General features: G+C 70.4%; 45 protein-coding genes, 3 pseudogenes and 1 riboswitch (1 of these 49 only partly in view). Of the genes and pseudogenes, 22 read left to right on the top strand and 26 right to left on the bottom strand.

Annotation, left to right across the window (positions count from 1 at the left end):
• The 11 genes from ftsZ to rsmH form a co-directional block, all read right to left on the bottom strand.
• On the bottom strand, nucleotides 1-913 hold the 5' portion of the coding sequence (gene ftsZ, locus ACIQD6_RS13960; protein ID WP_401881672.1) for a cell division protein FtsZ. Its footprint begins 302 nt before the window's first position; 913 of the gene's 1,215 nt are visible here — the first part of the coding sequence; it begins with the start codon at nucleotides 911-913; its stop codon lies off the left edge, out of view.
• Nucleotides 914-1,189: 276 nt separating this feature from the next.
• Entirely contained in the window at nucleotides 1,190-1,972 is a 783-nt protein-coding gene (locus tag ACIQD6_RS13955) for a cell division protein FtsQ/DivIB (protein WP_401881671.1), read from the bottom strand.
• Nucleotides 1,973-1,986: 14 nt separating this feature from the next.
• On the bottom strand, nucleotides 1,987-3,081 hold the full coding sequence (gene murG / locus ACIQD6_RS13950; protein WP_401881670.1) for an undecaprenyldiphospho-muramoylpentapeptide beta-N-acetylglucosaminyltransferase: 1,095 nt from the start codon (nucleotides 3,079-3,081) through the stop codon (nucleotides 1,987-1,989).
• A 6-nt stretch (nucleotides 3,082-3,087) separates the two neighbouring features.
• Entirely contained in the window at nucleotides 3,088-4,614 is a 1,527-nt protein-coding gene (ftsW, locus tag ACIQD6_RS13945) for a putative lipid II flippase FtsW (protein WP_401881669.1), read from the bottom strand.
• A gap of 127 nt (nucleotides 4,615-4,741) precedes the next feature.
• Nucleotides 4,742-6,178 (bottom strand): UDP-N-acetylmuramoyl-L-alanine--D-glutamate ligase, encoded by a 1,437-nt coding sequence (murD, locus tag ACIQD6_RS13940; protein WP_401881668.1) that lies wholly within the window; start codon nucleotides 6,176-6,178, stop codon nucleotides 4,742-4,744.
• Nucleotides 6,175-7,245, bottom strand: coding sequence for a phospho-N-acetylmuramoyl-pentapeptide-transferase (mraY, locus tag ACIQD6_RS13935; protein ID WP_401881666.1), 1,071 nt, complete (start codon nucleotides 7,243-7,245; stop codon nucleotides 6,175-6,177). Before mraY ends, murD begins: the two co-directional genes overlap by 4 nt.
• Nucleotides 7,242-8,672, bottom strand: a complete 1,431-nt coding sequence (gene murF / locus ACIQD6_RS13930) for a UDP-N-acetylmuramoyl-tripeptide--D-alanyl-D-alanine ligase (RefSeq protein WP_401881664.1) — start codon at nucleotides 8,670-8,672, stop codon at nucleotides 7,242-7,244. The genes mraY and murF overlap by 4 nt, the downstream gene beginning before the upstream one ends.
• Nucleotides 8,673-8,676: 4 nt before the next feature.
• Complete coding sequence (locus ACIQD6_RS13925; RefSeq protein ID WP_401881663.1) at nucleotides 8,677-10,419, bottom strand: UDP-N-acetylmuramoyl-L-alanyl-D-glutamate--2,6-diaminopimelate ligase; 1,743 nt, start codon at nucleotides 10,417-10,419, stop codon at nucleotides 8,677-8,679.
• Between the two features lie 17 nt (nucleotides 10,420-10,436).
• Complete coding sequence (locus ACIQD6_RS13920; protein WP_401881661.1) at nucleotides 10,437-12,491, bottom strand: peptidoglycan D,D-transpeptidase FtsI family protein; 2,055 nt, start codon at nucleotides 12,489-12,491, stop codon at nucleotides 10,437-10,439.
• A gap of 4 nt (nucleotides 12,492-12,495) precedes the next feature.
• On the bottom strand, nucleotides 12,496-13,053 hold the full coding sequence (locus ACIQD6_RS13915; RefSeq protein WP_401881659.1) for a hypothetical protein: 558 nt from the start codon (nucleotides 13,051-13,053) through the stop codon (nucleotides 12,496-12,498).
• Nucleotides 13,050-14,006, bottom strand: coding sequence for a 16S rRNA (cytosine(1402)-N(4))-methyltransferase RsmH (rsmH, locus tag ACIQD6_RS13910; RefSeq protein WP_401881657.1), 957 nt, complete (start codon nucleotides 14,004-14,006; stop codon nucleotides 13,050-13,052). Before rsmH ends, ACIQD6_RS13915 begins: the two co-directional genes overlap by 4 nt.
• A gap of 635 nt (nucleotides 14,007-14,641) precedes the next feature.
• Here rsmH and ACIQD6_RS13905 point away from each other — a divergent pair.
• The 4 genes from ACIQD6_RS13905 to ACIQD6_RS13890 all read left to right on the top strand — a co-directional run bounded on the left by ACIQD6_RS13905 (nucleotide 14,642) and on the right by ACIQD6_RS13890 (nucleotide 20,593).
• Nucleotides 14,642-15,268 carry a beta-class carbonic anhydrase gene (locus tag ACIQD6_RS13905; RefSeq protein WP_401881655.1) on the top strand — a complete coding sequence of 209 codons (627 nt, stop codon included), beginning with the start codon at nucleotides 14,642-14,644 and terminating at the stop codon, nucleotides 15,266-15,268.
• Nucleotides 15,269-15,681: 413 nt separating this feature from the next.
• Nucleotides 15,682-16,815, top strand: coding sequence for an AAA family ATPase (locus tag ACIQD6_RS13900; protein ID WP_401881653.1), 1,134 nt, complete (start codon nucleotides 15,682-15,684; stop codon nucleotides 16,813-16,815).
• Nucleotides 16,815-18,176 (top strand): DUF58 domain-containing protein, encoded by a 1,362-nt coding sequence (locus tag ACIQD6_RS13895; RefSeq protein ID WP_401881651.1) that lies wholly within the window; start codon nucleotides 16,815-16,817, stop codon nucleotides 18,174-18,176. Before ACIQD6_RS13900 ends, ACIQD6_RS13895 begins: the two co-directional genes overlap by 1 nt.
• Nucleotides 18,173-20,593: a DUF3488 and DUF4129 domain-containing transglutaminase family protein gene (locus ACIQD6_RS13890; RefSeq protein ID WP_401881649.1), complete on the top strand. Its 2,421-nt coding sequence runs from the start codon at nucleotides 18,173-18,175 to the stop codon at nucleotides 20,591-20,593. The genes ACIQD6_RS13895 and ACIQD6_RS13890 overlap by 4 nt, the downstream gene beginning before the upstream one ends.
• A 255-nt stretch (nucleotides 20,594-20,848) precedes the next feature.
• Here the strand turns inward: ACIQD6_RS13890 and ACIQD6_RS13885 are convergent, their stop codons facing one another.
• From ACIQD6_RS13885 to ACIQD6_RS13875, 3 genes are all read right to left on the bottom strand, one after another.
• Nucleotides 20,849-21,244 (bottom strand): DUF3040 domain-containing protein, encoded by a 396-nt coding sequence (locus ACIQD6_RS13885; RefSeq protein ID WP_401881647.1) that lies wholly within the window; start codon nucleotides 21,242-21,244, stop codon nucleotides 20,849-20,851.
• A 307-nt stretch (nucleotides 21,245-21,551) separates the two neighbouring features.
• Nucleotides 21,552-22,268 carry a methyltransferase gene (locus ACIQD6_RS13880; RefSeq protein WP_401881755.1) on the bottom strand — a complete coding sequence of 239 codons (717 nt, stop codon included), beginning with the start codon at nucleotides 22,266-22,268 and terminating at the stop codon, nucleotides 21,552-21,554.
• A 239-nt stretch (nucleotides 22,269-22,507) separates the two neighbouring features.
• Complete coding sequence (locus ACIQD6_RS13875; protein ID WP_401881645.1) at nucleotides 22,508-23,047, bottom strand: SAV_6107 family HEPN domain-containing protein; 540 nt, start codon at nucleotides 23,045-23,047, stop codon at nucleotides 22,508-22,510.
• A 266-nt stretch (nucleotides 23,048-23,313) separates the two neighbouring features.
• On the opposite strand from ACIQD6_RS13875, the gene ACIQD6_RS13870 reads away from it, so the two are divergent.
• The 4 genes from ACIQD6_RS13870 (at nucleotide 23,314) to ACIQD6_RS13855 (ending at nucleotide 29,043) form a co-directional block, all read left to right on the top strand.
• Entirely contained in the window at nucleotides 23,314-24,096 is a 783-nt protein-coding gene (locus ACIQD6_RS13870) for an ATP-binding cassette domain-containing protein (RefSeq protein ID WP_401881754.1), read from the top strand.
• Nucleotides 24,068-26,320: a YhgE/Pip family protein gene (locus tag ACIQD6_RS13865; RefSeq protein ID WP_401881644.1), complete on the top strand. Its 2,253-nt coding sequence runs from the start codon at nucleotides 24,068-24,070 to the stop codon at nucleotides 26,318-26,320. The genes ACIQD6_RS13870 and ACIQD6_RS13865 overlap by 29 nt, the downstream gene beginning before the upstream one ends.
• Nucleotides 26,321-26,363: 43 nt before the next feature.
• Nucleotides 26,364-26,972, top strand: coding sequence for a TetR/AcrR family transcriptional regulator (locus tag ACIQD6_RS13860; protein WP_401881642.1), 609 nt, complete (start codon nucleotides 26,364-26,366; stop codon nucleotides 26,970-26,972).
• A 556-nt stretch (nucleotides 26,973-27,528) separates the two neighbouring features.
• Nucleotides 27,529-29,043 carry a phytoene desaturase family protein gene (locus ACIQD6_RS13855; protein WP_401881641.1) on the top strand — a complete coding sequence of 505 codons (1,515 nt, stop codon included), beginning with the start codon at nucleotides 27,529-27,531 and terminating at the stop codon, nucleotides 29,041-29,043.
• Nucleotides 29,044-29,257: 214 nt separating this feature from the next.
• On the opposite strand, the gene ACIQD6_RS13850 is transcribed toward ACIQD6_RS13855, so the two are convergent.
• The 5 genes from ACIQD6_RS13850 to ACIQD6_RS13830 form a co-directional block, all read right to left on the bottom strand.
• On the bottom strand, nucleotides 29,258-30,178 hold the full coding sequence (locus tag ACIQD6_RS13850; protein WP_401881639.1) for a hypothetical protein: 921 nt from the start codon (nucleotides 30,176-30,178) through the stop codon (nucleotides 29,258-29,260).
• Between the two features lie 51 nt (nucleotides 30,179-30,229).
• A complete protein-coding gene (metF, locus tag ACIQD6_RS13845) occupies nucleotides 30,230-31,147 on the bottom strand; it encodes a methylenetetrahydrofolate reductase [NAD(P)H] (RefSeq protein ID WP_401881637.1) in 918 nt (305 codons plus the stop codon).
• A 259-nt stretch (nucleotides 31,148-31,406) separates the two neighbouring features.
• Nucleotides 31,407-32,054 carry a thiamine phosphate synthase gene (thiE, locus tag ACIQD6_RS13840; protein ID WP_401881636.1) on the bottom strand — a complete coding sequence of 216 codons (648 nt, stop codon included), beginning with the start codon at nucleotides 32,052-32,054 and terminating at the stop codon, nucleotides 31,407-31,409.
• Between the two features lie 94 nt (nucleotides 32,055-32,148).
• The gene (locus ACIQD6_RS13835) at nucleotides 32,149-32,514 is read right to left on the bottom strand and encodes an Rv2175c family DNA-binding protein (protein WP_401881634.1); all 366 of its coding nucleotides are present in this window, start codon (nucleotides 32,512-32,514) and stop codon (nucleotides 32,149-32,151) included.
• Between the two features lie 350 nt (nucleotides 32,515-32,864).
• A complete protein-coding gene (locus ACIQD6_RS13830; RefSeq protein WP_401881752.1) occupies nucleotides 32,865-34,130 on the bottom strand; it encodes an NAD(P)/FAD-dependent oxidoreductase in 1,266 nt (421 codons plus the stop codon).
• 200 nt (nucleotides 34,131-34,330) lie between these two features.
• Nucleotides 34,331-34,444, top strand: a riboswitch (TPP riboswitch).
• On the opposite strand from ACIQD6_RS13830, the gene thiO reads away from it, so the two are divergent.
• From thiO to ACIQD6_RS13805, 5 genes are all read left to right on the top strand, one after another.
• Entirely contained in the window at nucleotides 34,442-35,710 is a 1,269-nt protein-coding gene (gene thiO, locus ACIQD6_RS13825; RefSeq protein WP_401881632.1) for a glycine oxidase ThiO, read from the top strand. Its footprint overlaps the riboswitch before it by 3 nt.
• Nucleotides 35,711-35,751: 41 nt before the next feature.
• Nucleotides 35,752-35,952: a sulfur carrier protein ThiS gene (gene thiS / locus ACIQD6_RS13820; RefSeq protein ID WP_401881750.1), complete on the top strand. Its 201-nt coding sequence runs from the start codon at nucleotides 35,752-35,754 to the stop codon at nucleotides 35,950-35,952.
• 5 nt (nucleotides 35,953-35,957) lie between these two features.
• Nucleotides 35,958-36,752, top strand: a complete 795-nt coding sequence (locus tag ACIQD6_RS13815) for a thiazole synthase (protein WP_401881630.1) — start codon at nucleotides 35,958-35,960, stop codon at nucleotides 36,750-36,752.
• Nucleotides 36,753-37,188: 436 nt separating this feature from the next.
• A complete protein-coding gene (pknB, locus tag ACIQD6_RS13810) occupies nucleotides 37,189-39,129 on the top strand; it encodes a Stk1 family PASTA domain-containing Ser/Thr kinase (RefSeq protein WP_401881629.1) in 1,941 nt (646 codons plus the stop codon).
• Between the two features lie 6 nt (nucleotides 39,130-39,135).
• The gene (locus tag ACIQD6_RS13805; protein ID WP_401881627.1) at nucleotides 39,136-39,990 is read left to right on the top strand and encodes a deoxyribonuclease IV; all 855 of its coding nucleotides are present in this window, start codon (nucleotides 39,136-39,138) and stop codon (nucleotides 39,988-39,990) included.
• 15 nt (nucleotides 39,991-40,005) lie between these two features.
• On the opposite strand, the gene ACIQD6_RS13800 is transcribed toward ACIQD6_RS13805, so the two are convergent.
• Complete coding sequence (locus tag ACIQD6_RS13800) at nucleotides 40,006-40,638, bottom strand: sulfite oxidase-like oxidoreductase (RefSeq protein ID WP_401881625.1); 633 nt, start codon at nucleotides 40,636-40,638, stop codon at nucleotides 40,006-40,008.
• Nucleotides 40,639-40,792: 154 nt separating this feature from the next.
• On the opposite strand from ACIQD6_RS13800, the gene bfr reads away from it, so the two are divergent.
• Nucleotides 40,793-41,272 (top strand): bacterioferritin, encoded by a 480-nt coding sequence (bfr, locus tag ACIQD6_RS13795; protein ID WP_401881623.1) that lies wholly within the window; start codon nucleotides 40,793-40,795, stop codon nucleotides 41,270-41,272.
• 16 nt (nucleotides 41,273-41,288) lie between these two features.
• Here the strand turns inward: bfr and ACIQD6_RS13790 are convergent, their stop codons facing one another.
• Together ACIQD6_RS13790 and ACIQD6_RS13785 are read right to left on the bottom strand one after the other, a co-directional pair.
• A complete protein-coding gene (locus ACIQD6_RS13790; RefSeq protein WP_401881621.1) occupies nucleotides 41,289-41,549 on the bottom strand; it encodes a bacterioferritin-associated ferredoxin in 261 nt (86 codons plus the stop codon).
• 169 nt (nucleotides 41,550-41,718) lie between these two features.
• Nucleotides 41,719-43,071 (bottom strand): class II 3-deoxy-7-phosphoheptulonate synthase, encoded by a 1,353-nt coding sequence (locus tag ACIQD6_RS13785; RefSeq protein WP_401881619.1) that lies wholly within the window; start codon nucleotides 43,069-43,071, stop codon nucleotides 41,719-41,721.
• Between the two features lie 312 nt (nucleotides 43,072-43,383).
• Between ACIQD6_RS13785 and ACIQD6_RS13780 the strand changes: the two genes are divergently transcribed.
• The 6 genes and pseudogenes from ACIQD6_RS13780 to ACIQD6_RS13755 all read left to right on the top strand — a co-directional run bounded on the left by ACIQD6_RS13780 (nucleotide 43,384) and on the right by ACIQD6_RS13755 (nucleotide 51,709).
• A complete protein-coding gene (locus ACIQD6_RS13780; RefSeq protein WP_401881618.1) occupies nucleotides 43,384-45,327 on the top strand; it encodes an anthranilate synthase family protein in 1,944 nt (647 codons plus the stop codon).
• A 427-nt stretch (nucleotides 45,328-45,754) separates the two neighbouring features.
• Nucleotides 45,755-45,931, top strand: a pseudogene (locus ACIQD6_RS13775) (hypothetical protein); the annotation flags it as partial.
• Between the two features lie 489 nt (nucleotides 45,932-46,420).
• Nucleotides 46,421-47,755 carry a hypothetical protein gene (locus ACIQD6_RS13770; protein ID WP_401881616.1) on the top strand — a complete coding sequence of 445 codons (1,335 nt, stop codon included), beginning with the start codon at nucleotides 46,421-46,423 and terminating at the stop codon, nucleotides 47,753-47,755.
• A 1,150-nt stretch (nucleotides 47,756-48,905) separates the two neighbouring features.
• Complete coding sequence (locus ACIQD6_RS13765) at nucleotides 48,906-49,472, top strand: pentapeptide repeat-containing protein (protein WP_401881614.1); 567 nt, start codon at nucleotides 48,906-48,908, stop codon at nucleotides 49,470-49,472.
• A gap of 229 nt (nucleotides 49,473-49,701) precedes the next feature.
• Nucleotides 49,702-50,499: pseudogene (locus ACIQD6_RS13760) on the top strand (MerR family transcriptional regulator).
• Nucleotides 50,496-51,709: pseudogene (locus tag ACIQD6_RS13755) on the top strand (glycosyltransferase). Before ACIQD6_RS13760 ends, ACIQD6_RS13755 begins: the two co-directional pseudogenes overlap by 4 nt.
• A 268-nt stretch (nucleotides 51,710-51,977) precedes the next feature.
• Here ACIQD6_RS13755 and ACIQD6_RS13750 read toward each other — a convergent pair.
• From ACIQD6_RS13750 to ACIQD6_RS13735, 4 genes are all read right to left on the bottom strand, one after another.
• Nucleotides 51,978-53,006, bottom strand: coding sequence for a 6-phosphofructokinase (locus ACIQD6_RS13750; protein ID WP_401881612.1), 1,029 nt, complete (start codon nucleotides 53,004-53,006; stop codon nucleotides 51,978-51,980).
• Between the two features lie 145 nt (nucleotides 53,007-53,151).
• Entirely contained in the window at nucleotides 53,152-53,838 is a 687-nt protein-coding gene (locus ACIQD6_RS13745; protein ID WP_401881610.1) for a response regulator, read from the bottom strand.
• Entirely contained in the window at nucleotides 53,835-55,025 is a 1,191-nt protein-coding gene (macS, locus tag ACIQD6_RS13740; RefSeq protein WP_401881608.1) for a MacS family sensor histidine kinase, read from the bottom strand. Before macS ends, ACIQD6_RS13745 begins: the two co-directional genes overlap by 4 nt.
• 210 nt (nucleotides 55,026-55,235) lie before the next feature.
• Nucleotides 55,236-55,970 carry a lysophospholipid acyltransferase family protein gene (locus ACIQD6_RS13735; protein ID WP_401881606.1) on the bottom strand — a complete coding sequence of 245 codons (735 nt, stop codon included), beginning with the start codon at nucleotides 55,968-55,970 and terminating at the stop codon, nucleotides 55,236-55,238.
• Between the two features lie 147 nt (nucleotides 55,971-56,117).
• Here ACIQD6_RS13735 and ACIQD6_RS13730 point away from each other — a divergent pair, with 147 nt between their 5' ends.
• Nucleotides 56,118-56,897 (top strand): alpha/beta hydrolase, encoded by a 780-nt coding sequence (locus ACIQD6_RS13730; RefSeq protein ID WP_401881604.1) that lies wholly within the window; start codon nucleotides 56,118-56,120, stop codon nucleotides 56,895-56,897.
• A complete protein-coding gene (locus tag ACIQD6_RS13725) occupies nucleotides 56,890-57,603 on the top strand; it encodes a hypothetical protein (RefSeq protein WP_401881602.1) in 714 nt (237 codons plus the stop codon). Before ACIQD6_RS13730 ends, ACIQD6_RS13725 begins: the two co-directional genes overlap by 8 nt.
• Nucleotides 57,604-57,671: the final 68 nt, after the last annotated feature.

Raw genomic sequence — 57,671 nt, 5'->3', positions numbered from 1 at the left:
CCCGTACCTCGTCACCCAGGGCGTCGTCGATGACGGCGCCGAAGATGATGTTGGCCTCGGGGTGGGCCGCCTCACTCACCAGCTGTGCCGCCTCGTTGATCTCGAAGAGACCGAGGTCGGAACCGCCGGAGATGGAGAGCAGGACACCGCGGGCGCCGTCGATGGACGCTTCGAGGAGCGGCGAGGAGATCGCCATCTCGGCGGCGGCCACCGCGCGGTCGTCGCCGCGGGCAGAGCCGATGCCCATGAGCGCCGATCCCGCCTCCGACATCACGGACTTGACGTCGGCGAAGTCGAGGTTGATCAGGCCGGGGGTGGTGATGAGGTCGGTGATGCCCTGGACGCCCGACAGCAGTACCTGGTCCGCGGACTTGAACGCGTCGAGCACGCTGACCTGGCGGTCCGAGATGGACAGCAGCCGGTCGTTGGGGATGACGATGAGGGTGTCGACCTCTTCGCGGAGTTCGGCGATGCCGTCCTCCGCCTGGTTCGCGCGGCGACGGCCCTCGAAGGTGAACGGGCGGGTGACCACGCCGATCGTGAGGGCGCCCAACGAGCGCGCGATGTTGGCGACTACGGGTGCGCCGCCAGTGCCGGTGCCGCCGCCTTCACCGGCGGTGACGAAGACCATGTCGGCCCCCTTGAGGACCTCCTCGATCTCTTCGCGGTGGTCCTCTGCCGCCTTGCGGCCGACTGCCGGGTTGGCTCCGGCCCCGAGGCCGCGGGTGAGTTCGCGGCCGACGTCGAGCTTGACGTCGGCGTCGCTCATCAACAGGGCTTGCGCGTCCGTGTTGATCGCGATGAACTCGACGCCCTTGAGACCGACCTCGATCATCCGGTTGATGGCATTGACACCACCGCCGCCGACACCGATGACCTTGATGACTGCGAGGTAGTTCTGCGGTGCTGCCACGTCGAAGGCCTCTCGCCTCGAGTTACGTGTCGCCGCTCCGCCGATGTGGCGCCGCGACGACTGATGCCGATGGGACGGTCCGAAACGCCGACCCAAACCCTAACGTTGAAGTTCAGGGTTACCAGTGTGTCCGCTTCTTGGACTCTTCGGAACAGGACACTAAGTCGACAAGTGGCGCACGTTCAACGAACACGCCGAACCTCCCGTTTTTCTTTTCACCCTATGTGATCACCCTTAGCGCTGACCAACCAGGGTGCTGGCCAGCGCAAACGCCCGTCAACTCCCCGACGCGGCAGGCGCGCTGGGGGCGCTCACATCGAAGTGCCCCGCTTTGGGAGCCGCTTTCAGCAGCGCGGTGAGCGCACGCGCCTTGGCCGCGCCGTCCTCACCGCTTCCCCACATGACCGTACGCCCGCCGGTCAGCTCCAGCGAGATCGAGTCGTAGGACCGGACCCGGACGGCCTTGGTTCCCTCGGCCACTTCGGCGGGAAGGTCGCCACGCACCCGTACCGCTTCGAGCAACAGACGGCCGGTGGTGAACCGCTGCGTACCGACCTTCTGATCCACCGTCATTTTCAGTACGGGAACACCCTTGGGCGCCGCGTCCACCGTGGCGAAACGCACACCATCGGCGTCTACTTCAGTAAATTTCGCGCCTTTTCCGATGAGCAGAACAGGCTGCCGCTCGATCACTTTCAGACTGATTCCGTGCGGCCAGGATCGTTCCACTTCGACCGAGTCGATCCGCGGCAGCGTCCGCCGCAGCCGGTCCTCAATCCCGTCCGTATCGACGGAAATCAGTGGCGAGCCGACCGGCACGGCCGCGGTGGACTCCACCTGGGCACGGGTGAGCACGTCGGTGCCCGAGGTGCTCACCCGTTCCACGCGCAGCCAGTTCGAGCCGTACAGCGACCACAGCGCGCCACCAAGGAGCACCGTTGAAGCTGTCAATACGATCATCATCCGCCGGCTGGGGAGACGGAACCGGCGGCCCGGACCGGGGCGGCCGGATTCCGACTGTTGTCGTGCGCCACGCTCGGCGGTCGTCGGTCCGGCCACACGGCCCTGCCCTTCTACGCCTGTCGGCGTGCTGCGATCGCCTCGTACACCATGCCGACGAGCAGATCGTCGGCGTCCCTGCGGCCGAACTCGGCGGCCGCGCGGGACATCTCGAACAGCCGGTGCGGATCGGCGAGCACCGGGAGCACATGGCTCTGCACCCACGCGGGCGTCAGTTCGGCGTCGTCGACCAGCAGTCCACCGCCGGCCTTCACCAGCGGCTGGGCGTTGAGCCGCTGTTCACCGTTGCCGATCGGCAACGGTACGTAAGCGGCGGGCAGCCCGACGGCGGAGAGTTCGGCGACGGTCATCGCGCCCGCGCGGCAGAGCATCATGTCGGCCGCGGCGTACGCGAGGTCCATCCGGTCCACGTACGGTACCGGGATGTAGGGCGGCATTCCGGGCATGTTGTCCACGCGCGGCAATTCGTTCTTGGGACCGACCACATGCAGGATCTGGATTCCGGAGCGCTGAAGCAGCGGAGCGACCTGCTGCACCACCTCGTTGAGCCGGCGCGCGCCCTGCGAACCGCCGGAGACCAGCAGCGTGGGCAGGTTGAGGTCGAGCCCGAACGCGGTACGCGCCTCGGGCCGGACCCGGGCCCGGTCGAGAGTGGCGATCGTACGGCGCAGCGGGATGCCGATGTAACGGGCGCCCCGCAGCTTGCTGTCCGGGGTGGAGACGGCCACACCGGCCGCGTACCGCGAACCGATCTTGTTGGCGAGCCCCGGCCTGGCGTTGGCCTCGTGGACGATGATCGGCACCCCGAGCCGCTTGGCCGCGAGATAGCCGGGCAGTGCCACGTAACCGCCGAAGCCCACCACGCAGTCGGCCTTGGTGCGTTCCAGGATCTGCTCGGCGGCCTTGATCGTGCCGCGCAGCCGTCCGGGGACGGTGATGAGCTCGGGTGTGGGCTTGCGCGGCAGCGGTACGGCGGGGATCAGCCCGAGCTCGTACCCCCGCTCCGGTACCAGCCTGGTCTCCAGTCCGCGCTCCGTGCCGAGCGCCGTGATCCCCACGGTGGGGTCCTGCCTCCGCAGGGCGTCCGCGAGGGCGAGCGCGGGCTCGATGTGGCCGGCGGTCCCCCCACCGGCGAGTACGACATGCACCGAAATTCACCGCTCTCCGGACGGACGCTTCTTGACGCGCCGTCTCATCGTCTTCCATCTCACCCCGGCCCGCTTCCTGCCGAAGACAGGTTGCCGCATGGCCAGAGCCGCTTTCGCGGCGGGATCCTCTCGCGCGAACGCGATCAGCAGCCCGATAGCGAACATGGTCGGCAGCAGGGCCGACCCTCCGTAGGAGAACAGCGGGAGCGGGACCCCGGCGATCGGCAGCAGGCCGAGCACCGCACCGATGTTGACCACGGCCTGCGCCGTGATCCAGGTGGTCACACCTCCCGCGGCGTACCTCACGAAGGGGTCCTCCGTGCGTCCGGCCACGCGGATACCCGCATAGCCTAGAGCCGCGAACAGTGCGAGCACCGACAGCGTCCCCGCCAGCCCCAGTTCCTCCCCGGTGATGGCGAAAATGAAGTCGGTGTGCGGTTCGGGCAGTTGGCCCCACTTTTCCACACTCGCGCCGAGGCCGGAACCGAACCATCCGCCGGAGGCGAGGGCGTAGATTCCGTGGACCGCCTGCCAGCACTCTCCGGCCGGGCCCAGGTCGATCGCACCGATGCAGGAGAACCGGGACAGCCGGTTCTCGCTGGTCTTGATGAGCGTGAATCCGAGCAGCAGCGCGACACCGAGCACCCCGGCGAAGAGCCGGGTGGGGGCACCGGCCAGCCAGAGCAGTCCGAAGAGGATCGCGGTGAGAATGATCGCGGTCCCCATGTCACCGCCGAGCATGATCAGTCCGAGCAGTATGAAGGCGCCGGGCACGAGCGGTACCAGCAGGTGCTTCCACTGGGTCAGCAGGCGTTTGTCCTGTTTACGGGCGAGCAGATCGGCGCCCCACAGGATCAGCGCCAGTTTGCCGAACTCACTGGGCTGGAGCTGGAACGGGCCGCCCAGCGAGATCCAGTTCTGGTTGCCGTTGACGGAACGCCCTATCCCGGGGATCTGGACGAGCACCATCAGGAAGCCCGCGCCGACCAGCAACGGGTAGGCCAGCGCGCGGTGGAGCTTGACGGGCATCCTGGCGGCGATCAGCAGCAGAACGGCGCCGATGATCACCGCGACGAACTGTTTGCGGAAGAAGTACGTGGACGGCAGGGACAGCTGGAGCGCGTAGATCATCGACGCGGAGTACACCATCACCAGGCCGAGCACGGTGATCAGCAGACCGCTGCCGAGGATCAGGTAATACGCGGTGAGCGGACGGTCCCAGGCGCGGCGCAGCCGCTCGTAGAGGCCTCGGGGGCCGCCGCCGCGGGGCGGGGACGTACGGCTCCTGCCAGGGCCTCTGCGGGCCGTGGGCGGGCGTCGTACGGCGGCTCCGGCGGCCCGGCCGCGCAGCGCGAGCCCCCGCCCGAGCACGGCGAGGCGCCTCACGCCGCTGTCCGCACGGGCGCTCTCGTCGGGCGCGGTGTCGGCGCCGGGCGCTCCCGCGAGTACGGGTGCTCCGGCGAGTGCGCCCGCGAAGCCCCAGCCGCTTACGGCGAGGTGCGGGTCTCTGTCCGCGGTGTCGTCGGCCGGCATCGTCGCTGTCCCCTCCAGTCGTGCCTGGCGCGGCCGGCGCGGCTGCCGGTGGTGGTCCGGAGTCTGTCGGCGACACCGCCGGTGTCGCGGCCCCCGGACGGCTCGGCGCGGCACGGGGGCCGGCCGGTCAGGCGTGCTCGGCGGCGAGTGCGTGTACCGCGTCCGCGAACGCCTCGCCTCGCTTGTTGTAGTTGGCGAACATGTCCATCGAGGCGCAGGCCGGGGCCATCAGTACCGTGTCCCCCGGCTGTGCGAGCCGTGCCGCTTCGCGGACCGCCGCCGACATCGCCCCAGTGTCGGTCCGTTCGAGGTCCACGACCGGGACTTCGGGGGCGTGTCGCGCGAGGGCTTCTCCGATCAGTCCACGGTCCGCGCCGATCAGGACGACACCGCGCAGCCGGGACGCGGACGCGCTGACGAGTTCGTCGAAGGTCGCGCCCTTGGCGAGGCCGCCCGCGATCCAGACGATCGGATCGTAGGACGCCAGGGACGCTTCCGCGGCATGGGTGTTGGTGGCCTTGGAGTCGTCGATGTACGTGACGCCGCCGAGGTTCGCGACATGCTCGATCCGGTGCGGGTCCGGGCGGAAGGCGCGCAGTCCGTCGCGTACGGCCGCCGGTTCGACGCCGAAGGCGCGGGCCAGGGCAGCCGCGGCAAGGGCGTTGGCGATGTTGTGCGGAGCGGGACCGGGGGCTCCGGGCGCCAGGGAGGAGGCGCCGATGTCGGAGACCTGGGCGAGCTCCTGGGCCTGTTCGCGGCGGTTCTCCACAAAGGCGCGGTCGACCAGGATGCCGTCCACGACGCCGAGTTGGGACGGCCCCGGGGTGGCGAGGGTGAAGCCGATCGCCCGGCAGCCCTCCTCGACGTCGGCCGCGCGCACCAGGTCCTCGGTGGCCGGGTCGGCCACGTTGTAGACACAGGCGACGCTGTTGCCTTCGTAGACACGGCCCTTGTCGGCGGCGTACGCCTCCATGGAGCCGTGCCAGTCCAGATGGTCCGGTGCGAGGTTCAGTACGGCCGCGGAGTGGACGCGCGGGCTCGGCGCCCAGTGCAGTTGGTAGCTGGACAGCTCCACGGCGAGTACGTCGTACGTCTCCTCGCCGGTGACGGCGTCCAGCAGGGAGACGCCGATGTTGCCGACGGCGGCCGTACGGAGCCCTGCCGCCTCCAGGATCGAGGCGAGCATCCTGACGGTCGTGGTCTTGCCGTTGGTGCCGGTGACGGCGAGCCAGGGGGCCGCTCCGGGGCCGCGCAGCCGCCACGCCAGCTCGACATCGCCCCAGATCTCCACACCGGCCGCCGCGGCGGCCGTGAAGAGCGGCTTGTCCGGCTGCCAGCCGGGCGCGGTGACGACGAGTTCCGTGCCGTCGGGCAGGGTCGCCCCGTCGCCGAGGCGGACGGTGATGCCGAGCTTCTCCAACTCGGCGGCCTGGGCGCGGGTCCGGTCGTCGTCCCCGTCGTTGACGACGGTGACCTCGGCGCCGAGACCGTGCAGGACCCGGGCCGCCGGGATCCCGGAGATCCCGAGACCCGCGACGGTGACCCGCTTGGCAGCCCAGTTCACTTCTCGGCCGCCCAGCCCGCGTAGAAGAGTCCCAGGCCCACGATCACGCACATGCCCTGGATGATCCAGAAGCGGACCACGACAAGGACTTCGGACCACCCCTTGAGTTCGAAGTGGTGCTGGAGCGGGGCCATCCGGAAGACGCGCTTGCCGGTCATGCGGAACGAACCGACCTGGATCACCACGGACATGGTGATCAGGACGAAGAGGCCGCCGAGGAGGGCGAGCAGGAATTCCGTCCGGGAGCAGATCGCCAGGCCCGCGAGCGCGCCGCCGAGCGCGAGTGAACCGGTGTCGCCCATGAAGATCTTGGCGGGTGAGGTGTTCCACCACAGGAAGCCGAAGCAGGAGCCCATCAGGGCGGAGGCGACGACGGCGAGGTCGAGTGGATCTCGTACCTCGAAACAGGCGTTGGGGTTGGTCAGGGTCACCGCGTTGGCGCAGGCTTCCTGGAACTGCCACAGCCCGATGAAGGTGTACGCGCCGAAGACCATCACGGAGGCGCCGGTCGCGAGACCGTCCAGACCGTCGGTCAGGTTCACGCCGTTGGACATGGCGAGAATCATGAACAGCGCCCAGACCACGAACAGCACCGGGCCGATCGACCAGCCGAAGTCCGTGACGAACGACAGCTTGGTGGAGGCCGGGGTGTTGCCGCGCAGGTCGGCGAACTGGAGCGAGAGCACCGCGAAGGCGATACCGACGATCAGCTGGCCCGCCATCTTCGCCTTGGCCCGCAGGCCCAGCGACCGCTGCTTCACGATCTTGATGTAGTCGTCGAGGAATCCGACGAGCCCCATTCCCGCCATCAGGAACAGGACGAGCGCGCCCGAGATGCTCGGGGGCTCGCCGGTGATCACCTTCGCCAGGGCGTAGGCGATCAGTGTGGCGAGGATGAAGGCGATGCCGCCCATGGTGGGCGTGCCCTGCTTGCTGCCGTGGGTACGCGGGCCGTCGTCCCGGATGAACTGCCCGTATCCCTTGCGGGCCAGGAGCTTGATCAGCAGCGGGGTACCGACGAGGGTCAGGAAGAGCCCGATGGCTCCCGCGAAGAGGATCTGCCTCATCGGCCGGCGACCTCGCCCTCGGTGGCGTTCTCGAGCAGCGCCAGGGCGACTCGCTCAATCCCGGCCGACCTGGACGCCTTCACCAGCACGACGTCTCCCGGACGCAGTTCACTGCGCAACAGGTCGACCGCCGCCTGCGCGTCGGACACGTGCACCGACTCCTCACCCCACGAACCCTCGTTGTAAGCGCCCAGTTGCAGCCAGGACGCTTCCCTGCCCCCGACTGCCACGAGCTTGCTGACGTTGAGCCGGACGGCGAGCCGTCCGACCGCGTCGTGCTCGGCGAGCGATTCGTCCCCCAACTCGGCCATCGGGCCGAGCACCGCCCACGTACGGCCCCCCGTGGCCCGTGAGGCACCGCCCATGGCGGCCAGCGCACGAAGCGCCGCCCTCATGGATTCGGGGTTCGCGTTGTAGGCGTCGTTGACGATCGTCACGCCGTCCGAGCGCTCCGTGACCTCCATACGCCAGCGGGAGAGGGTGCCCGCCTCGGAGAGCGCCTCGGCGATCTCATCCACGGACATGCCCAACTCATGGGCGACGGCGGCCGCGGCAAGCGCGTTCGACACGTGGTGCTCACCGTACAGCCGCAGGGTCACGTCGCTGCACCCGGAGGGTGTTCGAAGCCTGAACGCGGCCTGTCCGGTCGCTGTGAGGCGCACGTTCTCTGCCCGTACGTCTGCTTCGTCTGACTCGCCGAACAGGACGGTACGGGCCGTGGTGCGTGACGTCATGGCGCGGACGAGCGGGTCGTCGGCGTTCAGCACGGCGACCCCGCCGTCGGCCGCGGACGGCAGGGATTCCACCATTTCGCCCTTGGCCTGGGCGATCTGCTCGCGGCCGCCGAACTCGCCGATGTGGGCGGTGCCGACGTTCAGTACGAGGCCGATCCGGGGCGGGACGAGTCCGGTGAGGTACCGGATGTCACCGATGTAGCGCGCGCCCATTTCGAGGACCAGGTAACGGGTGTCCTCGACGGCCCGCAGGGCGGTCACCGGCAGGCCGATCTCGTTGTTGAGGTTGCCTTCCGGCCAAATCGTCGGTCCCCTGCGCTGGAGCAACTGGGCGATCAGGTCCTTGGTGCTGGTCTTGCCGGCCGAACCGGTCAGCGCGACCGCGGTGGCGCCGAGGCGCTCCACGACGGTACGGGCGAGGGCACCGAGGGCCTGGACGACGTCGTCCACGACGACGGCCGGGACGCCGACGGGGCGGGTGGCCAACACGGCCACCGCACCCGCCTCGACAGCGCCTCGCGCGTAGTCGTGGCCGTCGACGCGCTCGCCGGCGAAGGCGGCGAAAAGACTGCCGGCCTCCACCTTGCGGGAGTCGTAGACGACGGGTCCGGTGACACGGACGGCCGGATCCGGTATGTCGTGCGGTTGCCCGCCGACGATGGCGGCGATCTCGGCGAGAGAGAGGGCGATCACTGGGTCATCCCTGACTGTTGTTCTCGTGGCGATGCTCGTGGCTGTACTCGTGGCTGTGCTGCTGACGCAGGGAGTTCTCGATGGCCTCGCGCAGGACCTGGCGGTCGTCGAAGGCGCGTACCACTCCGGCGATGTCCTGGCCCTGCTCGTGGCCCTTGCCCGCGACCAGGACGGTGTCGTCGGCCTCGGCGCGCGCCACCGCGGTGGCGATGGCGGCGGCCCGGTCGGAGACCACCAGGATGTCGCCGCGCTCGTGGATCGGCACCTCGGCGGCGCCCGCGAGCATGGTGGAGAGGATCGCGAGCGGGTCCTCGGAGCGTGGGTTGTCGGAGGTCAGTACGGCGGTGTCGGCGAGGCGGGCTGCTGCCGCGCCCATCGCCGGGCGCTTGCTCTTGTCGCGGTCACCGCCGCAGCCGAGCACCAGGTGCACCTTGCCCTCGGTGACCTTGCGCAGGGAGCGCAGAACCGATTCGACGGCGTCCGTCTTGTGCGCGTAGTCGACCACGGCGAGGTACGGCTGTCCCGCCTCGACGCGCTCCAGCCGACCCGGCACACCGGGGACCGCGGCGATGCCGTCGGCGGCGGTCTGCGGGTCGATCCCGGCCACGGCGAGGGTGACGACGGCGGCCAGCGCGTTGGCGACGTTGAACGGCCCCGGCAGCGGCGCCTCGGCGCTGACGCGCTCGCCCTTGGGGCCGACCGCGGTGAAGGTGGAGCTGTGCGAGCCGACCTCGACGTCCTCGGCCCGCCAGTCGGCGTCGGGGTGGCCCTCGGCGGAGAACGTGGTGACCGGGACGGCCGCCTCGTCCACGAGCCGGCGGCCGTACTCGTCGTCGAAGTTCACGACGCCGACGCGGCTGCGCAGCGGGGTGAACAGCTGCGCCTTCGCCTGGAAGTAGTCCTCCATGCCGGAGTGGAACTCCATGTGCTCCGGGCTGAGGTTGTTGAAGACGGCGACGTCGAACACACAGCCGTCGACCCGGCCGAGCACCAGCGCGTGGCTGGAAACCTCCATGGCGACCGATTCGACACCGCGCTCGCGCATGACGGCGAAGAGGGCCTGGAGATCGGTGGCCTCGGGGGTGGTGCGCTCCGACTTGATGCGCTCGTCGCCGATCCGCATCTCCACCGTGCCGATCAGGCCGGTCCGGTGGCCCGCGCCGCGCAGACCGCCCTCGACGAGGTACGCCGTGGTGGTCTTGCCCGAGGTGCCGGTGATGCCGATCTGGAGCAGATCGGCGCCGGGGCGCCCGTAGAGCTCGGCGGCGAGTTCCCCCATGCTGCCCCGCGGGTCGGGGACGATCAGGACGAGCAGCCCGGTGGCCTGGGCCCGCTCGGCGCCCGCCGGGTCCGTGAGGATGGCGACCGCGCCGAGGTCCGCCGCCTGGGCCGCGAAGTCGGCCCCGTGGAGGCGGGCACCGGGCAGCGCGGCGTACACGTCGCCGGGGCGCACCGCCCGTGAGTCATGGGTGATGCCCGTGGCCTCCCCCGGGTCCGTCACCTGCCCGTGGCCCGGTGTCTCGGCGCCCAGCCGGGCGGCGAGCTCCGCGAGGGAGGTCGGTCGGATCCGGTCCGGACGGGGCGTCCCCGGCTGGTTCACAGGGGCGTCCTCGGGGGTGGTTCGGTGTTGATCAGCGTGTGGCACGGCGGTGAGCGTACCGGGCTGTACGGGCCGCGAGCCACGTGAGGGGGGCTCGTGCGGGGCGGGGTCACGGTGGTTCCCGGAATTGGGCGTGATGGTTGTCACTGGCGCTTTCCCTGGGGTCACTCGCCGGGTTTGAAGGCGACCGGCAGCCGGGCGGGTTTACTGCCGGTCGGTTCGACCTGCAGTGTCTTGAGAGCGAACTCCATGACCTTCTTGTAGATGGGACCGCAGATCTGGCCACCGAAGTGGCTGCCCTTGAGGGGGTTCTGGATGGCGCAGTAGACGGTGATCTGCGGGTCGTCGGCGGGCGCGAAACCCGCGAAAGAAGCGGTGTAGCCCTTGTAGATGCCGAGCTTCGGGTCGACCCGGTTGGCCGTACCGGTCTTTCCCGCGACGCGGTAGCCGGGGATCGCGGCCTTGGTCCCCGTGCCCTCCTCGTCGCCGACGACCGACTCCAGCATGGTGGCCAGGGTCTTCGCGGTCTTCTCGCTGACCACCCGGGTCTTCTTGGGCGCCGGGACGGGGGTGAAGCGGCCGTCGGGGCCGTTCGTGCCGCGGATCAGGGTGGGCGCGGTCCGTACGCCGCCGTTGGCGATGGTCGAGTAGACGGAGGCGGCCTGCATGGCGTTGAGGGAGAGGCCCTGACCGAAGGGGATCGTGTACTGCTGCGAGGTCGACCAGTCCTGCGGCTTGGCCAGAATGCCCCGGGTCTCGCCGGGGTACTTCAGGCCGGTGGACTGCCCGATGCCGAACTTGTGCAGGTACGAGTGGAGGACCTTGTTGGCCTCGGCCTGGGTCTTGCCGAGCTGGCCGGTGGCCAGGATGGTGCCGATGTTGCTGGACTTGGCGAGGACACCGTTGAGCGTCAGGTTCCAGGTGGGGTGGTCGACGTCGTCCTTGAAGAGCCGGTCGCCGCGGTGCAGCCGGTTGGGGATGACGACATGGGTGCCGGGCGTGGCGACCCCCTCCTCCAGTACGGCGGCCATGGACATGACCTTGCTGGTGGAGCCGGGTTCGTACGCGTCCTGAAGAGCCGCGTTGCCCATGGCCGCGGAGTTGGCCTCGGAGAGGTCGTTGGGGTCGAAGCCGGGGGCGTTGGCCATGGCGAGGACCTCGCCGGTCCTGGTGTTCTGGACCATCACATAGCCGCGGTCCGCCTTGGATTCGGCGACCTGGTCCGTGATGGCCTTCTGGGCGGCCCACTGGATGTCCCGGTCGATGGTCAGCTCGATGCCGGAGCCCGGCACGGCGGGCTTCTCCCGGGAGCTCGCGGTGGGCACGCGCCGGCCGCCGGACTGGGCGTAGGTGACCTGCCCGTCCTCGCCGGCCAGCTCCTTGTCCAGCATGGACTCGACACCGCCGCCGCCGTGGCCCGCGGCGTTGACGTAACCCAGTATCCCGGCGGCGAGATCGCCGTTCGGGTACACGCGCTTGCTGCTGGCCTCCTGGAAGACGCCGGACAGCACGCTGATGCCCGAGCCTCCCTCTGCCTTCTCCTTGCTCGCCTTCTCGGCGAGGACGCTCTTGAGGTCCTTGATCTGGTTCCAGACCTGCGGGGTCTGGCGGCGGGCCAGCACGGTGTAGCGGGACTTGGGGGCCTTGAGCTTCTTCACCAGGTCGGCGCTCTGTGCGCCGAGGATCGGGGCGAGCAGGGCCGCCGCCTTCTCGGGGGCGTCCGGGACCTTGGTGAAGTCGGGGGTGAACATGAACGGGTCGGCGGTGATGTCGTACGCGTCGACGCTGGTCGCGAGGGCGATCCCGGAGCGGTCGGTGATCTCGCCGCGCTCGGCGGCGATGGTGTGGCTGAGATAGCGGCTCTTCTCCGCCTTGGCCGTGTACGTGCTCGCGTCGACGGCCTGGACCTGGAGCAGCCGGACGACGAACGCCAGCATGACGAGGGTCAGTGCGAGGCTGACCAGCCGCAGCCGGGGGCGGGGGCTGCCGAGCCGGATCTGGCGCGGTCCGCGCGGCCCGCGTGGTCCGCCGGATCCGGTACGCGGGCGGCGGGGAGCGGGGCGTGCCGCGGGCCGGGGCCTGCCGTCGTTCGCGGAGCGCGGGGAGCCCGAGCGCGGGGGGCTGGAGCGCGGCGAGTCGGAGCGTGGCGAGTCGGAGCGTGCGGGGCTGGAGCGCGCGGGATTCGGCACCCGGCGGCGCGGTGGTTCCTTGGGGGGCACTGCGTCACCTGCCGGAGGTCGTGGGAGCCGGCTTGCCGGATGTCTCTTCGGGGTCCTGTGCGGGGGTCTCCGGTGCGCCGGTGGAGACGGACGGAGACGGGGACTTCGGTACGGAACCACCGGCCGAGGTCCCCGGGGAGCGCGTGGCCGCGGGCGGTGTCGCCTCCATCGCGGACGGCTGTACGGGGAGCAGCGCGCCGGCCGGGCCCGCCGCGCCCCGGACCGTGCCGTCGGGGTTGAGGAAGGCGGGACTGCCGCCGGGGACCATGCCGAGCTCGCGGGCCCGCCGCTCCAGGGCGTACGGCGCGGAGGCGTTGTCCACGTCCCGTTGCAGGGCCTGCTGTTCGTCGGTGAGGTCGGTGGTCTGCTTCTTGAGGTCGCTCAGCCTGAACGATCCCTCGTTGAGGGAGGAGTTCAGCAGCAGCAGTGTGATCAGCCCACCGCCGAGGAGCAGCACGACCAACAGGACGAAGGGGGTCCGGGCCGCCGAGCTGGCCCCGGAGGGCATCAGCTGGGCGAGCCGCGCGGCCCGCCCCTTCAACTGCTTGGCCGGTCCGCTCACAGAGCGTCCTCCCGGATCCGCTGCGCCCCCCGCAACCGGGCGGGAGCCGCGCGGCGGTTCTCGGCGACCTCTTCCTCCGTGGGGAGTTCGGCGCCTCGGGTGAGCAGGCGGAGGCGGGGCTGGTAACGCTCGGGGACGACCGGCAGGCCGGGGGGCGCCGTGTTGGCCGCGCCGGCCGCCAACACCTGCTTGATCAGGCGGTCTTCCAGCGACTGGTACGACAGGACGGCGATACGGCCGCCGACGGCGAGGCTCTTCACGGCGGCCGGGATGGCCTGTTCGAGGCTGGACAGTTCGCCGTTGACCTCGATGCGCAGGGCCTGGAAGGTGCGTTTGGCGGGGTTGCCGCCGGTGCGCTTGGCGGCCTGCGGGAGCGCGTCGCGGATCAGCTCGACGAGCCGGGCGCTGTAGGTGAAGGGTTCCTTCTCGCGTTCCCTGACGATCGCGGACACGATCCGCTTGGCCTGCTTCTCCTCGCCGTACGCCCGCAGTATCCGCACCAGTTCGCCGGGCGGATACGTGTTGAGGACCTCGGCGGCGCTGACTCCGGTCGTCTGGTCCATGCGCATGTCGAGCGGGGAGTCCTGGGCATAGGCGAAACCGCGCTCCGCCTCGTCCAGTTGCATCGAGGAGACGCCGAGGTCGAAGAGCACACCTTGGACACGGGGGATGCCCAGCCGGTCGAGGACCTCGGGCAGTTCGTCGTACACGGCGTGGACGAGGGTGGCCCGGTCGCCGAACGACGCGAGCCGCTCGCCGGAGAGCCGCAGCGCCTCCTGGTCGCGGTCGAGCGCGACCAGCCGCGCGGAGGGGAAGGTGGTGAGCAGCGCCTCGCTGTGTCCGCCGAGGCCGAGCGTGCAGTCGACGACGACCGCGCCCGGCTCGGCGAGGGCGGGGGCCAGCAGGTCGAGGCACCGCTGGAGCATCACCGGGACGTGTCGGACCTGGTTCATCCGCGCACCTCACGGAGGCCGGCGCGGGCAGAGGTCTCGGTACGGTGGCCGACGCTGCCCGGGGTCTCGGAACGGTGCCGGGGGCGCCCCGGGGGCTCGGAACGGTGCCCGGTCCGGCCCGGGGTCTCGGAACGGTGGCCGACGCGGTCGGAGATCTTGGTACGGGGCCCGTACGTCACGGCGGTGCGTCCGTACCCGTCAGTGCGGGGTCCGCACGTTCCGGTACGGCGTCCGCGGTTCTCGGCAGGGCGTTCCGCGGGCGTGCGGCCTTCCATGACTCGCTCGCTGCGCTCGCTCATGCGCCCTCTCAGGTCCGGCGCGGCGTACGTACTGCCGGGTCCCCGCCCGCTCGGAAGGGGATGTGGTCCGCCGGCGCCGGGAAGGGCGTCGGCCGACCGCCGAGCGGGAGGAGGCCGAGCCGGACGTACGCCGCAGCAGGCGGGAAAATTCAGATGCGTTCTGCATGCGTTCGGGGTGTGTCCGTGAACTTCGCGTCACTTTAGTCCACTCGTCCGTCCGGTCAATCAACCGGCCAGCGCGTCGCACGGGTCACTCACCACAAGACCATAAACCGCATAATTCACCCGTTCGGACTCGCTCCCTCACACCTGTGGAGTAGCTCACAACAAGCACTGTTGTCGTTCTTTGTCCCGTCTCACAGCGAGCCCCCATGGCTCCTGACCAGTACCGTCATAGGCATGTCGACTTCCGCAGACCTCCCCGAAGAGCCCGACGGGGCTGCCGCCGGCGCGACCCGCACCGGCGGGACGGTCACCGACCGACTCGTCGAGGCGAACCATCGCTACGCCGCCGGTTTCGGCGACCCGGGGATGGACGCGCGGCCCGTACTGCGGGTCGCCGTGGTCGCCTGCATGGACGCCCGGCTCGACCTGCACGACGCGCTCGGGCTCTCCCTGGGCGACTGCCACACCATCCGCAACGCGGGCGGTGTGGTGACCGACGACGTGATCCGTTCCCTCACCATCAGCCAGCGGGCGCTCGGCACCCGCAGTGTGGTCCTCATCCATCACACCGGCTGCGGGCTGGAGAGCCTGACCGAGGACTTCCGGCACGAACTGGAGATGGAGGTCGGCCAGCGGCCGGCCTGGGCCGTGGAGGCGTTCCGCGATGTCGACCAGGACGTACGGCAGTCGATGCAGCGCATACGAACCTCGCCGTTCGTGCCGCACACCGACGACGTGCGCGGTTTCGTCTTCGACGTGAAGACGGGGCTGCTGCGCGAGATCGATCCCGCCGCCTGAAGTTCCGTCCGTCCGGGGTCCCTTCGTCCGGGTCCCTTCGTCCGGGTCCCTTCGTCCGGGTCCCTTCGCCCAGGCCTCTTCGTCCGGGGTCCCACCGCCGGAAGCCCTCCGCCCGGGGCTTCTCCGTTGCCCAGGTCTTCTCCGTCCGCCCCCTCTCCACCCGAGCGCTCCCTGTCTCACCGCGCTCGGTCAATGCTCAATCGAGCCCCGATGGCGCTTCTTCGAGGCTACAAAAACCGCAATGCCGACAAATCCCACTCACTTATCCACAGGCGGATGACACGAAGCGGTAACGGCAACAAGAATGCGTGTGTGACAGCGATCCGGAACCTTCCGGGGACGGTGTCCGTGTTTTGGGGTGGGCCGGGCCGTCTGATGAGCATCGGCCCGTTGAAAGGGCCGAGGAGGGCCGGGTGACGACCTATGACGATCGAGCGAGCCTCACTGATCTGACCACCACCGCGGAGCGTGTGCGGACATCGGTGGAGGGTGTGATCGAGGGCAAGCCAGAGGTCGTACGGCTTTCGCTGACCGTGCTGCTCGCCGAGGGACATCTCCTGCTGGAGGATGTCCCGGGCGTGGGCAAGACCATGCTGGCCAAAGCGCTCGCACGCTCCATCGACTGTTCGGTGCGGCGTATCCAGTTCACACCCGACCTGCTGCCGTCGGACATCACCGGAGTGTCGATCTACGACCAGCAGCGGCGGGAGTTCGAGTTCAAGCCGGGGGCGATCTTCGCGCAGATCGTGATCGGCGACGAGATCAACCGCGCTTCGCCCAAGACCCAGTCGGCGCTGCTGGAGTCCATGGAGGAGCGGCAGGTCACCATCGACGGGCAGAGCTACGAACTGCCCAGCCCCTTCATGGTGGTGGCCACACAGAACCCGGTGGAGATGGAGGGCACGTATCCGCTGCCCGAGGCGCAGCGCGACCGCTTCATGGCCCGGGTGTCGATCGGCTACCCGAGCCCGGAGGCCGAGTTGCAGATGCTGGATGTGCACGGCGGGATCTCCCCGCTGGACGACCTCCAGCCGGTGGCTCACGCGCACGACATCGTGAAGCTGATCGACGCGGTGCGCGCGGTCCATGTCGCCGCCTCCGTACGGAGGTACGCGGTCGACCTGGTCGGGGCGACCCGTAACCACCCGGATCTCAGGCTCGGCGCGTCGCCGCGTGCGACGCTCCATCTGCTGCGGGCCGCGAAGGCCACGGCGGCGCTGGGCGGGCGGGACTACGCGCTGCCCGACGACGTTCAGGCTCTGGCGGTGGCGGTGCTGGCGCACCGGCTGCTGCCCACGGCCCAGGCGCAGTTGAACCGCCGTACCGCCGAGCAGGTCGTGCTGGAGATCATCCAGCGCACCCCGGTGCCCACGGCGGACGGTGGTCTCGCCTCAGGTGGCCGGCCGGCGTCCGGCCGTCCGGCGCCGGGCCGTCAGGCCTCCGGCGGATCCGGCTCAGGCAGGCCGGGATCCTCCGGGCCCGGGTCCGGAGGTCCTGGATCCGGTGCACCGCTCTACGGCCAGCAGTCCGGCGTACGGCGGCTGTGATGGAGCCCGGGGGGCCGGTGGCCCCTGACGGTGAGGACAAGGGCGGGCTGCGTGTCGCGCTGTCCGGACTGACCACGCGCGGCCGGTCGTTCCTCGCCGCCGGAGTCGCCGCGGCGATCTGCGCGTATGTCCTCGGCCAGTCCGATCTGCTGCGGGTGGGGCTGCTGCTCGCCGTCCTGCCGCTGATCTGCGTGGCGGTCCTGTACCGCACGCGTTACCGGGTCGCGGGCAGCCGACGGCTGACGCCCACACGGGTCCCCGCCGGGTCCGAGGCGCGGGTGCATCTGCGGATGGACAACGTCACACGGCTGCCCACCGGGCTGCTGATGCTCCAGGACCATGTGCCGTACGTTCTCGGCCCGCGCCCCCGGTTCGTACTGGACCGGGTGGAGCCGGGCGGCCGGCGTGAGGTGTCCTACCGGGTGCGTTCGGACCTGCGCGGGCGGTATCCGCTCGGGCCGCTCCAACTGCGGCTGAGCGATCCCTTCGGGATGTGCGAACTGACCCGCTCGTTCAGCGCGTACGACACCCTGACCGTCATCCCGCACACCGAGCCCCTGCCGCCCGTGTCGCTCGCGGGCGACTCCACGGGATACGGCGAAGGGCGGCAGCGCTCGCTGGCACTGGCCGGCGAGGACGATGTGATCCCCCGCGGCTACCGGTACGGCGACGATCTGCGCCGGGTGCACTGGCGATCCACCGCCCGCTACGGCGAGTTGATGGTGCGCAGGGAGGAGCAGCCGCAGCGGGCCAGGTGCACGGTGCTGCTGGACACCCGGCGCGTCGCCTACCAGGGCGCGGGCCCCGGCTCGGCGTTCGAATGGGCGGTGTCGGGAGCGGCCTCCACGCTGGTGCACATGCTGGAACGCGGCTTCACCGTAAGGCTGTTGACGGACGCCGGTGGGGCGGTGCCCGGCGAGGGCGCCGACGGCTTCGCCGGGGCGACGCAGGAGTCCGCCGACTCGGCCGGACTGATGATGGACACCCTCGCGGTCGTCGACCACTCCGACGGGGTGAGCATTTCCCCTTCGTACGACGTACTACGAGGCGGCACGGAGGGCCTGTTGGTGGCCTTCTTCGGCGATCTGGACGAGGAACAGACCGCCGTGGCGGCCCGGATGCGGCAACGCAGCGGCTCCGCCGTCGCCTTCGTGCTCGACAGCGACGGCTGGGTGTCCGCGGGCGCCCGCCCCGCCGACCGGGGCGAGGAGCGGCTGCGGCAGCTGCGCGAGGCGGGTTGGACGGCCCTCGCCGTGCCTTCGGGCGCGGAGCTGCCCGAGTTGTGGCGCCAGGCGGCGCGACAGCGCTCGGAATCGCCCGTCACGGGCGGTACGACAGGTTTCTCCGGAGGATGGTCATGAGCGGTCGCGGAAGACTGGCTCTGTGCTCCTTCGCCGCCACGCTGATGGCGGCGGGCGCACTGGTGCCGCTGGTCAAGTCGGCCTCATGGCTCATCCAGGCCGCGTTCATGGTGGCAATCGTGGGCGGGGTGGGCGCCCTGGCCCGGCGGGTCCCGGTGGCCAGGGCGCTGACGGTGGTGCTCCAGGCCGTGGCCGCCCTGCTGATGCTCACGATGGTCTTCGCCAGGGAGCAGGCGCTCCTCGTCATGGTGCCGACGCCCGACGCCTTCGCGGAGTTCGGCCGGCTGCTGTCGGCGGGCGGCGAGGATGTCGGTCGGTACGCCATTCCGGCACCGGCCACCGAGGGCATCAGGCTGATGCTGATCGGCGGTGTCCTGATCATCGGGCTCGCGGTGGACGCGCTGGCGGTGACCTTCCGCAGCGCGGCCCCGGCCGGACTGCCGCTGCTCGCGCTCTACTCGGTCGCGGCAGGACTCTCGGGCGGGGCCGGAGGGTGGCTGTGGTTCCTGCTCGCGGCCACCGGCTACCTGCTGCTGCTCCTGGCCGAGGGCCGGGACCGGCTGTCCCAGTGGGGCCGTGTGTTCGGTGGTACGCCGCCCTCGCGGGGCCGGATCTCGTCCGCCTTCGACGGGACCGGCCGGGCGCCGGTGCGTACCGGCCACCGGATCGGCGTGGTGGCACTGGGGCTCGCGCTGGCGGTCCCGGCGGCCCTGCCCGCCCTGGACGGCGGGCTGCTGGCCGGCGCGGGGCGTGGAAACGGCTCGGGGCTGGGCGGCGGGGGCACCATCTCCGCGGTGAACCCGCTGGTCTCGCTCCAGGACAATCTGAACCAGCCCGAGGACCGCGAGGCGCTGCGCTACCGGACCAACGCGAAGGACACCCAGAACCTCTATCTGCGGATCATGGCGCTGGACAGGTTCGACGGGACGTCCTGGCGGTTCTCGCAGCGCAAGGTCGAGGACGTACCGGACCAGTTGCCCGACGCTCCCGGGCTGCGCGGCGACATCAGCACCACCGAGATCACGACCAATATCTCGGCCGCCGGTTGGTACCGGCAGAACTACCTGCCGATGCCCTATCCGGCGACGAAGGTGAACGTCGACGGCCGCTGGCGCTTCGAGCCCACGGGCCGGACGCTGGTGGGCGACCGGGGGCAGTCCACACGCGGCGTGCGGTACGAGGTCGGCAGCCTGCTGGTGAATCCGACCTCTGAACAGCTCGCGTCGGCGCCCAGGCCCCCGGCCGCCCTGGTCCGTGAGTACACCAAGGTCCCGTCCACCCTGCCGGACGTGGTCAGGCGGACCGCGCGGGATGTGACCGAGGGGGCCACGACCGAGTACGAGAAGGCCGTACGGCTCCAGGACTGGTTCGCGCTGGACGGCGGCTTCACGTACGACACCGAGGTGGATTCGGGCACCGGCGTCTCGGCGATCACGCGTTTCCTGCAGAACAAGGAAGGCTTCTGCGTCCACTTCTCGTTCACGATGGCCGCGATGGCCCGCACCCTGGGCATTCCGGCGCGGGTGGCGGTGGGCTTCACTCCGGGCACCGCGCAGCCGGACGGCAGCATGTCCGTCGGGCTGCGCGACGCGCACGCCTGGCCCGAGCTGTATTTCGAAGGGGTCGGGTGGACCCGGTTCGAGCCGACCCCGAGCCGGGGCAGCGCGCCCGACTACACCCGCCCGGACGTCCCGTCCGACGTTCCGAGCGACACGAGCAGGCCCGAGACCGGCTCGTCGGCCGAACCGTCCACGGCGCCGTCCGCCTCGGAGAGCTGCCCGGCGGGGTCGGAGCAGCTGAGCGAGTGCGGCACGGTCGCCCCCGGTGCGGCCCCGCCGCCCGGCGACGAGGGCTTCCCGCTGAAAACGGTGCTGCTGGCCGGCCTGAGCGCCCTGGCAGTGCTGCTGGTGCCGCTCCTGCCCCTGCTGTGGCGGACCAGAGTCCGGGCACGGCGTCTGGGCTCCGGCGCCGACGCCGACGAGGACCCCACGGAGCGGACGCTCGCGGCCTGGCGGGAAATCACCGACACGGCCTGGGACCACGGCATCCCGCCGGACGATTCGCGGACGCCGCGTAAGGCGGCTGCGAGGGTGATCCAGCTGGGCAGACTGGAGGGCCCGGCGGCCGACGCGGTGCACCGGGTGGCCGGCTCGGTGGAGCAGGTGCTGTACGCGCCGGTACCCCGCCCGGCAACGGGCCTGGCCGAGGACGCCCGGCTGATCCACGAGGCCCTGCGCGCCTCGGTGGACCGCCGGTCCCGCCTGCGCGCACTGCTCGCCCCACGTTCGTCCATACGGGTGATCTGGTCCGCCTCGGCCCGCTGGACGGACTTCACGGCCCGGTGGGGATTGCACCGGCTGCCCCTCCGGCGCTGGGAAGCGATGATCCGCCGGCGGCCGTCCCGGCAACAAGGCTGACGCGAGCCCGAGGCCTGCTGCGGGCCTGAGGTGTGCGGCAGGCCTCAGGCGGGCGCAGGCCTCGGGCCCGTCTGGCATTCGGCGGCCGGGGGCCCGAGGCCTGCGACGGCATTCAGCGACCGGGTCCCCATGCCTGCTCAGCGCCTCGGGTCCCCCGCGAGAAACGGCTGAGGGGCGAACGCGTGACGCGCTCGCCCCTCAGCCGTACTCGTACTGATCACTGCTAACTGCTACTGGTCCGGGAACCTCAGGAGCTCACTGGCCCTGTTCGTCGCGGCGACGCTGCCACCGCTGCTCGATGCGGTTCATCATCGAGCGACGTTGTCCGGGTTGTCGTTGGCCGGTCTGCGGAGCGCCCGATGCCTGCTGCTCACCAGGTTTCGGCGCCTTGCGCCAGCCGGTGACCGCCAGGACCGCACAGCCCAGCATGACGAGGAAGCCCACCACACTGATCCAGATCTGCTGGGCGACCATTCCGGCCATGAGGAGCGCGATTCCCACCAGGAAGCCTGCGACCGCCTGGTAGACCCGTCGCCGGGTGTATGTACGCAGCCCGCTTCCCTCAAGCGCTGTCGCGAACTTGGGATCTTCGGCGTACAGCGCTCGCTCCATTTGCTCGAGCATTCGCTGCTCGTGCTCCGAGAGCGGCACGGAGTCCTCCTAGTCGTCGGTCGCGGGGGGCGACCGTTATGCGGCCCCTTCAAGGATAGGCAGGGAATCGCCCCCGTGAAACCCGCCCTCAACGCCATTTCGCCATTCCCGACCGCCATGTCGGCTCGGCCGCTGAGGCGTTGATTCCCCAACCATCGAACCGTCATGCCGAATGGTCTACCCCGATCATACGGCGCTCAGCGCTCCGCCGGGGGGCCTGTGGCGCACTCCATGCGCCGCTGCGCCGCTGATCAGCCACGGCGTGGCCCTTTCGGACACCTTTCACCGGCTTCGGGACGGCCTGCGGTCAGTCCCGCTTCTCGCCCAGAACGTGCAACTGGGTGGCCACGGAATGGAAAGCGGGCAGCTCGGCGGCGGCCGTCTCCAATTCCAGCAGGGCGTCCAGTGCCCCGGGCTGGGTGTCCACCAGTCCGCCGGGGACCAGGTCGCTGAAAACCCGTACGCCGTGTACGGACCCGACCGTGAGACCGGCGTCACCGACCAGGTCCGTGAGCTGTTCGGCGGTGAAGCGCCGGGGCACGGGGTCGCCCTCGCCCCAGCGGCCCGCCGGATCGGCGAGCGCCTGCCGGGCCTCGGCGAAGTGCCCGGCGAGGGCCCTGGCCAGAACCGCGCCGCCCAGACCGGCGGCCAGCAGACTGAGCGCTCCGGCCGGACGGAGCGCGTCGACCGCGTTCCGTACGCCCTCGGCCGGGTCGTCCACGTACTCCAGGACGCCATGGCACAGGACGGCGTCGAAGCCTCCGCGCTCGACCACGTCGAAGAGGCCGTGAATATCCCCCTGGACTCCGCGGACGCGCTCGGCCACGCCCGCTTCGGCCGCCCGGCGCTCCAGCGCGAAGAGCGCGTTCGGGCTGGGGTCGACCACGGTCACCCGATGGCCCAGACGGGCGACGGGCACCGCGAAGTTGCCCGTCCCTCCTCCGGTGTCGAGCACGTCGAGGGTGTCCGTCCCCGCTGCCTTCACCCGGCGGTCGAGGGCGTCCTTGAGGACCTCCCAGACCACGGCGGTACGGAGGGAGCCGCGGGGGCGCGATGGCGTCTTTCCACCGGAAACAGGGGAAGGGTCCGACACGGCAGTTGACTCCTTGGCGCGGTGCCGCCCCGAGCGGTGGGGCGTGGAACAGTGCAGGCTGCGTCCACCCTATTGCCTTCACCACCCGTCACCGTCTTCACCACCCGTCACCGCCTCCGCGGCCCGTCACCACGCCCGCGGCCCGTCGCCGCTGCCACCGTCCGGTCCGGTCACTCAGCGGCATCACCTCGCGGCGGCTGTCCGGCCCGGGGCCGGGGCAGCTCCGGTTCGAGTACCAGCAGCCGCTCCACCAGGCGCAGGAACATGGCCACATCACGCAGCAGGTCGTCGGCGTCGCGGCTGCCCACCGCACCCTTTATGCCCGCCTCGGCGCGCGCCCTGCGTGGGGCACCCGAGGCGAAAAGAGAGCTCCACTCGGACAGTTCGGGCGCGATCTCGGGCAGGACCTCCCACGCGCTCCGGATACGCCGGCGCCGCTGACTGGTGGCCTCCGGGCGGCCCCGGGCCGCGAGCATCGCGGCAGCGGTACGCAGGGCGGCGAGATGGGCCGTGGCATAGCGCTCGTTCGGAGTGTCCAGGGTCGCGGCCTCATCGAGCCCCCTGTGCGCCTGGGCGAGCAGGTCGAGGGCGGCGGGCGGCGCGGTGGTGCGCCGCTGGACGGGGTGGACATCGCCGGGCGGTCCGGTCAGTGAGGGTGCAGGGCCGTCTGTACGGCGCCGGCGTGCGGCACCGGCGTAGGAGCTGGCCATGACGGAGCCTCCTGTCGTCGTGTAACGGCATCGTGGCCGTATGTGTCCATCCTGAGGGGCACCACTGACAATCGGCCCTGACCTGCGGTTTTGCCTCGCTCGCCAGTTCGGAGTAGTTTTTGAACTGACCAGTCAGTACAAAGAAAACGGCCTGGGGAGGGCGCGTGGTCAGCCGAGAGGACGACCGGGACAGCCAGGACGGCGAAGGCGAAGGACCCGACACGCACGGCACACCCGACACACACGGCGTACAGGGTGCGCATGGCATCCTCGGCGCGGCCGTCAGCGCCGAGGACTTCGGGCTCAAGGGGTCGCGCGGCTGGGTGTTCCGCCACGTACGGATCGACGCCGCGCCCGGAACCGTCGTCGCGATCGTGGGTCCGTCGGGCTCGGGCCGTACCTGCCTGCTGCTCGCGCTCACGGGCCGGATGCGACCGACCGAGGGCCGGGCCGAGGTCGGTGGGCTGGCCCTGCCGCGCGCCATGGCCGCCGTACGCCGGATCAGCTCCCTCGGCCCCGTCCCGGGCGTCAGCGATCTCGATCCGGCCCTGACCGTCGCCGAGCATCTGCGCGAACGCGCCCTGCTGCAAAGACGGTTCGGGGGTTCGCTCCGCGCCCTGCTGCGTCCGCGCGCCGAGCGGGCCGCCGAGGCCCGTGGCCGTATCGATGCCGCGCTGACGGCCGCCGGGCTCGACCTGGCCACTCTGCCGAAGGGAGAGCGCACCTCGGTGCGCGACCTGGAGCGGCTGGAGGCTCTGCGCCTCTCGGTGGCTCTCGCACTGATCGGCCGGCCACGGCTGCTGGCCGTGGACGACCTGGATCTCAAGCTCTCCGACACCGGCCGGGCCGAGGCCTGGCAGCTCATGCGGTCCGTCGCCGACGGCGGCACCACGGTGCTGGCCGTGTGCAGCCAGGCTCCCGAGGCCGGCGCCGGTGCGGACGGCGTGGACGGCATCGTCCGTACGGAGGAGTCGAAGGACCAGCCGAACGAGGACACCGAGCACGAGGAAGGGGCAGCCGATGCGCTCGCCGAAACTGGCCGCGCTTGAGCTGAAGCGGTTCGGCAGGGGAAAACTGCCGGTCGCCGCGCTCGTCGCGATCATGCTGCTGCCGCTGCTGTACGGCGCGCTGTACCTGTGGTCCTTCTGGGATCCGTACGGACGGCTCGACCGCATCCCCGTCGCGCTCGTCAACGACGACAAGGGCGCCACCGCCGCCGGCCGGAAGATCACAGCCGGCGACGAGATCACCCAAGGACTGCGCGACAGCAAGGTGTTCGCCTGGCACGAGGTGAGCGCGGCCGAGGCGCGCAAGGGTGTGGAGGACGGTTCGTACTACCTCTCCCTGACCATGCCGGCGGACCTCAGTAGGAGGATCGCGTCCAGTTCCGGCGACGCACCCGAGACAGGCGCGCTTCAGGTGCGTACGAACGACGCCAACAACTACATCGTCGGCCAGATCTCCCGGACCGTGTTCTCGGAGGTGCGGACCGCTGCCTCGACGAACGCCTCCCGCTCCTTCCTCGACAAGATCTTCATCTCCTTCTCCGACATCCATGACGCCACCGAGAAGGCGGCCAGGGGCGCCGACAAGCTCAAGGGCGGTATCGGACAGGCCAAGAAGGGTTCCAAGGATCTCGCGGACGGGCTGAACACCGCCAAGGACGGCAGCGGTGAGCTGGCCGGCGGTCTGACGAAACTCAACAAGGGCGCGGCCGATCTGGAGACCGGCTCCCAACAGGTCGCCGACGGAACCCAGTCGCTCGCCGACAAGGTCAACGGCGTGGCCACGGACGTCCGTCCGTACCTCAAGGACAACGGGAAGACGATCGCCGGCTCGGCGCGGCTGGTGGCGGATTCGTCCCGGACGATACGGGACAACCTCGACCTGCTCGTGAAGTCCGCCCCCACTGCCGCGACCAGGGCGCGACAGGCCTCCGACGAACTGAACACCGTCTACCGAACGCGTTGCGAGAACCTCCCCGGGACGAGCGCGGGCTCCGCAACGGCCCCCGAAGAGAACACCGGCACTGGCACGGAAACGGGAACGGAGACGGGCTCGGGAACGGAGACGGGCTCGGGAACGGGAACGGGAACGGGAACGGGAACGGGAACAAGCCCCGGTGCAACTCCCGCCGCCACGACGGTCGTTCCCGATCCCTCCGCCTGCCCCGCGCTCAAGCGCGCCAGGACCGCCGCCGCCGACGTGGCCGAGGTCGCCGACGACGTCAACGCCCTCGTGAAGACCAACAGCGGCGACCTCAAGAAGCTTGACGGCCGTCTCGCCACACTCCAGAAGCAGGCGAACGACCTCGCCGAGCGCGCGCCTCACCTGGACGAGAACCTGGAGACCGCCGTCACCAGGATCAACGCGCTCAACACCGGTGCCAAGAAGGTCGCCAAGGGCGCGGACCAACTGCACACCGGACTGGCGGGCGCCAAGAAGGGCTCCACCACGCTCGACACCGGCATCGGCGATCTGGAGACCGGCGCACACTCCCTCGACGGCGGGCTCTTCAAAGTCGCCGACGGATCGGCCGAACTGGCCGGCGGCCTGAACGACGGCGTCGGGAAGATCCCCGACTACGACCGGAAGGACCGGGACCGGCGTACGGATGTGATGGCCGACCCCGTCCAGCTCGCGTCACGCTCCATGCACGCGGCGCCCAACTACGGCACCGGCTTCGCCCCGTACTTCATTCCACTGTCCCTCTGGGTCGGCGCGATGGTGGCGTACATGCTGATCCAGCCCATGAACCGGCGCGCACTGGCCGCCGGCACCTCTTCCTTGCGCATCGCGATGGCGGGCTGGCTGCCGGTCGCCGCGATCGGTCTGCTCCAGGTCGGCGCGCTGATCTCCGTACTGCACTGGGCCATCGGCCTGGAGATGACCCACGCCGCCGGCACCGTCGGCTTCCTCGCCCTGGTCACCTGCTGCTTCACGGCGATCGTCCAGTGGCTCAACGCCCGCTTCGGACCGGCGGGCCGGATCCTCGTCCTGGCACTGCTGATGCTCCAGCTGACCTCGGCCGGCGGCACCTATCCCGTACAGACCAGTCCGGGCTTCTTCGGTGCCATCCACCCCTTCCTGCCGATGAGTTACGTGGTCGAGGCGCTGCGCCGGCTCATCACCGGCGGCGGACTCGGTCCGGTCTGGCAGGCCTGCGCCGTCCTCGCCGCCTTCACCGCGGGCGCGCTGGCGCTGACCGCCCTGTCCGCGCGGCGCAAGCAGGTGTGGACGCTCGACCGGCTGCATCCCGAGCTGAGCCTGTGAGCGTGGCGGGCCGGTGGGGCGGGGACCTGTGACAATCGTCGCCATGGACAGCTCCAGCACCCGCCGCCAGGCCACCCGGCAGAAGCTCTACGAGGCCGCCGTAACCCTCATCGCCGAGCAGGGCTTCTCCGCCACGACGGTGGACGAGATCGCCGAGCGCGCCGGGGTCGCCAAGGGCACGGTCTACTACAACTTCAAGAGCAAGACGGAGCTGTTCGAGGAGTTGCTGCGGCACGGCGTCGGGCTGCTCACCTCCTCCCTGCGGACCGCCGCCGACGAGACGTCCGAGCGCGACGGCAGCAAGGTCGAGGCGCTCGACGCGATGATCAGGGCCGGCCTGGTCTTCATCGACCGCTATCCGGCCTTCACCCAGCTGTACGTCGCCGAGTTGTGGCGGACGAACCGGGCCTGGCAGTCGACGCTGCTGGTGGTGCGTCAGGAAGCGGTCGCGGTGGTCGAGACGGTACTCAAGGAGGCCGTCGAGGGCGGTGAGTTGAGCGACGAGATCGATATTCCGCTGACGGCGGCGGCGTTGGTGGGCATGGTGCTGGTGGCGGCTCTGGACTGGCAGGCGTTCCAGCCGGAGCGGTCGATAGACGATGTGCACTCGGCGCTCTCGTTGCTGCTGCACGGGCGGGTCGGCGGGCGCTGACACCGACCGCCCCGCCCCGCACGGAACGGTCCGGCCCTCACGGAACAGCACAACGCACGGAACGGAAAAACGTCGGCCCGGTGAGGCTCAGTCCCCCCTGAGCCTCACCGGGCCGACGCGTTCCCCCGTGTCTCCCCCGTTTTCCCCCGTGCCTTGCTTCCCCCGTGCCCCCTGCTGCTCCCCCGTTCCCCGTACCTTGCTTCCCCCGCTATCCCCCGTACCCGCACCCCCGTGGTGCCGGAGAGCCCGCTTCCCCGTGATCCCCCGTGATCCCCCGTGGTCGCTGGGCTCCCCGTCCGCACCCCCGTGCCGGCAGGGGAGCCGCGCCGTTTCCGCCGCCCCGTGTCGGCGGTTCCGGCGCCGCGCCCCTTCCGTGGTCTCCACTCTTCCGTCTGCGCAGGTGGCGCCCCATCCGCGTCCCTACTCATCTCCCGTACTAGGTACGGGTACTCAGGACTCCGCACTCCTCCCCACCGCGCGGAGAAACGCCTGGCCACAGACGGTATTTCCCGACCGCCGGGCTGACGTGTCAGTGCCGGTCGTTACAGTCATCCGCATGGCACGGATTGTGGTGATCGGCGCCGGGATGGGCGCCATGGCGGCGGCCGCCCGGCTGGCTGTGGCGGGCCACCGGGTGACGGTGTACGAACGCGCGGCGACCTACGGCGGGTCGGTGGGCCGGTTCGAGCGGGACGGATTCGTCTTCGACACCGGGCCCGGTCTGCTGCATCTCCCGGCCGTCTACCGCGATCTGTTCGTCAAGACCGGCAAGGAGCCCCTGGAGAAGTGCGTCCAGCTCGACCAGGTCGACCCGGCGAGCCGCCATGTCTTCGCGGACGGCACCGACGTACGGCTGCCGAACGCGTCGCGCGGCGGTGTGGTCTCCGCTCTGGACGCGGCGCTCGGCGCGGGCGCGGGTGAGCGCTGGGGGGCGTTCCTCGGCCGGGCCAGGGACGCCTGGGACCGCTCGCGCCGGCCGTTGCTGGAGGAGCCGCTGTGGGCAGACCGGCAGGTGCTCGGGCGCGATCCGTATCCGGCCGTCCGGCACCGGCGACTGCTGCGCGGCGCCCGGCAGGCCGCCACGGTCGCGGAGATCGGCGCCTGGGAGCTGGCCGACCCCCGGCTCGCCGCCCTGCTGGACGGGTACGCCCTGTCGTACGGCCTCGACCCGCGGCACGCCCCGGCGAGCGCCGCCCTGCTCCCGTATCTGGAGCAGACCTTCGGCAGCTGGTATGTGCGCGGCGGGATACGGGAGTTGGCGCGGGCGGTGTACGAGCGGTGCGTGGCCCGCAAGGTGGAGTTCGTCTTCGGGGCCGAGGTGACCCGGATCGTCGAGAAGGACGGCGCGACCGCCGGGATCGAGCTGGCGGACGGCACGGTCGTGACGGCGGACCGGGTGGTCGCGGGCGTCGCGCCGGAGCGTCTCGTGGAGCGCGACCTCCGGGAGGACGGTGACGTACGGCCGGGGGAATCGGCCGGCGGCGGCGCCCTGGTGCCCGGACGGTTCACGGTACTGCTGGCGCTGCGCGGGGCACGGGACGGGGACGCGGCGCACCGCACGGTGGTGCACTCCCCCGACGGAAGCGCCGAAGCGGCCGAGATCTTCGCCGGTGGCACGGCGCGGCGCCCGACGGTCACGGTGCTGCGGCCCGACGACCCGGGGACGCGCCCCGACGACGGCCATGAGGCGGTGACGGTCACGGCGACGGTCGCGCCGCACGGCCCGGTGGACTGGTCCGACGGGGCGCTGCGCGAGCAGTACGCGGATGTGCTGGTGGCGGCGGCCGAAGCGGCCGTGCCGGGAGTGGCGGAGCGGCTCGTCCGGCGCGAGGTGCGGACGCCCGCCGACACGGCTGCGGAGACAGGGGCGACGGGCGGCTCGGTCCCGGCGCCCGCGCTGGCCGGAGCGGGAGGCCGGCTGCTGCGTCCGTCGAACGTCACCCGGATGTCCGGGCTCTATCTGGCGGGCGGCTGGGCGCATCCGGGCGGCGGGCTCGCCCACGCCGGGATGTCGGGGGCACTGGTCGCGGGGCTGATCGTCGAAGGAGCGGGCTTCCGGGGCTCACAGTGACGGCGCGCGGTCCGAGCCGCACCTCCGGTCCGAGCCGCACGCTCCGGTCCGAAGAGCTTCCCGGCACAGCCAGAATCTCCCGGGGAGGGTGACTGGCCTGCCGGGGACTGCCTGTCGGGCGAAGGGCTGCCCGGCCGACGGTCCGCCGCGCCACGGCCCATCCGGCGAGGCCACTGACCACTGCACCGCTGGCCGCTGCACCGCTGACTGCCCGTCAGTAGCGGTACTGCTGGTCGTTGTAACCGGGGTCGTAACCGGGGGGCTGCGGCTGGTCCCCGTCGCGGTCGCGCTGCTGCGGGACCCAGACCCCGCCGGGCGGAGTGTCGTTGCCGTACTGCTCCTGCCCCCCGTAGGGGTCGGCGTACTGCTGCTGGCCACCGAAGCTGTCGTACGAACCGTACTGCTGACCGCTGTTGGCCGAGCCGACGTACGGGTCGGAGTACGCGGCGTACTGCTGCTGGCCGTTGCCGTAGTCGTACTGAGCCGCGTAGTCGTCCTGGCCGGTGTAGCCGCCCTGGTCCGCGTAGGTGCCCTGGCCGGAGTAGGCGTCCTGCGCCCCGTACGTTCCCTGGCCCACGGGCTGCTCATAGGGGTAGGTGCCGTATCCGCCGCCGTACTCGTTCGTGCCGGAGTGGTGCGGCTGTCCCGGTGTCCGCGCGTCCTGGGCCGCGTCGTTGTAGACGCCGTACTGCCCGGTTTCGTCGGGCATCGGCTCCGGCTCGTACACCGGGGAAGTCTCGGCGGCCGACGGCGCCGCCTCGTACGCGGCGGTGGTCTCGGCGGCGGAGGTCACCGGCTCGTACTCCAGATCCGAGACCTCCAGCGCGGGCTCACGGTCGGCGGCCTTGCCACCGGGCCTGCGACGGCGGCTGGCCCCCGGGCGGCCGCCGATCGCCCACCCCGTGGAGAAGCCGCGGCGGAAGGAGAGCGTCACATAGGTCTGGCCGATCGCGAACGCGATCGTGCCCACGGCGATCACGAAGACGGAGGGCACCAGGACACCGAGCACCACACCCATGAATCCGGTGAAGGCGAGCAGGCGCCAGCGCAGTCGCGCCTTGTACTGGAGCAGCACCTCGCCCAGCAGCCACAGTGCCACGATGCCGAACGCGATATAGAGGACCGTCCAGCCCATGCCCGCCCCTCTCTTGCGGTCACCGCCCCGGGACAAGGCGGGTACGGCCGGTCACGACTGCTCGTGCAGTCCGAGATTCTCGTAGATTTCGAGCGTCGCAGTGGAGTTGTTGAGTGTAATGAAGTGCAGGCCGGGGACGCCCTCGGAGAGCAGACCGGCGCAGAACTCCGTCGCGAACTCGATGCCAATGGAGCGTACAGCGGCGGGATCGTCCTTGACCGAGAGGATCCGCTCTTTCAACTCCCGCGGGAAGACCGCGGTACTGAGCTGCGGCAGCCGCTCCAGCATCTTGACGCTGGTGACCGGCATGATCTCGGGAATGATCGGTGTCGCGCAACCCGCGGCCCCGACCCGGTCGCGCAACCGCAGGTAGCCCTCGGGTTCGAAGAACATCTGCGTGATCGCGTAGTCGGCACCGGCCCGGCACTTGTCCACGAAGTGGCGTATGTCCGAGTCCCAGTCGGAGGAGCGCGGATGCATCTCGGGGAAGGCCGCCACCCCGACGCAGAAGTCCCCGGACTCCTTGATGAGGCTGACCAGTTCGGCGGCGTAGCGCACGCCCTGCGGGTGCTTGACCCACTCACCCATGGGGTCGCCGGGCGGATCGCCGCGCACGGCGAGGATGTTGCGGATCCCGGCGTCGGCATACTGCCCGACCATGTTCCGCAGTTCGGCGACGGACTGGCCGACCGCGGTGAGATGCGCCACCGGCGTGAGCGTGCTGTCGGAGGCGATCTGCTGGGTGGCCTTGACGGTGCCCTCGCGGGTGGAGCCGCCGGCGCCGTAGGTCACGGAGACAAAGCTCGGGGCCACCGCTTCGACCCGGCGCAGCGCGTTCCAGAGGTTGCGCTCACCCTTCTCGGTCTTGGGCGCCCAGAACTCGAACGAGAAGGAAGTCTTGCCGGTCGCGAGGAGATCACGCACGGTCAGTGCGTGATCCGATCTGGTCGAAGCTGTGCCAAGGGCCATACATGCAGGCTATCGATGGCACGGCGCTCACCCAACCGTGCCAGGGGATTTGCCGGGTTTGCCGGTTAACTGTCCACTGTTCGGACACCTACGACCGACCGGCGAACACCCGTGAACACCCACCGGACACCCGCCGGACATCCGCCGGGCGACTGCCGTGCCGTACGGCACCACGCCCACTGACCCGGTGCGTCCACACCTCACCCGGTGCGTCCACGCGTCACCCGGTGCGTCGGCCGTCACACCGCGCGGTCACCCGTCACAGCGCGCGTTCCCGCACCCGCTTGGCCAGTGCGGCCGAAGCCTCTGCCGGGTCGTCGGCCTCGGTGATCGCCCGCACGACGACGACCCTGCGGGCACCGGCGTCCAGCACCTCGTCGAGACGGGCCGCGTCGATCCCGCCGATCGCGAACCACGGGCGCTCCGTGGCCAGCGACGCGGCATGACGCACCAGATCGAGCCCCGGCGCGTGACGGCCGGGCTTGGTCGGGGTGGGCCAGCACGGGCCCGTACAGAAATAGTCCACGCCTGGTTCGACGGCAGCCGCGTCCACCTCGGCCTCGGCATGGGTCGAACGGCCGATCAGCGGGGCCTCCCCGAGGATCGCGCGGGCCGCGGGGACGGGCAGGTCGCCCTGTCCCAGATGCAGTACGTCGGAGTCGATGGCATGCGCCACATCGGCGCGGTCGTTCACGGCCAGCAGCGCGCCGTGGCGGCGGCAGGCGTCGGCGAAGACCCTGAGGTGGTCCAGCTCCTCGGCCGCCTCCATGCCCTTGTCCCGCAGCTGCACGATGTCCACGCCCGAGGCGAGCACGGCATCGAGGAACGCGGGAAGGTCCCCCTGCCGCTTGCGCGCGTCCGTACAGAGGTAGAGCCGGGCATCGGACAGCGCATGAGCCGTGGGCATGAAAAAAGATCCCCCGTCGGGTCGGCGGTGTACGGCGACTGATGACCGCGCGGCGCGGTCATGGCGTCGCCGTACACCGCGAGTGATGGTCTCGTCAGACGGCGAGCGCCTGGGCCCGGCGCTTCACCTCCGTGCCGCGATTCTCACTGAGCGCCTGCGCGGGCGTGCCCGGCAGGGTCGGGTCGGGGGTGAAGAGCCACTCAAGCATCTCTTCGTCGGTGAAGCTGTCGTCCTTCAGGAGCGTCAAGGTCCCGGCGAGGCCCTTGACGACCTTGTTGCCGTCAATGAAGGCGGCAGGCACCTGGAGCGTCCTGTTCTCGCCGCGGCGCACCGCGATCAGCTGGCCTTCCTTCACCAGCTGCCGCACACGCGTCACCTCGACATCGAGCATTTCCGCGATGTCGGGCAGGTGAAGCCAGGCGGGGACGAGAGCATCGATCTTTGCGTCAATCTCGGTCACAGGACAAGCGTGCCATCTGGGACTGACAGACGGTACCCGAGGCACCCCGGACGTGGTCATCCTGTGCCGAGGGCGTGGTGGGTCACTGTGGACCGTGGGCCCAACAGAGGCACCGCGCGCACCCCGGACGTGGTCATCCTGTGCCGAGGGCGTGGTGGGTCACTGTGGACCGTGGGCCCAACAGAGGCACCGCGCGCACCCCGGCCGTGGTCATCCTGTGCCGAGGGCGTGGTGGGTCACCGCAGGTGGTGAGCCCGACAGAAGCACCGCAACGCACACGCACCGCACCCCTGACGTGGTCATCCCGCACTCACCCCGTACCGTCACGGTCGCACACCGTCACCGAGCGCTCAGACAACAGCCTTCCGCAGCGGCACCGACGGATCCGCTGCCCGCTCCCGGTCCAGCCGCGCGCCCGCCTCGATCAGCTTGCGGCCCTGCGCGAGATCCCGGGGCCTGCCCACCGCCAGCAGCCCCACCAGCACCTCTTCCCGCAGCCACACCACCGACCAGGCGGCCCCCGCAGGATCACCGCGCCACACCAGCGTGTCGGCGAACTCGTGGTGGCCCGCGTACTGCACGAAGCGACCGAACTGCTCGGACCAGAAATACGGCACCGGATCGTAGACCTGCTCGGTCTCGCCGATGACCTGGGCGGCGACCGTACGCGGCCCCTGAAGCGCGTTGTCCCAATGGTGTACGAGCAGCCGCTCGCCGTAGCGGGCGGACGGGAAGGAGGCACAGTCGCCCACCGCGTACACCTCGGGCAGTGAGGTCCGCAGCCGCTCGTCCGCCGTGACCGAGCCGTCCGGACCGAGGGCGACGCCCGAGCCGGTGAGCCAGCCTGTCGCCGGCCGTGCCCCGATGCCGACGACCACCGCGTCGGCGGGCAGCTGCCGGCCGTCCGCGAGGACGACCGTGCCGGGTTCGACGCCCGCCACACGCGCGTGCGTCAGCAGTTCCGCCCCGCTCTCCGCGTACCAGTCGGCCATGGGCGCGGCGACCTCGGCGGGCAGGGCGCCCGCGAACGGCGCGTCCGCCGCCTCGACCACCGTCACGACACAGCCCGCCGTACGGGCGGCCGTCGCGAACTCGGCGCCGATCCACCCCGCGCCGACGACCACGATCTCCTGCCGCTGCTCCAGGATCGGGCGCAGCCGTTCCGCGTCGTCCAGCGTGCGCAGCAGGTGGACGTGGGAGACGCCCTCGGTGCCGGGCAGCGGCACCGGCTCCGCGCCGGTGGCGATGACCAGGATGTCGTACGGAACGGGGCCGACGGGGGTGTCGAGTTCCCTCGCGGACGCCCGCAGCCCGGTCACCTCCAGCCCGAGCCGCAGGTCGACGGCGAGCCCCTCGAAGTCGATGTCGAAGGCCGAACCGGCCGTCTGTCCGAGCAGCACCGCCTTGGAGAGCGGCGGCCGGTCGTAGGGCGGGTGGGGTTCGGCACCGATCAGGGTGACCGGGCCGCCGTAGCCCTTCTCCCGCAGGGCCACCGCGGTCTGTACGCCGGCCATGCCCGCGCCGACGATGACCACGCGCGGCTGTTCCGTCCGCCCCTGCCCCTGCCCCTGCCCCTGCCCCTGCTGATCCTGGCTCTGACCCTGATCCGTCCACATCCGCTGCTCGCTCACCCGATCACCTTAGACAGCTGATGATCCGTCAGGAAAGGAGCCTCTCGTCCAGCCCGGCGCGGCAGCGGGCGAGACCGGCGTCGACGGAGCCCCCCGGGGGCCGGGGGAACGAGTCCGCCCGGCGAACGGGCCCACGCGAACACTCCCCTACTGCGCCCGGGAACAGGGCGTTAGTCTGGCCGTCGACACTACCTCGCGGGAGTCCGGGCGCACCGGGCTGAGAGGGAGGCCGAGGCAGCCTCCGACCGTACGAACCTGATCCGGGTCATGCCGGCGAAGGGAGGGGCTGGACGCCCATGCAGTCATCTCATACAGCTCATACGCCCGGTCGAGAACCCCGTACGAGCACCACCGGTACGGGCGGTACGGACACGGGTTCCGACGTGCTCGTCATCGGCGGCGGGATCATCGGCCTGGTCACCGCCTGGCGGGCGGCGCAGCGCGGATTGCGTACCGCCGTCGTGGACCCCGAGCCCGGTGGCGGGGCCGCGTGGGTCGCGGCCGGCATGCTCGCCGCCGTCACCGAACTCCACTACGGCGAACAGGCATTGCTCGGGCTCAATCTCGCCTCCGCCGAGCGTTACCCGCGCTTTGTCGCGGAGCTGGAGGAAGCCGGCGGCCAGGACACCGGCTATCGCGCCTGCGGCACCCTGGCCGTCGCCCTCGACACCGACGACCGCGCCCAGCTGCGCGAGCTGCACGCCTTCCAGCAGCGCTCGGGGCTGGCCTCGGAGTGGCTCACGGGCCGTGAGTGCCGGCGCCTGGAACCGATGCTCGCGCCGGGCGTGCGCGGGGGCCTGCGGGTGGACGGCGACCACCAGATCGACCCGCGCCGGCTGGCAGCGGCCCTGCTGACGGCCTGCGAGCGGGCCGGGGTGATCTTCCACCGCGCCTGGGCCGACCGCCTCTCCGTCGTACGGGACCGGGCCGCCGGCGCCGTACTCTCCGACGGCCGTACGCTCACCGCCGACCAGGTGGTACTGGCGGGCGGCAGCCTCAGCGGCAGGCTCGCGGGCGTACCGGACAACATCACGCCGCCGGTACGGCCCGTCAAGGGCCAGGTCCTGCGGCTGACCGTCCCCGGCCCGTACGCGCCCTTCCTGTCCCGGACGGTACGGGCGGTGGTGCGCGGCAGCCACATCTACCTCGTACCGCGCGCGAACGGCGAGCTGGTCATCGGCGCCACCAGCGAGGACCTCGGCTGGGACACCACGGTCACCGCGGGCGGGGTGTACGAGCTGCTGCGCGACGCCCACGAACTGGTCCCCGGCATCACCGAGCTGCCGCTCACCGAGACCCTCGCCGGACTGCGCCCCGGGTCGCCGGACAACGCGCCGCTGCTCGGGCCCACCACGCTGCCGGGACTGCACCTGGCCACCGGCCACTTCCGTAACGGGGTCCTCCTCACGCCCGTCACCGGCGACGCGATGGCCGACGCTCTGACCACGGGCGAACTGCCGGAAGAGGCCCGGCCGTTCACGCCCCGCCGCTTCTCCCCCGACTCCTACTCCGCAGCCTCCGCCTCCGCAGCCTCCGTCTCCGTACATCAGGAGCAGCCCTCATGACCGGTACCAACGTCAACGCCAACGTCAACGCCAACGCCTCCGTGAACGTCTACGTGAACGGCGAACCACGCGAACTGGCCGCGGCCACCACGCTGGACCTCGTGGTCGCGACCCTCACCCCCGCGCCCTCGGGCGTCGCCGCCGCCGTCAACGAGACGGTGATCCCGCGCACCCGGTGGTCCGGCACGCGGCTCGGCGACGGCGACCGCGTGGAAGTCCTCACCGCCGTCCAGGGAGGCTGAGCCCCATGGCCGACGACCAGCTCACCATCGGTTCCACCACCTTCACCTCACGGCTGATCATGGGGACGGGCGGGGCGCCCAGCCTCGACGTACTGGAACGGTCCCTGATCGCCTCCGGCACCGAACTCACCACGGTCGCGATGCGCCGCCTGGACCCCACGGTCCAGGGCTCCGTCCTGTCCGTACTCGACTCTCTGGGCATCCGCGCCCTGCCCAACACCGCCGGCTGCTACACCGCCGGAGAGGCGGTCCTCACCGCCCGCCTCGCGCGCGAAGCGCTCGGCACGGACTGGGTGAAACTAGAGGTCGTCGCCGACGAACGCACCCTGCTCCCCGACCCGATCGAGCTGCTCGACGCGGCGGAGACCCTGGTCGACGACGGCTTCACCGTGCTGCCCTACACCAACGACGATCCGGTACTCGCCCGAAAACTGGAGGACGTCGGCTGCGCCGCGATCATGCCGCTGGGCTCGCCCATCGGCTCCGGGCTCGGCATCCGCAACCCGCACAACTTCCAGCTGATCGTCGAGCACGCGCGCGTCCCGGTGATCCTCGACGCGGGCGCGGGCACCGCGTCGGACGCGGCGCTCGCGATGGAGCTCGGCTGCGCGGCGGTGATGCTGGCGTCGGCGGTCACCCGGGCGCAGGAACCGGTGCTGATGGCCGAGGCGATGCGGTACGGGGTGGAGGCGGGGCGGCTGGCGTGGCGGGCCGGTCGGATTCCTCGGCGGCACTTCGCTACGGCGTCGTCGCCTGTGGAGGGGGTGGCGGCGCTGGATCCGGAGCGGCCGTTCTTCTGACGGCGGTGCGCCGTCCGGCGGGGGATGCGGGACGGTGCGGAGCGCCGTCCGGCGGGGGATGCGGGACGGTGCGGGTTTGTGGTGGGTGCGGGGGCCGGGGGCTCCGGAGGCGCATGTCCGGACTGCATGATTTACGCCGCGTGCGGGTTTCGTGGTCGGGTGCGGGCCGGTGTGCGGCACAAATCACGCTCTACGTCCGGACACGTCACCTCCTGCGCCCCCGTCCCCCTCCCGCCCGTCGCCTGGCTGCGCGCCGCCTCGTGGTTCCGTACGCCGCCCCCGGTGGGGTGATGGGGTCGGTGGGGGCTGAGGTTGGGGTGTGGGTTCCGGTCTGGGGTGGGGGTGCCCGGACGTTCTGGTTGGGTCGTCCGGCGAACCGAGCCCCAAAAACAGAGGGGCTACGGGAGCATCCGCTCCGGCTCGTAGACTCACCTGCGTGGATACGACCCTCAATGACCCCATCGTCGGGCAGGTGCTCGACGGCCGCTACCGCATCGACGCGCGTATCGCTGTCGGCGGTATGGCCACGGTCTACCGGGCCGTCGACACCCGGCTCGACCGCGTTCTCGCTCTCAAGGTGATGCACCCGGCGCTCGCCGCCGATGTCTCGTTCGTGGAGCGTTTCATCCGTGAGGCCAAGTCGGTGGCGCGGTTGTCGCACCCCAATGTGGTCGCGGTGTTCGACCAGGGTGCTGAGGGGGCGTATGTCTATCTGGCGATGGAGTATGTCGCCGGCTGCACGCTCCGGGATGTGCTGCGGGAGCGTGGCGCGCTTCAGCCACGGGCCGCGCTGGACATTCTGGAGCCGGTGCTCGCGGCGCTCGGCTCCGCGCATCGTGCCGGGTTCGTCCACCGGGACATGAAGCCCGAGAACGTGCTGATAGGGGACGACGGCCGGGTGAAGGTCGCCGATTTCGGTCTCGTACGGACCGTGGGTGATGTCACCAACACGACCGGGACCGTCCTCGGCACGGTGTCGTATCTCGCGCCGGAGCAGATCGAGTACGGCGAGTCCGACACGCGGGTCGATGTGTATGCCTGCGGTGTCGTTCTGCACGAGATGCTGACCGGCGCCAAGCCGCACGGCGGGGACACGCCCGCCCAGATTCTCTACCGGCATCTGAACGAGGACGTACCGGCGCCGTCGGCCGCCGTTCCCGGGCTCGCTGTCGAGTTGGACCAGCTGGTCGCGACGGCCACCGCCCGTGACCCCGATGTACGTCCGCACGACGCGGTGGCGCTGCTCGCCCTGGTCCGTGAGGCCCGTGCCGCGCTGAGTGACACGCAGTTGGACGCCGTACCGCCGCAGGCCAAGCCGGAGGCGGAGGAGGGCGTGGCCGCCGACGGTCGTACGACGGTGATCCCGCGCATCCTTCCCGCCGAGGACGTACCGGAGGAGGCGCGGGTCCAGCGCACCTCGCGGCTGGAGATGGCGCCTGCGGACCGTACGCCTCCGGACCGGCGGGCTCGCCCGCGGCGCCGCGTGGGAATGCCCCGGCGTGGCGTCCTCGCGACGATCGTCGCCGTGCTGCTGGTGCTCGGCGTGGGGACGGGTGTCTGGTACATCAACTCCGGGCAGTTCACCCGTGTCCCCTCGCTGCTCGGCCAGAGCGAGCAGGAGGCCAGGAAGCGGCTCTCCGACGAGGGGCTCGACGTCAAGGTCGGCAAGGACTTCAGCGATTCCTTCGCGCGCGGCACGGTCATGGGCAGCGATCCCGATCCGCGCGCGCGGATCCGGGGCAACGGCACGGTGACCATCGTGATCTCGCGCGGCCCGAAGATCGTCAAGGTCCCCGATCTGGAGAGCATGCCCCTGGCCGAGGCCAGGCGGACGCTGAAGAAGGCCGGGCTGGCTACGGGAGTGGTCAACCGGTCGTTCGACGACAACATCGCGCAGGGGACCGTGATCCGTTCGTCCCCGGCTTCCGGGACCGAGGTGCGGCCCGATTCCGGCGTCGCGCTGGTGGTGAGCAAGGGCAGCCCGGTCGAGGTCTCCGATGTGACCGGGGAGACCGTGGACGACGCGGCCACCGCCCTCAAGGAGGAGGGGCTCAAGGTCAAGATCGCCTCCGTGCGGGTGAACTCCCCCGTGGACGCGGGCTCCGTCGCCAGGCAGTCCCCCGCCGAGGGCTCTCAGCTGTCCCGTGGCGACACCGTCACACTGACCGTGTCCAAGGGCCCGCGGATGATCTCCGTACCGGATGTCACCGGGCAGACGACCGACGATGCCAGGAAGCAGCTGGAGGCGGCGGGCTTCGAGGTCAAGGTCGAGCGCGGGTTCCCCTTCCTGAACGACAAGGTGGACGAGCAGTCCGTCAAGGGCGGCGACAAGGCTCCCGAGGGCAGCGCCATCACCATCAAGACCAAGGGGATCTAGCCCGTCATGCGTAACCCTGTCGGTGGCCATGTCCCGGTGGCCGGTGGCCTCGCCACGACCGGTCTGCCCTACGCGCGTGAGCTGGGCGCCGAGACCGTCCAGGTCTTCGTGGCCAATCCGCGTGGCTGGGCGGCACCCGCCGGGAATCCGGCACAGGACGAGAAGTTCCGCGCGGAGTGCGCGGCCGAGCGGATCACGGCGTACGTGCACGCTCCGTATCTGATCAACTTCGGTTCGCACACCGAGGCGACGGCCGACAAGTCCGTGGAGTCCCTGCGGCACAGCCTGCGCCGGGGCCGGGAGATCGGCGCGCTGGGTGTGGTCGTGCATACGGGGTCGGCGACCGGGGGCCGTACCCGCGAGGTGGCACTCGCGCAGGTACGGGAGCGGATGCTGCCGCTTCTCGACGAACTGACCCATGACGACGACCCGTTCCTGCTGCTGGAGTCGACCGCCGGGCAGGGTTTCTCACTCTGCTCCATGACCTGGGACTTCGGCCCGTACTTCGAGGCGCTCGACTCCCATCCCAAGCTGGGCGTGTGCCTGGACACCTGCCACATCTTCGCGGCCGGGCACGATCTCACGGGGCCGCACGGGATGCGCCAGACGCTGGATCAGCTGGTGGACACCGTCGGCGAGGGCCGGCTCAAGCTGATCCACGCCAATGACTCGAAGGACGTGGCGGGCGCGCACAAGGACCGGCACGAGAACATCGGCGCGGGGAAGATCGGCGAGGAGCCGTTCCGGGAACTGTTCTCACATCCGGCGACCGAGAACGTACCGCTGGTGATCGAGACACCGGGCGGCAAGGAAGGCCACGCGGCGGACGTGGAGCGGCTGAAGAAGCTGCGCGACAGCTGATCCACGCGTAACACCCTAGAGTTCCGGGCCGTCCCCCGGGGCCTCCTGGTAGGTGTAGCGCTGCTCGGCCCACGGGTCGCCGACGTTGTGATAGCCGCGCTCCTCCCAGAAGCCGCGCCGGTCGGCCGTCATGTACTCGACACCGCGGACCCATTTGGGTCCCTTCCAGGCGTACAGCTGCGGTACGACGAGCCGTACCGGAAAGCCGTGTTCGGCGGTGAGCAGTTCACCGTCCTTGTGGGTGGCGAAGATCGTACGGTCCGAGTCGAAGTCGGCGAGCGGCAGATTGGAGCTGAAGCCGTACTCGGCCCAGACCATCACATGCGTGACGTCCGGCGCCGGCGGTGCGAGTTTCACGATCGTACGGGCGGGCACACCGCCCCATTCGGCTCCCACCATGCTGAACTTCGTCACGCAGTGAAGATCGGCGACGACCGTGGAAAACGGCAGTTCCGAGAACTCTTCGTGGTTCCAGCAGTGTTTGTCGCCGTCGGCGGTCGCGCCGAAGACGCGGAATTCCCAGCGGTCCGGCTTGAACTTCGGTACGGGCCCGTAGTGGGTGACCGGCCAGCCGCGCTGCAAGCGTTGTCCAGGTGGCAGATCGGCCTGTTCCGGCTCTCGATACTCCCGGTTCTCCGGCTGGCCCATGCCTTCCATGGTGACAGACCGGGAGGGTGGTCCCGACCAGGTCTGCACCAATTCCGGCAACTCCTACTAAGCGTGCACTTACTGGACGGCCTTCGATCACGGTGCGAAGATGCGCGCATTCTGCCCCGCCACATGCCTGGAAGGAGCCTCTGCGATGCAGGGCGATCCCGAGGTCATCGAATTTCTCAACGAGCAGCTGACCGCCGAACTGACCGCGATCAACCAATACTTTCTCCACGCGAAAATGCAGGAGAACTTCGGCTGGACGAAACTCGCGAAGTACACACGGGCCGAGTCGTTCGACGAGATGAAGCACGCCGAGCTGCTCACCGACCGGATTCTTTTCCTGGAGGGCCTGCCGAACTACCAGCGGCTCTTCCATGTGCGCGTCGGCCAGACCGTCACCGAGATGTTCCAGGCCGACCGGCAGGTCGAGGTGGAGGCGATCGACCGGCTCAAGCGCGGGATCGACGTCATGCGGTCCAAGGGCGACCACACGTCCAAGGGGATTTTCGAGTCGATCCTCGAGGACGAGGAGCATCACATCGACTACCTCGACACCCAGCTCGAACTGGTCGAGAAGCTCGGTGAGGCGCTCTACATCGCCCAGCTGATCGAGCAGCCCGACAGCTGAGCACGCAGCGGGGAGGTCAGGCGGCTTCGCGCAGGGCCGGGGCCACCGTCGTACGGTCCGGGGCGGTCGGGTCCGAGAACGCGGGGGCGCCCTCATCGAGCAGCTCACGGCGCGGGCATGCGCCGCGCCCGAGGATCGACTGGATCTGGCGTACGCACGAGCCGCAGTCGGTGCCGGCCTTGCTGGCCGACGCTATCTGGCGGGGAGTGCACGCCCCGGCGTCCGCGTGTTCCTTGACCTGTGTCTCGGTGATGCCGAAGCACGAGCAGACGTACACGCGGTTCACCTCCCGGCGGGTTCGGTAGTTCCAGCCCCGCCGAGCGTCGGTGAGGCTAACCTAACCTTACCCGCCAGCCCCGCCGCACAAAAGTCGGGGACACACCGATGGGGCACGGATCACATCGATCCGTGCCCCATCGTCGCGCTGTGTGACGCCTTCCGGACGCCTACTGAGCGCGGTACATCTCCGCGACCAGGAAGGCCAGGTCCAGCGACTGGCTGCGGTTGAGCCGCGGGTCGCAGGCCGTCTCGTAGCGCTGGTGCAGATCGTCGACGAAGATCTCGTCGCCGCCGCCCACACACTCGGTGACATCGTCACCGGTCAGTTCGACATGGATGCCGCCCGGGTGGGTGCCGAGGGACTTGTGGACCTCGAAGAAGCCCTTGACCTCGTCCAGCACGTCGTCGAAGCGGCGGGTCTTGTGGCCGGAGGCCGCCTCGAAGGTGTTGCCGTGCATCGGGTCCGTCACCCAGGCCACCGTGGCACCGGAGGCCGTGACCTTCTCGACCAGCTCGGGGAGCTTGTCCCTGACCTTGTCGGCGCCCATCCGGACGATGAAGGTCAGCCGGCCGGGCTCGCGGTCGGGGTCGAGGCGGTCGATGTACGCGAGCGCCTCGTCGACCGTCGTCGTCGGACCGAGCTTGATCCCGATCGGGTTGTTGATCTTCGACGCGAACTCGATGTGCGCGCCGTCCAGCTGGCGGGTGCGCTCACCGATCCAGATCATGTGGCCCGAGACGTCGTACAGCCCGCCGGTCCGGGAGTCGACCCGGGTCAGCGCCGACTCGTAGTCCAGCAGCAGCCCCTCGTGCGAGGAGTAGAACTCGACCGTGCGGAACTCGGCCGGGTCGGTGCCCGCGGCCTTCATGAAGTTCAGCGCGTTGTCGATCTCGCGGGCGAGCTGCTCGTAGCGCTGGCCGGACGGGGACGACTTCACGAAGTCCTGGTTCCAGGCGTGCACCTGGCGCAGGTCGGCGTAGCCGCCGGTGGTGAAGGCGCGGACCAGATTGAGCGTCGCGGCGGACGCGTGGTACATCCGCTTGAGCCGCTCGGGGTCCGGGATCCGGGACTTCTCGTCGAAGTCGAAGCCGTTGACGGAGTCGCCGCGGTACGTCGGCAGAGTCACGCCGTCGCGGGTCTCGGTCCCCTTGGAACGCGGCTTGGAGTACTGCCCGGCGATCCGGCCGACCTTCACCACGGGCACGGACGCCGCGTAGGTGAGAACGGCGCCCATCTGGAGGAGCGTCTTGAGCTTGTTCCGGATGTGATCCGCGGAGACCGCGTCGAATGCCTCGGCGCAGTCACCGCCCTGGAGCAGGAACGCCTCTCCCTGGGCGACGGCCGCCATACGGGCACGCAGCTGGTCGCACTCGCCCGCGAAAACGAGCGGCGGATAGCTCTCCAGCTCTGCCACGACCTCGCGCAGGGCTGCCTGGTCCGGATAGTCCGGCTGCTGGGCAGCGGGAAGATCTTGCCAGGACGGCACATGGGTGGCGGGGTTCTCAGCGTTCACTGTCACGCGTCCCAGATTACGGGGTCGATGGGCGTGCCATGCGCCGCGCTCACAGTGTGGAACGCGTGTCTCGCGCCGTGCTCCCCCGGAGCCGCCCTCCGCGTGCTGCGTGCCGCGCGCCGCGCGCTGCTATCGTGCCCGGCATGTTCGCGCATTCGCATCAGACCTGGTGGTGGCCGGCTCATCCGGCGGCCCACTGATTCGCGCGCGCACCACAAACACCGCGAAGGCCGCCCGAGGGGCGGCCTTCAGTGTTTTCCGGGTCCGGGTTCGGACCGGAGAAGCGGGCCATTCCTCCACCCGGAAGGAACACCGCACATGCCCGACCTTCACACGCCCGGCCCCGTCGACATGCCTCTCGACGGGCTCCTCCGCAGGCTCCTGGACGACGACTGCCCGCCCTTCGCCCTGCTGCGCCGCCGTACTCCCGGCCGGGACCACGACACCGTGGAGCTGCTGATCGGGGCCGTGCACGAGGCCGACCGGCTCGCCGACATCCCGGCCGGTGACCGGACCTCGCTGGCCCTCGTGCCGTTCCGGCAGATCAGGGAACGTGGCTTCGACGTACGGGACGACGGGACGCCGCTGGCCGTACTGGTCGCGGACGAGACGTACGAGCTGCCGCTCGGCGAGGTGCTCGACCGGCTGCCCGCCCATGACGTACGCGTCGAGGACGGCGGCTTCGACATCGATGACGCCGACTACGCGGACATCGTGCGGCGGGTCATCGAGGACGAGATCGGCCGGGGCGAAGGCGCGAACTTCGTCATCCGGCGCACCTTCGAAGGCCGCGTCCCCGGCTTCGGGCGCGCCGACGCCCTCGCCTTCTTCCGGCGACTGCTCGACGGCGAGCGGGGCGCGTACTGGACCTTCGTCGTACACACCGGCACACGCACCCTGGTCGGGGCCAGCCCGGAGGTCCACGTCCGGATGAACGGCGGCACCGTCGTGATGAACCCGATCAGCGGAACCTTCCGCTACCCGCCCGAGGGGCCCACCCCGGAAGCACTGCTGGACTTCCTCGGCGACCGCAAGGAGACCGAGGAACTCTCCATGGTCGTCGACGAGGAACTGAAGATGATGTGCACCGTCGGCGACCGCGGCGGGGTGGTGATCGGTCCCCGGCTCAAGGAGATGGCCCATCTCGCCCATACGGAATACGAGTTGCGCGGCCGCTCCTCGCTCGACGTGCGCGAGGTCCTCAAGGAGACGATGTTCGCGGCGACGGTCACCGGCTCGCCCGTACAGAACGCCTGCCGCGTCATCGAACGCCACGAGGCCGGCGGGCGCGGCTACTACGGTGGCGCGCTCGCGCTGATCGGGCGGGACGCCGGCGGGGCGCAGACCCTCGACTCCCCCATCCTGATCCGTACCGCCGACATCGACCGCGACGGCGGGCTGCGGGTACCGGTCGGCGCGACGCTCGTACGCCACTCCCAGCCCCTGAGCGAGGTCGCCGAGACCCACGCCAAGGCGGCGGGCGTGCTGGCGGCACTGGGAGTACGTCCCGGGCGGCCCCGCGCGGAATCCGGCCGCCCGCGCCTCGCCGACGACCCGAGGGTACGAGCCGCGCTGGACGCCCGGCGCGCGGACCTCGCGCCGTTCTGGCTGAAGATGCGGACCGGTCCCGCGACCCTCACCGGGCACGCCCTGGTCATCGACGGCGAGGACACCTTCACCTCGATGCTCGCGCATCTCCTGCGGTCCTCCGGGCTGGACGTGACCGTACGGCGCTACGACGAGCCGGGCCTGCGGACGGCCGCGCTTGCCCATGAAGGGCCCGTGGTGCTGGGCCCCGGCCCCGGTGACCCGGCGGACGCGACCGACCCCAGGATGCGGCTGCTGCGCGCGCTCACGGCCGAACTGCTCCGCGACCGGCGGCACGGGCTGCTCGGCGTCTGCCTCGGCCATGAGCTGATCGCGGCGGAGCTGGGCCTGGAGACCGTACGCAAACGAGTCCCGCACCAGGGCGCGCAGACGCGGATCGGCCTTTTCGGCCAGGAGGAGACCGTCGGCTTCTACAACAGCTTCACCGCGCGGTGCGACGACGCGACGGAGGAGGAACTGGCGGCGCACGGGGTCGAGGTGAGCCGCGACAGGGGGAGCGGCGAGGGGGAGAGCGGCGAGGTGCACGGGTTGCGGGGAGAGGGGTTCGCGTCGGTGCAGTTCCATCCGGAGTCGGTGCTGACGCTGAATGGGCCGGGGATTGTGGCGGGGCTGATCGCGGGGGCGGTTCGCGCGGTGGACGTGGGGGCGCCGTAGGTCGGTGCGGTGCGGTGCGGTGCGCCGTCCGGCGGGGGTCGGGGGGCGGAGGGGGGCGGAGGGGGTGCGGGTCCGGGTGCGGGTGCGGTGTGTGGTGGGTGGTGGGTGCGGGGGCCGGGGCCTCCGGAGGCGCATGTCCGGACTGCATGATTTACGCCGCGTGCGGGTTTTTTCTCGGGTGCGGGTTGTCGTGCGGCACAAATCACGCTTTACGTCCGGACACGTCACCTCCTGCGACCCCGACCCCCTCCCGCCCGTCGCCCGACCGCGCGCCGCCTCGTGGTTCCGTACGGCCGCCCCTGGTGGGGTTAGGGGTGGGTGGGAGCTGGGGTGGTCTCTCGACGCCCTGTCGGGTGGGGGGGAGTTGGGGTGTGGGCGACGCCGCCTCCCAATCGCCGGTCGGTCTCAGTAGCACACCGTCACCACCGAGGACGGCTACCTGGCGGTCGTCGGCGCCCGCCGTGACGCACACGCCGTGCGGGACCGGCTCAACCAGGTCGAGCGCGACGGCCTCGCCTCGATCCTGGGCACCATCCCGTCCGCGCCGGACCTCGGCCTGAAGCTCCTGGCCCTCGCCGACCAGCAGGACCTGGCGGGGAGGTGACGGCCGGTGAGCCGCGCGGCCGACGGCTCGCACCCGCTCACACGGCCGGCTCGGCAAGGCCGAGGGGCTCCAGGTCCATCAAGGACGTCCGCGAGCAGCGCCCTGTGTGGAGCCCCCTTCGACGCGTTCGGGCCCGTACCGCTCCACCAGATGCGAGACGGTGTCTCGGTCAGGGGCTGGACCGGGTGCCGGGTCGTGTTCGCTGGCGGTCTTGGCTGTCTCGGTTGTCCAACGTCAGCACCTCGTCCCAGGGTGCATCCCCGGAAGTGACAGTCATGACGTCGGGAGCCGTCTTCGCCCCGGTGTTCGCGGTGCTGTTCGCCTCTCACATCTGGGCGGACCCTTGCTGACAGATGGACAAGAAGGCTGCGGCCCAGCCCGTCTTGTCGTCTGACCTGTTGTCAGTGGCCTGCGGCAAGATGCGGAGCATATGACGGTCCGTCCGACAGAGGGTTCCCGAGGGCCGTCGGCTACGAAGGGTGGGGTGCTGTGCGTAGGCCTGTCACAGGCGAGGTGCACGTTCACTACGGTCAGATTTACGTCGAGAGCGATCCGGACAGTGGGATCCCGGGTCTTTCCGAGGCGTTTGCAGGCCAGAGCGGAGGGCTGTGCGGGGCCGCGGTCCCGGGTGTGCTCTGGCTGATCACTGGACTGCACACGGGGAACGTCGGCTTCGTCGTGGAGGTCCACGACGAGGAACCTCCGTTGGACCCGGTCTGGGAGGACGTGGTGGAGGTGTCCTTCCGCCCGGTGTCGGAACGCACCAGTTTGGTGCAGTGGGCGGGCGAGGCCGCGTGGGATCTGGATCTCGCCCGGACCGACTACCGGGTGCGGTACTGCGCCCGGGGGATGGACAAGGGACGGGAGCGCGATACCAGAGTGTCCGGGGAGCCGCAGGTGGACAGCTACCTCCTGCAGTTCTGGTCCGCACCGCCTGGCCCGGACCGTGTGGTCCGCCAGACCTCGCGGAACGCCGCGTCCTGGCACCGACACGCGCGCGAACTTCCGCCACCGCCCACACCCGAGCAGCGCGCCGAGACCGAACGCCTGGCCCGTCAGGCGGAGGAGCGTGCCGCCGAGGAGCGGCGACTGCACCGCGAGCAGTGGGAGTGGGGCGGACGGCTGCCGAGCGTGAGGCTGCGCGGTGTCGTTGGCGGTGTCCGTGGTCTGCTCCGCTTCGACAGCGACCTGGTGCACGCGCTTGATGCCGAAGGGCCCGAGGTTCAGCGTGCGGTGGCGTTGTTGGCCGCCCGGCGGGCCTGTGAGGCGGCGGGCCTGATCGACGTTCCGTGGGTCACCCAGGCGTTCACCGCGTTGGAGGAGAGACGTCCACTGCCGCCGCCGTTCGACGACACGGCCCGGCTGTGGGAGACCCTGCGGTCCGATCCGAAGGTCCCGACGCGGTCAGTACTTGAGGCGATACCTCCCGAGCGGCCGCCCTACCGCCCACCGACGCCCCCTCCGGCGGCCGGGTGGACGTGGGTCCCGGCCGAGGAGTCGAGGGATAACGGGCGCGGGCGGCGGGGCCTCGGCCGGGCACTGGGAAGGTTCGTACCGACGGTGCCGGCCGACGAGAGGGCGACGGCGATCGGAGTCGTGGGGCACGGTGCCGCCGTGGTGGTGCAGGCCACCGCCAATCCGCGTGGCCCCGTACGAATCTCTCAACCGCACTTCGCTCTTCCCGCCGTGCTCGCCGCAGCCGAGCCTGACCCGTTGAAAGCGGCACTGGATGCGGTGTGTCACGCGGTGAACACGTACGGCGGGCACTACCAAGAGCTGCTGGAGGAGATCCGGTCAGCGTGCGCGGAGCGGGTGTGGGAGTAGACAGACCTCCCGGCCGGAGTGGCGCTCCGGCGTCTCCGCCCCTTCGAACCTGGAGGCTCCGTTACTCCTGACGTGTTCATCAACTGCGCGCCCCCCGCCGCGGCGCCGGCCCGACCGAGACACCGAGCACAAGTGCGGTGCCGACGGCCGTGGTCGCGATAGCACGACGAATTTGCATGATTCTCTCCCTCAGCAGGAACACAGAGTTCGTGTCCTGCCCTGTCGCTCTTGCATCTTTGCGGCATCGAGCTTGCTGACATTGGCCGAGCCGGAGCAACAGTTTGTGACTGTCCCGGACAGTCGTTGCTTGTCCGGGACAGTCAGCGTCTTGGCCCGGGCACTGTCCGGTCTCGCTGGACGCGACCGGACGATCCGGCACTGGCCGAAGTCGCCGAGCGGGCGCGCATCCCCCGGTCGGCCTGACGCTCCTCAACTGCGCCGGAAGAGCTTTCTGAGTCGGCCAGGCATGGAGCCGCGAAACCGTTGAAGCAGCTCAAGAGCCGGAGCGCTGTCCGGCTCGAAGCCGTGGATGCCATCCAACTCGCCGGGTACGGCAGGCCCCCCACAGGCGGGCGCCACGGCACTGGAAGCGGAAGGCGATCTGGAAGAGCAGGTCGGTGGCGCTGTGAGCACGGATAACCCCAGCCCGGGATGAAACAACTGTGCGGCTCACCGTCCGGCACAGAGCTGATCAACGTGAGGCCTCGCCGACCTGAGCCGCCTCCCAGATCGCAACATCGTCACCCACCAAGTCCTCGGCGCTGAGATGCCTCATTGGGTCGGTGATACGGACGACCTCGATCAACTCGGTCTTCTCTTGAACGGACGGAAGCACTGGCGTTCTGCCGTCGCTTCCGCGTCCACGTCCCCGCCGGCGGCACCGCGGGCGACGTCTCAGATCTTCAGGCGATCCACCGAGTGAGTACGTTCAAGCGTGAAATCGCTGCGGTAGACCGGGTGTTCGAGATCAAATACCAGCATGTGTCCCGCACCTGCCCGTCGCCCACGATTGCGCCGCACGACCCGTCTCGCTGCCCGGACCTCCGCCGGTCCGGGAGGAAGTTCCGCGGCGCCATCGGAGACTCCGCCAACTCCTGAGGGACGCCCCGAGGTTCTGGACTGGGCGCGCCGGATCGAGCTGGTCACCGTCGTGGTCACCGCCGTCGTGGCGGTGGTAGGACTCTGGTACTCCAGCATCCAGGCGCGGGACGACCGGGCGCTGACCAAGGAGGGGCAGGTAACCGACCGATACACCGCAGCGGTGGTGAACCCGGGTAGCGAAAAGATGGACGTGCGGCTGGGCGGCATCTACGCCTTGCAGCGGATCATGCAGGACTCCCGCCGCGACCAGCCCACCATCGCCAACGTCCTCGCCACCTACATCCGCACCCACGCCGCCAAACCCCCCGCGAAGGGCCAGGACATCCCGGCCGACGTCGATGCCGCCCTCACTGTCCTCGCCACCCGCGACACGGCCCACGACGACACCTTCCGCCTGGACCTCCGTGCCGCCAAGCTCCCCAACGTCGAACCCGGGCCCTCAACACAGGCGGCTCTGGGCCGTTCGGACCTGCGGGACACGGACCTGAGCGGCGCGAACCTCAGCGGCGCGGACCTCAGCGGCGCGGACCTGAGCGGCGCGGTGAATCTGACGAAGAATCAGGTCGACTCAGCCCGTATCGACGGTAAGACGCGGCTGCCTGCCAGGCTCTCGTAGCCCCACCTCGCAGCAGCGGCCGTCTTGGCGGATGTCTTGCCTCGTCCGGACATGCGACCTCTACCGCCACCAGGGCCAGCCCGACATCGCCACGGGCGAGGCTGTGGCTCCACCCCACTCCCGACACGGACTTCCGGTCGACCAGGCGCTGTGCAGCCGTTCGCGAGCGCGAGTTGACCCTCCCCTTACCTCAGGGTTGAGGCTGTATACCGACGAAGGGGGCAGGCGGATGAGCTACTCCGTGGGGCAGGTCTCGGCGTTCGCCGGGGTGACGGTGCGCACGCTGTATCACTACGACAAGGCGGGGCTGCTCTCACCCAGTGGCCGCAGCCGCACCGGCTACCAGCTCTACAGCGACGCCGACCTGACGCGTCTCCAGCAGATCCTCTTCTACCGCGAGCTCGGCATCACCCTCGATGAGATCGCCGCGATACTCAAGGATCCACAGGCGAACGCCCTGGAGCATCTGCGAGCCCGGCAGCGGCAGTTGAGTGAGGAGATCACCAGGTTGCGGCAGCTGTCCGATGTGGCGGAGCGAGCCATCGAGGTCCAGGAGACCGGGGTGACCCTGACTCCTCAGGAACGCTTCGAGGTCTTCGGTGAGATCACCTTCGACCTGAGCTACGCCACTCAGGCAGAGCTGAAGTGGGCGCACTCGGAGGGACAGCGCGAGGCGATGGCGCGCGGCCGCTCACACCAAGGAGGACTGGCGGCAGCTCATGGGCGAGGCCACCGCCTGGCGCGCGGAGCTGCTCGCAGCCTTCGACGAGGGTGAGCCGAGCGACGGCGAGCGGGCCATGGACCTCGCCGAGGAGCACCGCCTGCACATCTCACGCTGGTTCACTTCCTGCCCGCCCGCGATGCACCGGCGCATCGCGGACGACTTCTCACCGACCCACGCGCCTTCGCCCTGGTCGTACCCCCGTCACAGCAGCGCCCCGGCCTGGCCGCTTACGCGTGCAAGGCGGTCCACGCCAACGCGGTTCGCAACGCAGGTCGCCGTACCGAATCCCAGGAGGACCGATGAAGATCCTGATCGCCGCGGCCGGATCACGCGGCGACGTCGCGCCCTACACGGGTCTGGGCGCCGAACTGCGCCGGGCCGGATACGACGTCACCCTCGCCACCACAGACACCTTCGCACCCCTCGTACGCGACGCCGGACTGGAATTCCGCAGTCTCCCCGCCGACCAGCGGATACGCGGCGGCGTCACGGGCAGACAGGAACTGATACGCGCGCAGCCGCGTTCATCACCGAACTGGGCCAGGGGTTCGCCGACGCGATGGCCGACAGCACGGATCTGCTCCTGCTCTCGACCACCACGGCCCCGCTCGGCCGGCACCTCACCGAGGCCACAGGCACACCGAGCCTCGGCGTGTACCTCCAACCCACGGCACCGACCGGCGACTTCCCGCCCGTCATCACAAGCTCCCGCTCACTGGGCCGCCCCGTCAACCGCACAACCGGACGCTTCGCTCTCCGCATGGCCGACCGCGTCTACGAACATGCGGTCGCGATGCTGCGCCACCGCCTCCAGCTGCCCCCGGTCTCCGCCTCCGCGATGCGCCGGCGGCAGGAACAGGCGAACTGGCCCATCCTGCACGGCTTCAGCACGGCACTGGTGCCACGCCCCTCCGACTGGCGTTCCGGTCTGCAGGTCGTGGGCACCTGGTGGCCTCACCTCGGCGCGGCCGAACGGCTGCCCACGGACCTGGAGGACTTCCTCCGTGCCGGGCCCCGGCCCGTCCTCATCGGCTTCGGGAGCATGGGGGCCGGAGACGGGGAACGGCTGAGCGAGATCGCCGTGCGAGCCCTGCGTCGCGCCGGGCTGCGCGGCATCCTCCAAGCCGGCAGTGCCGGGCTCGCGGCCGACGGCGACGACGTCCTCACCATCGGAGACCTACCGCACGCCCTGCTGCTCCCGCGACTGGCCGCGCTGGTCCACCACGCCGGGGCCGGCACCTCGGCCGCCGCGCTGCGAGCCGGAGTACCAGCGGTCACCGTACCGGTGACCGCTGACCAGCCGTTCTGGGCTGGACGACTTGCCGCCCTCGGTGCCGCCACCGACCCGATCCCCTTTCGATCCCTCACCGCCGAACGGCTCGCCGACTCCCTCGACCGAGTCGTGAGGCAGCAGACATACACACGAGCTGCCGCGAGAGCGGCGCAACACATGGTGACCGAGGACGGAGCAGGCCAGGCCCTCGATGCCATCCAGCTGTTGGCCAGGAGGTGATGACACGACTCCAGCGCTCCCAAGATCTTTCGGAACGAGTACAGCGTGCCGATGGGAAGGGCCCGGTCACCACAGCGGCCGGGCAGAGCCGGTGAGTGATCGCGGGGCAATCACTCACCGGCATGGCGGGAGTGCGGCTGGAGGAACCCCCACCTGTACCCGCGACGACGCGGTGAACGCCATCACGGATGTGACCACCACCCCGGCCACGCTCTACGACATCAGGGCCCCGCCCACCCTCGCGACGCTCCCCGATCGCCGGTCGGTCTCAGCCGAAGAAGACCGATACCTCCTCGTACAGCTCCGGCCCCACCGTTTTCAGTCTCGCCGTCGCTTCCGCGATCGGTACGCGCACGATGTCCGTCCCCCGCAGCGCCACCATCTTTCCGTAATCGCCGTCGCGTACCGCGTCGATCGCGTGCAACCCGAAGCGGGTGGCCAGCCAGCGGTCGAAGGCGCTCGGGGTGCCGCCGCGTTGGACATGGCCGAGTACGGTCGTCCTGGCCTCCTTGCCCGTGCGTTTCTCGATCTCCTTGGCCAGCCATTCGCCGATGCCCGACAGCCGGACGTGGCCGAAGGAGTCCAGCGTGCCGTCCTTGAGGACCAGATCGCCGTCCTTGGGCATCGCGCCCTCGGCGATGACGACGATCGGGGCGTACGACGCCTTGAAACGTGAGGTCACCCAGGCGCAGACCTGGTCGACGTCGAAGCGCTGTTCCGGGATGAGGATGGCGTTCGCGCCGCCGGCCAGGCCCGAGTGCAGGGCTATCCAGCCCGCGTGGCGTCCCATCACTTCGCAGACCAGGACACGCATATGGGACTCGGCGGTGGTGTGCAGCCGGTCGATGGCCTCGGTGGCGATGCCGACCGCGGTGTCGAAGCCGAAGGTGTAGTCCGTGGCGGACAGGTCGTTGTCGATGGTCTTGGGAACGCCGACACAGGGAATGCCGTGCGTATCGGTGAGCGTGGCCGCCACGCCCAGGGTGTCCTCGCCGCCGATCACGATCAGCGCGTCGACGCCGTGCGTGGCGAGGGTCTCCCTGATCCGGAGGATGCCGTCCTCCGCCTTGAGGGGATTGGTGCGTGAGGAGCCGAGGATGGTGCCGCCGCGCGGCAGGATGCCGCGGACGGCGGGGATGTCGAGCCGTACGGTGTCGTCGTCCAGGGGGCCGCGCCAGCCGTCGCGGAATCCGGTGAATTCGTAGCCGTACTCCTGAACGCCCTTGCGTACGATGCCGCGGATGACCGCGTTGAGCCCGGGGCAGTCGCCGCCCCCGGTCAGTACTCCGACTCGCATGGAAAGCACTTCCCTTCGCCGTCGGTGAAGCACCCGGGCCACGGAAAGGTGACTCAGGTCACTCCGGCATGGTGCGCAGGGTGAATTGCGATGCACCAGAGGGCGGATGAAGGTGCTTGTGTGCGGGGTCGGGGCCGGAGGCCGCTCAGATGTCGTCCAGGCCACGCTCTATGGCGTACCGCACCAGCTCTACGCGGTTGTGCAGTTGGAGTTTGCCGAGGGTGTTCTGGACGTGGTTCTGCACGGTGCGGTGCGAGATGACCAGGCGCTCGGCGATCTGCTTGTACGAGAGCCCCTTGGCGACCAGGCGCAGCACTTCGGTCTCCCGCTCGGTCAGTTGCGGGACGGAGGGGTCGTCGGGGCGGGCGGGGGCCGGCTCCGAGGCGAGCCTGCGGTACTCGCCGAGCACCAGGCCGGCCAGGCCGGGGGTGAAGACCGGGTCACCCACCGCGGTACGGCGGACCGCGTCCGTCAACTCGTCCGTGCTGGCCGACTTGAGCAGATAGCCGGTGGCGCCGGACTTCACCGCTTCCAGGACGTCGGCGTGCTCGCCGCTGGCGGAGAGGACGAGGACGCGCAGCCCGGGAAGGGAGCTGATCAGCTCCTTGCAGACCGTGGCGCCCGGCATGCCGGGCAGGTTGAGGTCGAGCACGAGCACCTGCGGGGTGGTGGCCGTGGCGCGCCGCACCGCCTGCGGGCCGTCTCCCGCCGTCGCGACGACGTCACAGCCGGCCGCGGCCAGGTCACGGGCGACGGCGTCCCGCCACATCGGGTGGTCGTCGACCACCATGACCCTGATCGCCTCCGTGCCGGGCACGCTCTGCTCACTCATCGTTCCGCCTTCCCCCGTGGGACCTTCAACTCGACTTCTGTGCCCTGGCCGGGAACCGAGATCAACTCGGCGGAGCCGCCCAGGTCCCGCAGCCGGCCGCGGATCGAGAGGGCGACGCCCAGGCGTCCCTCCCCCTCGGCCTGGGCGAGCCGGCCTTCCGGGATTCCCGGACCGTCGTCCCTGACGGTCACGATCACTTCGTCCGGCCAGTCCTCGACCAGAATCCAGGCGCGGGCGTCGGTGCCCGCGTGTCTGTCGACATTGTCCAGTGCGGCACTGACAGCGGCCGCCAGCTCCCTGGCCGCCGCCGGTTGCAGCAGAACCGGAGCGCCGGGTTCCGCGAAGGTGACCTTCGAGCCGGCGTACGGCGCGAGCAGTGAACGCAGGTCGCACGGGCCCCGCTCGTCGGCCGGGCCGTCGTCGGAGGGACGGTCGCGCCCGGCGGTACGGGCCACGGCGCCGAGGTCCTGCGGCGCCCGTGAGGTGGGCACCAGTCCGCTGGAGACAAGGGTCCGCAGGGCGATTTCCTGCTCCCCCGCCATCCGCCCCAGCTCGGCGGCCTCGCCACCCAGCGCCGTACCGCGTCGCTGCACCATCGCCAGCACCTGGAGCACGCCGTCGTGGATGTCCCGGGCCAGCCGTTCGCGTTCGCGGGTCGCCGCCTCGACCTCCAGGGCGCGGGCCAGGGCGCGTTCGGAGGCGCGGGCGACCTCGACGACGTACCCGATGGCGATGGAGGCGAGCCACACGAGCAGGACGTTGTGGAGAGTGTCCCGGCTGGGGTGGGCACGCTCCACGAGGTTGGCGACGGCGACGAAGGAGGAGGCGACCGCGGCCCAGCGCCAGCCGCCCTTGAGGGCGAAGGCGAGGACCGATCCCGCGGCCCATATCGTCGGCAGGGTGGGCCCGTCGATCTGCTGGGCATGCACGTCGGCCAGGGGGGTGAGCAGGATGCCGGTGAGCGCGACGACGAGGTCGGCGACCAGGAAACGCTTGGTGCAGTTGACCGCGTTGGCCACCTTGGGGAGCGTGACGAGGGTCCAGACCGCGAGGAACGCGAGGAAGACCGCGGCGATCCAGGGGCGTTCGAACCTCTCGCGCTCGAAGACGAAGATCAGGACCGCGTAGACCATCGTCAGCGGCCGGTACGCGCTCAGCGCCCGCCACAACGGCTGCTCAACCGACATAGCCCCCCATTTCGACTCGGTCCGCCCTTTTCGCTCGGTCCGCCTTTTCGACTCGGTCCGCCTCCGGGACTTTTTCGCGCTGGTCCGCCGTGGGGACGCTCGCCGCGTCCGCGCCGCCCGGGGCGGCCACAGAGGTCGACCGCCTTCGGCCGCTCGTTCCGTACGATGGCCTCCGCGCGCCGGCCCTTCGGCAGCGGCGTGCCCCTCGGCTCACTCGCCCTGCGCCGCGCCCCCGGGCTCCTTGCTCGCGGATGCCTTTGCCTCTTCGGCCAGTTGACGCTTCGCCGCCGTCGCGTAGATGTCGACGTACTCCTGGCCGGAGAGCTTCATGATCTCGTACATGACCTCGTCGGTCACCGACCTCAGGATGAAGCGGTCGCCCTCCATGCCCTGATAGCGGGTGAAGTCCAGCGGCTTGCCGATCTTGATCCCCGGGCGCATCAGCTTGGGGACCACCTGGCCGGGCGGCTGGATCTTCTCGGTGTCGATCATGGCGACCGGGATGACCGGCGCACCGGAGGCGAGTGCCACGCGCGCCAGGCCGCCGGGCTTGCCCCGGTAGAGACGGCCGTCGGGCGAGCGGGTGCCCTCCGGGTAGATGCCGAAGAGTTCGCCCCTCTCCAGGACCTTTATTCCGCTCTGGATCGCCGCCTCGCCCGCGCCGCGCGCGCCCGAGCGGTCCACCGGCAGCTGCCCCACGCCCTTGAAGAAGGCGGCGGTGAGCCTGCCCTTCACACCGGGGGACGTGAAGTACTCGGCCTTGGCGATGAAGGTGACCTTGCGGTCGAGTACGGCCGGCAGGAAGAACGAGTCCGAGAAGGACAGATGGTTGCTCGCGAGGATCGCCGGTCCCTCGGCGGGAATGTTCTCGATGCCCTCCACCCAGGGCCTGAAGGCGAGCTTCAGGGATCCCCCGATCGAGAACTTCATTGCGCCGTAGATCAACTCGAATGCCTCCTGTTGTGCTGTCGCACGACCTTAACCCGTGGGGACGATGTGCTCTCCGTCATGGGGCCGGACGGACCTGGTCGGTGTCGGTCCGGTCGCGTACGGTGAAGTACATCTTCCGAGCCTCACGAACAGGAGACCCCGGTGCCGGTCCTTCCTGGAGCCGAGCCGTACCGCCATGAGGGCGGCGAGGTCGGCGTACTTCTCTGTCACGGATTCACCGGTTCCCCGCAGTCGCTGCGCCCCTGGGCCGAGTATCTGGCCGAGCGCGGACTGACGGTGTCGCTGCCGCTGCTCCCCGGACACGGCACGCGCTGGCAGGACATGCAGGTGACCGGCTGGCAGGACTGGTACGCCGAGGTGGACCGGGCGTTGCGGGAGTTGCTGGACCGGTGCGACCAGGTCTTCGTCTTCGGCCTGTCGATGGGCGGGGCGCTGGCGCTGCGGCTCGCCGCGAAACACGGGCGGGCGGTCAGCGGAGTCGTCGTGGTCAACCCCGGCATCAACGTGCACGGATGGGCCGCGCACGCGCTCCCCGTCGTCCGTCATCTGGTGCCGGCGACCAAGGGGCTGGCGAGCGACATCGCCAAGGAGGGCAGTGACGAGGTCGGTTACGACCGGGTCCCGCTGCACGCCGCGTACTCCCTGCGGAATTTCTTCCGGCTGGTGGACTCGGAGCTGCCCCAGGTGACCCAGCCGTTGCTGCTGCTGCACAGCGTGCGGGACCACGTGGTGCCACCGGCCGACTCGGCCCGGGTCCTCTCCCGGGTCTCGTCCCGGGATGTCCGTGAGGTCCTGCTGGAACAGAGCTACCACGTCGCGACGTTGGACCATGACGCGGAGCTGATTTTCGACGAGAGCCACGCGTTCATAGGCCGGCTCGCTCCGAGAGTCGGGAAGAAGGGGAGCACCAGCGGTGGCTGAGCATGACGCGGACCGCGAGCCGCAGCCGATCGACGAGGACGCGGCCTGGGCGGCGATCGTCGCCGGATACGGCGAGGAGCCGGCGGATCCGCCGGGCGCCAAGCCGTTCAAGTCGGTGGAGGATCTGGCCCTGCTGGAGACCGAGCCGAACAGCTCGGGTCCGGGAGGTCCGGAGAGTTCGGGAGGTCCGGAGAGTTCGGGGAGTCCGGAAGCAGGGTCCGACGCGGGTCCCGAGGCCAGGTCGGACGCCGGCCGGGACACGGTCAAGGGCCGGGAGGGGGATCCCGAGAAGGGGCTGGAGAAGGCCTCGGAGCCGGCGAAGGGTCCTGGTGACGGGAAGCCCTTGCTGGGCAGTTCGATCTCCTTCGCGCCCGGTGTGGGCGGTGCCGGGCCGCGCGACTACTCGATGCCCGAGTCCCGGGACGAGGACCTCGACGGCGGTGACGGGGACGGTGACGAGGGGCATTTCGTACCGCCGGAGCCGCCGCCGCTTCCCGAGGCGGATGTGACGTCGAAGTTCGCCTGGCTCGCGGTGATCGGCGGGCCGGTGCTGATGCTGGTCGCCGTCCTGTTGCGGTGGGAGATGACGTGGTGGCTGACCACGATCTGCATCGGCGGCTTCCTGGGCGGTTTCGTCACCCTGGTGGCCCGGATGGAGAAGGACGACGACGAGTCCGATGACCCGGGGCGCGGCGCGGTCGTCTGACGGGGACGGCCGCCGGACGGGACATACGGGGAACTGGCGTACCGTACGCGCCGGTTCAAGGCCGGGTC

It is taken from the genome of Streptomyces sp. NPDC088400, assembly GCF_044753355.1.
Lineage (GTDB): Bacteria > Actinomycetota > Actinomycetes > Streptomycetales > Streptomycetaceae > Streptomyces.
This window is presented reverse-complemented; position numbering and strand designations above follow the sequence as displayed.

Excerpts from the sequence above, each read along its gene's own strand:
- ACIQD6_RS13865 (WP_401881644.1), top strand. The coding sequence starts at position 24,068 with ATGCGCTCGCCGAAACTGGCCGCGCTTGAGCTGAAGCGGTTCGGCAGG.
- ACIQD6_RS13875 (WP_401881645.1), bottom strand. The coding sequence starts at position 23,047 with ATGGCCAGCTCCTACGCCGGTGCCGCACGCCGGCGCCGTACAGACGGC.
- ACIQD6_RS13745 (WP_401881610.1), bottom strand. The coding sequence starts at position 53,838 with ATGAGTGAGCAGAGCGTGCCCGGCACGGAGGCGATCAGGGTCATGGTG.
- ACIQD6_RS13855 (WP_401881641.1), top strand. The coding sequence starts at position 27,529 with ATGGCACGGATTGTGGTGATCGGCGCCGGGATGGGCGCCATGGCGGCG.
- mraY (WP_401881666.1), bottom strand. The coding sequence starts at position 7,245 with ATGAGGCAGATCCTCTTCGCGGGAGCCATCGGGCTCTTCCTGACCCTC.
- ACIQD6_RS13850 (WP_401881639.1), bottom strand. The coding sequence starts at position 30,178 with ATGGGCTGGACGGTCCTCTATATCGCGTTCGGCATCGTGGCACTGTGG.
- ACIQD6_RS13750 (WP_401881612.1), bottom strand. The coding sequence starts at position 53,006 with ATGCGAGTCGGAGTACTGACCGGGGGCGGCGACTGCCCCGGGCTCAAC.
- bfr (WP_401881623.1), top strand. The coding sequence starts at position 40,793 with ATGCAGGGCGATCCCGAGGTCATCGAATTTCTCAACGAGCAGCTGACC.
- rsmH (WP_401881657.1), bottom strand. The coding sequence starts at position 14,006 with ATGAACCAGGTCCGACACGTCCCGGTGATGCTCCAGCGGTGCCTCGAC.
- ACIQD6_RS13830 (WP_401881752.1), bottom strand. The coding sequence starts at position 34,130 with ATGTGGACGGATCAGGGTCAGAGCCAGGATCAGCAGGGGCAGGGGCAG.
- ACIQD6_RS13895 (WP_401881651.1), top strand. The coding sequence starts at position 16,815 with ATGGAGCCCGGGGGGCCGGTGGCCCCTGACGGTGAGGACAAGGGCGGG.
- macS (WP_401881608.1), bottom strand. The coding sequence starts at position 55,025 with ATGTCGGTTGAGCAGCCGTTGTGGCGGGCGCTGAGCGCGTACCGGCCG.
- ACIQD6_RS13780 (WP_401881618.1), top strand. The coding sequence starts at position 43,384 with ATGCCCGACCTTCACACGCCCGGCCCCGTCGACATGCCTCTCGACGGG.
- ACIQD6_RS13805 (WP_401881627.1), top strand. The coding sequence starts at position 39,136 with ATGCGTAACCCTGTCGGTGGCCATGTCCCGGTGGCCGGTGGCCTCGCC.
- ACIQD6_RS13860 (WP_401881642.1), top strand. The coding sequence starts at position 26,364 with ATGGACAGCTCCAGCACCCGCCGCCAGGCCACCCGGCAGAAGCTCTAC.
- ftsW (WP_401881669.1), bottom strand. The coding sequence starts at position 4,614 with ATGCCGGCCGACGACACCGCGGACAGAGACCCGCACCTCGCCGTAAGC.
- thiE (WP_401881636.1), bottom strand. The coding sequence starts at position 32,054 with ATGCCCACGGCTCATGCGCTGTCCGATGCCCGGCTCTACCTCTGTACG.
- ACIQD6_RS13800 (WP_401881625.1), bottom strand. The coding sequence starts at position 40,638 with ATGGGCCAGCCGGAGAACCGGGAGTATCGAGAGCCGGAACAGGCCGAT.
- metF (WP_401881637.1), bottom strand. The coding sequence starts at position 31,147 with ATGGCCCTTGGCACAGCTTCGACCAGATCGGATCACGCACTGACCGTG.
- ACIQD6_RS13890 (WP_401881649.1), top strand. The coding sequence starts at position 18,173 with ATGAGCGGTCGCGGAAGACTGGCTCTGTGCTCCTTCGCCGCCACGCTG.
- ACIQD6_RS13815 (WP_401881630.1), top strand. The coding sequence starts at position 35,958 with ATGGCCGACGACCAGCTCACCATCGGTTCCACCACCTTCACCTCACGG.
- thiO (WP_401881632.1), top strand. The coding sequence starts at position 34,442 with ATGCAGTCATCTCATACAGCTCATACGCCCGGTCGAGAACCCCGTACG.